The organism is Sphaerisporangium sp. NPDC049002 (genome assembly GCF_040649355.1).
Taxonomy (GTDB): domain Bacteria; phylum Actinomycetota; class Actinomycetes; order Streptosporangiales; family Streptosporangiaceae; genus Sphaerisporangium.
The window spans coordinates 1-44,111 of the sequence record NZ_JBEZFH010000033.1; the positions used below are offsets into that span (position 1 = coordinate 1).

39 protein-coding genes, 1 pseudogene and 1 riboswitch are annotated in these 44,111 nt (G+C 69.7%); of the genes and pseudogenes, 11 read left to right on the forward strand and 29 right to left on the reverse strand.

Annotated features, from left to right (window positions below; all coding sequences use genetic code 11):
• The 7 genes from AB0B89_RS09955 to AB0B89_RS09985 all read right to left on the reverse strand — a co-directional run.
• Positions 1–349: protease inhibitor I9 family protein (locus AB0B89_RS09955; RefSeq protein ID WP_358550577.1), on the reverse strand; the 349-nt coding region annotated here is incomplete at its 3' end.
• A 158-nt stretch (positions 350–507) separates the two neighbouring features.
• Positions 508–1,134, reverse strand: coding sequence for a pentapeptide repeat-containing protein (locus AB0B89_RS09960; RefSeq protein ID WP_358550579.1), 627 nt, complete (start codon positions 1,132–1,134; stop codon positions 508–510).
• A gap of 70 nt (positions 1,135–1,204) precedes the next feature.
• On the reverse strand, positions 1,205–1,792 hold the full coding sequence (locus tag AB0B89_RS09965; RefSeq protein WP_358550581.1) for an AAA family ATPase: 588 nt from the start codon (positions 1,790–1,792) through the stop codon (positions 1,205–1,207).
• 70 nt (positions 1,793–1,862) lie between these two features.
• The gene (locus AB0B89_RS09970) at positions 1,863–3,269 is read right to left on the reverse strand and encodes an ATP-binding protein (protein ID WP_358550583.1); all 1,407 of its coding nucleotides are present in this window, start codon (positions 3,267–3,269) and stop codon (positions 1,863–1,865) included.
• 201 nt (positions 3,270–3,470) lie between these two features.
• Positions 3,471–3,674, reverse strand: coding sequence for a DUF397 domain-containing protein (locus tag AB0B89_RS09975; protein WP_358550585.1), 204 nt, complete (start codon positions 3,672–3,674; stop codon positions 3,471–3,473).
• 2 nt (positions 3,675–3,676) lie between these two features.
• Positions 3,677–4,522 carry a helix-turn-helix transcriptional regulator gene (locus AB0B89_RS09980; protein ID WP_358550587.1) on the reverse strand — a complete coding sequence of 282 codons (846 nt, stop codon included), beginning with the start codon at positions 4,520–4,522 and terminating at the stop codon, positions 3,677–3,679.
• Between the two features lie 471 nt (positions 4,523–4,993).
• Positions 4,994–5,209 (reverse strand): hypothetical protein, encoded by a 216-nt coding sequence (locus AB0B89_RS09985; protein ID WP_358550589.1) that lies wholly within the window; start codon positions 5,207–5,209, stop codon positions 4,994–4,996.
• A 129-nt stretch (positions 5,210–5,338) separates the two neighbouring features.
• Here AB0B89_RS09985 and AB0B89_RS09990 point away from each other — a divergent pair.
• Positions 5,339–5,716, forward strand: a pseudogene (locus AB0B89_RS09990) (ATP-binding protein); the annotation flags it as partial.
• A 72-nt stretch (positions 5,717–5,788) separates the two neighbouring features.
• On the opposite strand, the gene AB0B89_RS09995 reads toward AB0B89_RS09990, so the two are convergent.
• The 6 genes from AB0B89_RS09995 to wecB all read right to left on the reverse strand — a co-directional run bounded on the left by AB0B89_RS09995 (position 5,789) and on the right by wecB (position 13,151).
• A complete protein-coding gene (locus tag AB0B89_RS09995; RefSeq protein ID WP_358550591.1) occupies positions 5,789–6,193 on the reverse strand; it encodes a VOC family protein in 405 nt (134 codons plus the stop codon).
• 103 nt (positions 6,194–6,296) lie between these two features.
• Entirely contained in the window at positions 6,297–7,817 is a 1,521-nt protein-coding gene (locus AB0B89_RS10000; RefSeq protein WP_358550593.1) for an MDR family MFS transporter, read from the reverse strand.
• Between the two features lie 123 nt (positions 7,818–7,940).
• Entirely contained in the window at positions 7,941–8,228 is a 288-nt protein-coding gene (locus AB0B89_RS10005) for a chitinase (RefSeq protein ID WP_358550595.1), read from the reverse strand.
• A gap of 17 nt (positions 8,229–8,245) precedes the next feature.
• A complete protein-coding gene (locus tag AB0B89_RS10010) occupies positions 8,246–9,691 on the reverse strand; it encodes a DUF234 domain-containing protein (RefSeq protein WP_358550597.1) in 1,446 nt (481 codons plus the stop codon).
• Positions 9,692–9,767: 76 nt separating this feature from the next.
• The gene (locus tag AB0B89_RS10015) at positions 9,768–11,846 is read right to left on the reverse strand and encodes a glycosyltransferase (RefSeq protein WP_358550599.1); all 2,079 of its coding nucleotides are present in this window, start codon (positions 11,844–11,846) and stop codon (positions 9,768–9,770) included.
• Positions 11,847–12,014: 168 nt separating this feature from the next.
• Entirely contained in the window at positions 12,015–13,151 is a 1,137-nt protein-coding gene (wecB, locus tag AB0B89_RS10020) for a UDP-N-acetylglucosamine 2-epimerase (non-hydrolyzing) (protein ID WP_358550601.1), read from the reverse strand.
• 76 nt (positions 13,152–13,227) lie between these two features.
• Here wecB and AB0B89_RS10025 point away from each other — a divergent pair, with 76 nt between their 5' ends.
• The 6 genes from AB0B89_RS10025 (at position 13,228) to hisC (ending at position 21,140) form a co-directional block, all read left to right on the forward strand.
• Entirely contained in the window at positions 13,228–14,889 is a 1,662-nt protein-coding gene (locus AB0B89_RS10025; protein ID WP_358550603.1) for a glycosyltransferase family 4 protein, read from the forward strand.
• A gap of 129 nt (positions 14,890–15,018) precedes the next feature.
• A complete protein-coding gene (locus tag AB0B89_RS10030; protein ID WP_358550605.1) occupies positions 15,019–16,284 on the forward strand; it encodes a nucleotide sugar dehydrogenase in 1,266 nt (421 codons plus the stop codon).
• A gap of 18 nt (positions 16,285–16,302) precedes the next feature.
• Positions 16,303–17,391, forward strand: a complete 1,089-nt coding sequence (locus AB0B89_RS10035; RefSeq protein WP_358550607.1) for a glycosyltransferase — start codon at positions 16,303–16,305, stop codon at positions 17,389–17,391.
• A 111-nt stretch (positions 17,392–17,502) separates the two neighbouring features.
• The gene (locus AB0B89_RS10040) at positions 17,503–19,311 is read left to right on the forward strand and encodes a DUF4434 domain-containing protein (RefSeq protein ID WP_358550609.1); all 1,809 of its coding nucleotides are present in this window, start codon (positions 17,503–17,505) and stop codon (positions 19,309–19,311) included.
• A 39-nt stretch (positions 19,312–19,350) separates the two neighbouring features.
• Entirely contained in the window at positions 19,351–20,013 is a 663-nt protein-coding gene (locus tag AB0B89_RS10045; protein WP_358550611.1) for an NUDIX domain-containing protein, read from the forward strand.
• 65 nt (positions 20,014–20,078) lie between these two features.
• Complete coding sequence (gene hisC / locus AB0B89_RS10050) at positions 20,079–21,140, forward strand: histidinol-phosphate transaminase (RefSeq protein ID WP_358550613.1); 1,062 nt, start codon at positions 20,079–20,081, stop codon at positions 21,138–21,140.
• Here the strand turns inward: hisC and AB0B89_RS10055 are convergent.
• The 5 genes from AB0B89_RS10055 to purD all read right to left on the reverse strand — a co-directional run bounded on the left by AB0B89_RS10055 (position 21,127) and on the right by purD (position 27,980).
• A complete protein-coding gene (locus AB0B89_RS10055) occupies positions 21,127–22,113 on the reverse strand; it encodes an EamA family transporter (RefSeq protein ID WP_358550615.1) in 987 nt (328 codons plus the stop codon). The two genes, hisC and AB0B89_RS10055, sit on opposite strands and share 14 nt — an antisense overlap.
• A gap of 392 nt (positions 22,114–22,505) precedes the next feature.
• Positions 22,506–23,738 (reverse strand): transcriptional regulator, encoded by a 1,233-nt coding sequence (locus AB0B89_RS10060; protein ID WP_358550652.1) that lies wholly within the window; start codon positions 23,736–23,738, stop codon positions 22,506–22,508.
• Between the two features lie 440 nt (positions 23,739–24,178).
• Entirely contained in the window at positions 24,179–25,450 is a 1,272-nt protein-coding gene (murA, locus tag AB0B89_RS10065) for a UDP-N-acetylglucosamine 1-carboxyvinyltransferase (protein ID WP_358550617.1), read from the reverse strand.
• Positions 25,451–25,591: 141 nt separating this feature from the next.
• On the reverse strand, positions 25,592–26,665 hold the full coding sequence (locus AB0B89_RS10070) for a hypothetical protein (RefSeq protein ID WP_358550619.1): 1,074 nt from the start codon (positions 26,663–26,665) through the stop codon (positions 25,592–25,594).
• Between the two features lie 82 nt (positions 26,666–26,747).
• Complete coding sequence (gene purD / locus AB0B89_RS10075) at positions 26,748–27,980, reverse strand: phosphoribosylamine--glycine ligase (protein ID WP_358550622.1); 1,233 nt, start codon at positions 27,978–27,980, stop codon at positions 26,748–26,750.
• 402 nt (positions 27,981–28,382) lie between these two features.
• On the opposite strand from purD, the gene corA reads away from it, so the two are divergent.
• The 3 genes from corA (at position 28,383) to AB0B89_RS10090 (ending at position 30,758) form a co-directional block, all read left to right on the forward strand.
• The gene (gene corA, locus AB0B89_RS10080) at positions 28,383–29,516 is read left to right on the forward strand and encodes a magnesium/cobalt transporter CorA (protein ID WP_358550624.1); all 1,134 of its coding nucleotides are present in this window, start codon (positions 28,383–28,385) and stop codon (positions 29,514–29,516) included.
• Positions 29,517–29,939: 423 nt separating this feature from the next.
• A complete protein-coding gene (locus tag AB0B89_RS10085; RefSeq protein ID WP_358550626.1) occupies positions 29,940–30,383 on the forward strand; it encodes an Hsp20/alpha crystallin family protein in 444 nt (147 codons plus the stop codon).
• 63 nt (positions 30,384–30,446) lie between these two features.
• Positions 30,447–30,758, forward strand: a complete 312-nt coding sequence (locus AB0B89_RS10090; RefSeq protein WP_358550628.1) for a MerR family transcriptional regulator — start codon at positions 30,447–30,449, stop codon at positions 30,756–30,758.
• A 147-nt stretch (positions 30,759–30,905) separates the two neighbouring features.
• Here AB0B89_RS10090 and AB0B89_RS10095 read toward each other — a convergent pair whose 3' ends face one another.
• From AB0B89_RS10095 to AB0B89_RS10125, 7 genes are all read right to left on the reverse strand, one after another.
• Complete coding sequence (locus tag AB0B89_RS10095; RefSeq protein WP_358550654.1) at positions 30,906–31,388, reverse strand: zinc-binding dehydrogenase; 483 nt, start codon at positions 31,386–31,388, stop codon at positions 30,906–30,908.
• A gap of 214 nt (positions 31,389–31,602) precedes the next feature.
• Positions 31,603–32,298, reverse strand: a complete 696-nt coding sequence (tenA, locus tag AB0B89_RS10100) for a thiaminase II (RefSeq protein ID WP_358550630.1) — start codon at positions 32,296–32,298, stop codon at positions 31,603–31,605.
• Positions 32,291–32,403: riboswitch (TPP riboswitch) on the reverse strand. Its footprint overlaps the gene before it by 8 nt.
• 47 nt (positions 32,404–32,450) lie before the next feature.
• Positions 32,451–33,605 (reverse strand): XRE family transcriptional regulator, encoded by a 1,155-nt coding sequence (locus AB0B89_RS10105; protein WP_358550632.1) that lies wholly within the window; start codon positions 33,603–33,605, stop codon positions 32,451–32,453.
• The gene (locus AB0B89_RS10110; RefSeq protein ID WP_358550634.1) at positions 33,592–34,422 is read right to left on the reverse strand and encodes a hypothetical protein; all 831 of its coding nucleotides are present in this window, start codon (positions 34,420–34,422) and stop codon (positions 33,592–33,594) included. Before AB0B89_RS10110 ends, AB0B89_RS10105 begins: the two co-directional genes overlap by 14 nt.
• Before the next feature lie 123 nt (positions 34,423–34,545).
• Complete coding sequence (locus AB0B89_RS10115) at positions 34,546–35,466, reverse strand: glycerophosphodiester phosphodiesterase family protein (RefSeq protein WP_358550636.1); 921 nt, start codon at positions 35,464–35,466, stop codon at positions 34,546–34,548.
• A 130-nt stretch (positions 35,467–35,596) separates the two neighbouring features.
• Positions 35,597–36,880, reverse strand: coding sequence for an adenylosuccinate synthase (locus AB0B89_RS10120; RefSeq protein WP_358550638.1), 1,284 nt, complete (start codon positions 36,878–36,880; stop codon positions 35,597–35,599).
• Between the two features lie 102 nt (positions 36,881–36,982).
• Positions 36,983–37,402: a DUF3151 domain-containing protein gene (locus AB0B89_RS10125; protein ID WP_358550640.1), complete on the reverse strand. Its 420-nt coding sequence runs from the start codon at positions 37,400–37,402 to the stop codon at positions 36,983–36,985.
• Between the two features lie 127 nt (positions 37,403–37,529).
• On the opposite strand from AB0B89_RS10125, the gene AB0B89_RS10130 reads away from it, so the two are divergent.
• Positions 37,530–38,330, forward strand: coding sequence for a polysaccharide deacetylase family protein (locus AB0B89_RS10130; RefSeq protein ID WP_358550642.1), 801 nt, complete (start codon positions 37,530–37,532; stop codon positions 38,328–38,330).
• Positions 38,331–38,349: 19 nt separating this feature from the next.
• Here AB0B89_RS10130 and AB0B89_RS10135 read toward each other — a convergent pair whose 3' ends face one another.
• Genes AB0B89_RS10135 through AB0B89_RS10150 form a run of 4 tightly spaced genes read right to left on the reverse strand, consistent with a single transcriptional unit; the run spans position 38,350 to position 44,028 of the window.
• A complete protein-coding gene (locus tag AB0B89_RS10135; RefSeq protein WP_358550644.1) occupies positions 38,350–39,981 on the reverse strand; it encodes a glycosyltransferase in 1,632 nt (543 codons plus the stop codon).
• A complete protein-coding gene (locus AB0B89_RS10140) occupies positions 39,978–42,011 on the reverse strand; it encodes a glycosyltransferase (RefSeq protein WP_358550646.1) in 2,034 nt (677 codons plus the stop codon). The genes AB0B89_RS10135 and AB0B89_RS10140 overlap by 4 nt, the downstream gene beginning before the upstream one ends.
• A gap of 43 nt (positions 42,012–42,054) precedes the next feature.
• Positions 42,055–43,290 carry a class I SAM-dependent methyltransferase gene (locus AB0B89_RS10145; RefSeq protein WP_358550648.1) on the reverse strand — a complete coding sequence of 412 codons (1,236 nt, stop codon included), beginning with the start codon at positions 43,288–43,290 and terminating at the stop codon, positions 42,055–42,057.
• Positions 43,291–43,344: 54 nt separating this feature from the next.
• On the reverse strand, positions 43,345–44,028 hold the full coding sequence (locus AB0B89_RS10150; protein ID WP_358550650.1) for a hypothetical protein: 684 nt from the start codon (positions 44,026–44,028) through the stop codon (positions 43,345–43,347).
• Between the last annotated feature and the right edge of the window lie 83 nt (positions 44,029–44,111).

Genomic DNA, 44,111 nt, shown 5'->3' on the forward strand with positions numbered 1-44,111 from the left:
GTTCGATCGCCGCGACGGAGGGTTGGAACCGCAACCGGTTGAGCTGCGCGGGCGTCAGCCTGGCGGCGAAGCCGTTGAACACATGCTTGTAGGTCTGGAGGGGGTGCACGCCCAGCGGGAGCACCGCGCCGGAGGCGCTCGCGCCGGGTTTCAGCCTGACGATGTACTGGCCTTGGATGGGCTTGGACGCGGGGGTCGTCGTGACCTCCACCGGGCGTGGCGCGGTCGTCGTCTCTGCCTGTGCGGCCGGGGACATCGCGATGGCGGCGCTGAACAGCAGAAGTCCGGGCAGCCCGATCGCGAGGCTTTTCCTGTTTGAACGGACTTTCCTTGCGGGGCGCATTCGCATAGGGGCCTGCCTCTCAATGGTCGACTGGTGTGGCTGAGTACAACCACTCGACTACCGAGAGTAACTATCAATCGCCTGATATCGCGGCCTTTGATCTCCGCGTCAGGTGCATGACAGAGGCAAGATCCCGTCAGCGCGAGACGACGGCCCTATGGCCGTCAGGCGTCCTCGACGATGATTCCCATGGCGTTCGCGAGGCTGTGGGCCAATCCCCGCGCGTCCGAGGTTCTGACGGTCACGCCCCTGAGGCTGGTGACGCCGCCGATCCCCAGCAGGACGCAGTCGGCGAACCGCGCGCCTTCCATCTGGGCGCCGGAGAACTGCGCGCCCGTCAGGTCGCAGCGCTCGAATCGGACACCTGTCAGATCCGCGTTCTGGAAGTTCACCTCAAGCATGTTGCAGTCGCGGAAAACGACGTTCTTGAACGTCGAGAACCTGAACCCCGTGAGATCGCCGCGGCAGGCGTCGAACACCACGTCCCGGAATCCGCACTCGGCCCAGGCCATGCCGGTCAGCCGGCTCGCCGACACCCGGGTGCGGTACATCGCCGACGACCTGGCGGACATGTTGGACAGGTCGCAGCGCTCCATCTCCACGTCGGAGAAGCCGCCCCGGCGCATCGCCGTCCCGGAGAACCGCGTTTCGACGAACCGGCAGCCCTCGAACTCCGCCGTGTCGGCGTCCCGGGAGGACAGGTCGACGCCGTCGAACTCCATCGACCGGTACGTGCCGTCGTCCACAAGCTCGTGCTCGGGCAGTCGCGCGCCACTGAGAACGGTCTTCAATCTGGGCGCCGCCGGTTCCTTCAGGGGCTGCCGCCGAGCGCGTGGGGGTGGCGAAGGCATGGGGGGCAGCCTACGGCGTCTTCCAAAGGCGCTGCGAAGGTGCCGCCAGACGGTTCTCACCGTCGAGTCGAGAGATGGTGTTCGTCACCAAGGCCGCGCGATCAGCCGGTTCTCCGGCCGGAACGTCGACGAGTTCGTAGCCGAACAGGTGGTAGCTCTCCTCGTGTACGCGCTCGAATTCGAGGGAGTCCTCGAAGCTGATCCGCCGGGCGGTGGTGGGCTCGCAGAATCCGAGATTGCGGACGAAGAAGACGTGACGCTCGTAGACGCCCTCGCCTGTGATCCTCTCGATCTCGGCGGAGAGCGCTGGGGAGATCGGATATCCCAGATAGGTGGCGAGCGCATGGGTGCAGATCGGAGAACGGTCGTAGAACTGGATGTCCGTCGCCGGGCTGTCCGTCTGCCGGTGCCGCTGCACGGCGAGCACCTTGTCGATGAAAGACGCATCCGCCCACGGCTCGGTTTCGCCCCGCGCCTGCTCCGACGCGATGACCGTCGTCGCCGCCTCGTCGACGACACTGTGCCCGAGCGCCTCCAGGTGCCGAAGGATCGTGGTCTTCCCGGCACCGGGGGTGCCCGTGATGATGTATCGCCTCAATGTTCTCCTTCACCACCTGCGCGCTCGGCAGGCGAGGGACGTCCGAGGGTGGCGCGGAAGACTCAGATCTTCATTTCGGAAAATTCTTCCCTGGGCCGTAACGCACCCCGACACCTCCTCGTGCGGCACCGATCTTTTCCAGGATCTCTCGATCTCTGAGACCGTTGATCAGATCGCGGGCCGCGTAAACATGCAGGTCGAACAGCCGACGGATCGTCTGGTTGGTGACGAAGCCGTACTCCCGTACGTGGTCGATCACCTTTTGATCGGTCTCCGTGGCGCTGTGTCGGCGATATGTCACCGAACGGGACATCGCCGTGAGAACGTGGGATCGGAGGCGGTATGTAGGAAACGGCTTGTTGATCGTACGTCTGGTCGGCTCTAGAAGATCATATTCATCTGCCATCATGGAAAGAACCTCCTGCGCCTCGACCGGAGTGCGCTGGATGGTTTCCGCGAGTTTCATCGCGTCGATATTGGTGCTATGCCGAAGATATGACAAGGCAAGCAGTACATTCAGGTCTCTTGCCACTTTCATCGGAAGGTCACTGATGAAGCGCACGAAAGCGCCGTTGCCGATTCCGCCCGCGAGGGTGGCGCGAACAAGCGTTCCGTGATCCTCGAACAGGGGAGGCTCTTTGCCGATCCGCAGCATCTCCCGATAGGCCCTGTCGACTCCCTGTCCGGTGCGTTCGGCGAACTGGAGGATGGAAACCGTTTCCGTGAGGAGGCGGTTTCTCGGAGTGGACGGATAGGTGAGGATATTTGAGGGGGTCACGCCCGATACCAGTCCGCCCGGACTCGTGATGACGAGGCGTTCAGGAGAATGCTCGATGTCGACCGTGCCGCTGGTCTCGTATGATCGGTGGATGAACGCGTTGATGATGAGCTCGCGGACGGCCTCGTTCGGATAGTCTGTGAGCTGCAGTTGCACCCCGCCGGCCACATTGAGCGGGTGGACCTCGCGACGAGTCTCTATCGCATCCGTAAGAGCTTGGATCGCGGCGATCAGAGGTCGAGTGCCTCTTATTCGTTGCGTCGCCTCGCTGCCCGTGGTGGGGCGGAATTGATACGAGTAACCATAACCGGGGATGATCTGGTTCAGCAACGGCTCGTCAGCCAGCAAGAGAACGCCCGCATTGGTGATGCCGCCGTTGGGCGCGATCAGGCGGAGGGATTCCAGCAGAGCTTGATCTCCCAGGTCGGCCAGGTGATCGCGGCCGCTCGCCGCGAGAATGCGACGCAGTCGCTCGAATTCTATGGCGCTGAGCTTGTCGATCCCGATGCTTGAGGCATCAGCCGACCAGTCCACCTGGCCGCGTGCGATCATGACCTCTCGCTGTTGGTCGGGGGGGAAAGGGCAGGAGTTGGGAGAGCGGACGACCATCTTGATGTCAAGCGTCTCCGTGTCCAGGGAATCGGCCGAGACGCCATGACCCACTATGGCCAGCGCCGTGTCTGCCTCGTGTTGGTTCACGGACTGACAGTAACCGAGACCTGGTGGGCGGCTTGCCTGTGCTGGCAGCCCAAGGTGATCTAGCCGGTGTGCGGCATGGGCGCATCGTGGCAGCGACCTGTTCCCGAAGCGCCGGGCGCGCTCGTACGGGGCCGTGGCCACCAGGTGTTGTACGAGCGCACGCTCCTCGGCTTGGCGCTCGCGACGGGTGGAACGCGACGGTCAGCCCAGCCAGCCGGCCTTCATACCTCGCACGAACGCCCGCCACTCACCGGCCCCGAACGCGAGAACCGGCCCCCCCGGATCCTTACTGTCCCGTACCGCCCGCCCCCCACTGGACAAGTTCGCAACCTCCACGCAGTCGTCGTTGTTGGCCCCGCTGCGGGAGCTCTTGTACCAGGTCAGCCTGCTTAAGTCTTGATCCATGCCTACTCCTTGAGCCGATGCGCGAGTGTCTCCATGTACCGAATCGACTCATCTGGAGATAGGGCCGATGTCATTACATGGCTGAAGATAAGGCTATATCGCTGGTACTCCGATGGCTGCTCAAGCCAGAGGCTTTCGGTGACCGTCACCGTATAAATCAGGCTCGGGTCATCGGGAAAGTCCAGGATGACGAACGAACCTTCCAGCGCCGGGTGGGCCCCGGCAGAGTCAGGAACCACCTGGACTGTAATGTTCGGCTTGCCCGCCATCTTGATCAGATGCTCGATTTGCTCGCGCATCACTTCCGCCCCACCGATCAACTTGCGCAATGCCGCTTCATCGATCAGCGCCAGCAAGGACGGTGCGTCCTCGCGGTTGAGGATGGTCTGACGTGCGAGCCGCGCCTGCACATGGCGCTCGATGAGATCTTCGTCGAGAACCTGGCCCGCACGCCAGACCGCCTTCGCGTACGCCTCTGTTTGGAGCAGTCCGGGGACGAGTACGACCTGCCAGGTTCGGATCGCACTGGAGCCCGACTCGAAGTCCGGCAGGCTGCTGCGGAAGACATCCTGGTACTTCTCCCACCAGCCACGTTGACGAGCTTCTCGGGCGAGCGTGACGAGGGCTTCTCGTTTGTCCCTGTCTGTGACGCCATACAGGTCGAGCAGCAGACGGACGTCATGGATGCTCGGGAGCTTCCACTCGTTGCGCTCCATCCTTGACACCTTTGACGGATCCCACTCCAGTCGCTTGCCCGCCTCCGTCACCGAAAGCCCGGCGTCCTTCCGGAGTCGGCGAAGCGTTTGGGACAGTCGTCGCCGCTTGACCGTGGGGCTATTGGTCACCATGTGAACGTCCTCCTGCCGCTAATGTCCAACTTGCTGGGGAATTGAAAATCAGGCATACGCGCGTATATTTATCTGCGCATTGTGATTCCCGTATCGTTCTGCCAGCATGTTAATAGGTCGCGACCAGGAAGATGGCCGAATCGCGGCTGAACGGCGTGACCAGGATCAAGGCCTGCTCAAATAATGCCCGATTTGGCGTTATCTGCCATGAATTAACGGGTGAATAGTGCGGGCATGAAGTGGGCAGAGCACCGCAAATAGGCGGAGTCCGTCAGGTGCGACGAACACCGGACGGACTCCTTGAAACGGACACTGGAGGTCCGATCCCGTGGTCAACTTTACAAGGGTTATTCGTGTCATCCGGATGCGTTACAGGGCCGAGAGGCCGCCTGCGCCTATGGGGTGCCGGTGGTGTGGTGATTCGCCGTACGCCCACGATGACCGTTGCCTTCCCCACCGGGGGCGGCACGCCTACGAGGCGCCGACCGATCGCCAGTTCCGGGCGCGGCTGGCCGAGTGGTGGCGCCTCGGGCTCTCGCGCCACGCGCCCGCTCCCGTACGTCCGTTGAGTGCCATGTCGCACGTGCCGGACCCGAATGCCGGGCAGTGCGCTCGGTTCATCGCGCCACCGGCCGCCGGATCGGCGCCGCCGTACCGCGCGAGCCATCCCCCGGACGTCCGTTCCATGCCGGGCAGGCGAGAGCCGCACCCGTACGAGACCAGCGGCCGGAGGGCGGCGTGAACGGGCGGCACCGCAAGGGAGCGATCACCGCTGCCCCGCAGAACTCATCCCCCCTTCTCCAGCAGGGAGTCTCAATGATCGACACTCCGGATGGTCCACGTACCGTGTGCTGGGACCTGCCCTGTGAACCGGCGGTCGTGGGCAAGGCCCGGAGCATGGTGCGGGACACGTGTCGCGGTTGGGGGGTGCCCCGGGAACTCACCGACGACCTGGTCCTGGTGGTGAGCGAGCTGCTCGGGAACGCGGTCGTGTACGGCGAACCGCCGGTCAGGCTCTCGCTCTGGGCGACGGCGGAGGGGATCTACGTCCGGGTGACGGACCACGGCCCCGAAGATCCTCGGCGGCTGCGCCTCAGTCTGGACGCCGTCCACGGCCGGGGTCTCGCGATCGTCGAGTCACTCGCGGAGCGGTGGGGTGTCGTCCACACGTCCGACGGGACGGGCAAGACAGTGTGGGCGGCGTGGCGATGGTCCTCACGGCGACCGGGGGCGACGCTCGTCACGGGTCTCGAAGCCGGGGACCCGTCAGAGGGGGTCGACGCCGGAGGTGGTCATGATCTCCATGATGTGCCCGTCGGGGTCGTCGAAGTAGACCGCACGTCCACCACGCGAGGTGTTGATCTCCCCGAAGCGCTTGGGCTCATGGGGCTCGGCGTAGTAGTCGAGGCCGGCCCGTAGGATGCGGTCGAAGATCTGGTCGAACTCGGGCTCGCCGACCTCGAACGCGTAGTGGTGCGGCGCGATGTCGGTGACGCCCCTGGTCGCGAAGTCGACGTCCGCGAAGTCCAGCGTGAGCGACTCCCCGATGCGCACCGGTATGAACGGGCCCATCGGCTCTCCGACAGGTAGGCCGAGGATCCCCGCGAGGAATCCGGCCGAGGCGCGCTTGTCCCGCGCGGGGACGATCGTGTGGTTGAGAGAGATCGCCATGGTTTCTCATCCCCTCACCGGGGCGATCGATGGTCTTCCCTTCACCACACCCGTTCCCGCCCGGGTGCCGATTATGCCGCCCCCAGCGGGGAAGCAGGGGCGGTCAGTCGAAGGTGAGCTGTTCGGTGCGGCGGGGCATGAGCAGGATCGCGCCCACGCTGAGCACCGCCACCACGACGAGCGCGAGGAAGATGTTGTGGGTGGCGTCGTACAGCGCCCTGCGGATGAAGACGGCCGTGGCCGACTGCGCGGCGGGTCCCTGGGCGCCGAGTACGAGGCTCGTGGCGTCGACGCTGTTGGGCAGCTTGCCGGCCAGGGACGCCGGGGGGTGGGAGAAGCGGTCGGCCAGCGTGGCGTTGGCGATCGCCCCGAAGACCGCAGCCCCCACCGCGCTCCCGATCGAACGCGAGAACATGTTGGTCGCCGTGACGACGCCCCGGCGCTCCCAGCCGACCACCGACTGGATGGCGACCATAGTCGGGCTGGACGCGAGCCCGAGGCCGGCGCCGACGACGAAGCACGCGCCCGCGACCATCCACACCTGCGCCCGCTGGCTGAGCAGGGCGGCCAGGATGATGCCTGCCACGACCAACCCGCTTCCGATGAACGCGGTGTCACGGAAGCCGATGCGCATGTAGAGGCGTCCTGAGTAGGTCGCGGCCAGCGGCCACCCGAGGGTGAGCGCCGCCAGGGCGAAGCCCGCCACCAGGGCGCCCGTGCCGAGGACGCCCTCGACGTAGGTCGGGACGTACGAGGTGAGGCCGATCAGGAGCGCGCCGACGCCCAGTCCGACGAGGTTGCCTCCGGTGAGCGTGCGGTGGCGGAACACCCACAGCGGCAGGATGGGCTCGGCGGCCCTGCGCTCCACGACGACGAATGCGGCCACCAGGACGGCGCCCGCGGCGAAGATGACCAGGCTGGGAACCGAGGCCCAGCCCCACGCCACCCCGCCTTCGAGCAGGCCGAGGATGAGCAGCGACGAGCCGCCGGTGAGCAGCGTGGCCCCGAGGTAGTCGATCTGGTGGGAGCTGCGCGTCACCCGCTCCTTGAACCGGCGGGCGAGCATCCAAGCCGCGACGGCGCCGAGCGGCAGGTTGATGAAGAAGATCCAGCGCCACGAGATGTACTCGGAGAACACGCCGCCGAGGGCGGGGCCGACAACGGACGAGATGCCCCAGACGCTGGCCACGTAGCCCTGCACGCGGGCGCGCTCCTCGACGGAGTACAGGTCGCCGACCATCGTGATGCTCATGGGCTGGACGGCCCCGGCTCCGATGCCCTGCAGGGCGCGGAAGATGATGAGCGCGGGCATGCTCCACGCGACGCCGCAGAGCACCGAGCCGAGCAGGAACACCGCGATGCCGAAGAACATGACCGGCTTGCGCCCGAAGATGTCCGCCAGCTTGCCGTAGAGCGGGACGGTCACCGCCTGGGTGAGCAGATAGATGGAGAACAGCCACGGGAACTGCGAGAAGCCGCCCAGGTCGCTCACCACGGATGGCACGGCCGTCGCGATGATGGTGCTGTCGAGTGCCACAAGGCCCGTGCAGAGCATGATGGCCGCGAGCACCGGGCCGCGCTCCGACCGCAGACCGATGCCTTTCGGGCTCGCTACCGTCGTCACCGGGACGTTCTCCTTGCGCGTCGTGGACATCGAGGCCGGACTCACCCCGCTGGCCGCGCGGCCGTCCCCCGGGAGTACGCAACCGCTCCCTGTCGCTTCTCATTCCCCCTCAATCGCGACAATCTACGTACAACACCTATATTCGCGCTGGATCGGACCGCGACCGTAGTACGCGGCCTGCCCCGCCGGGCAGCCGTAAGGCTGGCTCGTGTCGCAGTAGTGGGGGTAGTTCGCGGTGTTCTGCTCGACGATGTAGACCAGACCGCCGGTCTCGTGGTTGACGTTGGCCAGGAAGGCCGCCGCCTCCTGCTTCCTCACGGTGTCGCTGCCCGTGGTCGCGAAGGCCGGGTACGCGCTCAGCGCCGCGACCAGGCCGTTGTAGGTGTAGAAGGAGTTCCGGCTCGGGAACATCTGGTTTCGACGTTCCGTCAGGACGTCTGCCCGATCTCTGGCCGGCTCTGAGGCCTCCACGCGGTGATGAGTTCCTCTGGGCCGTATAGAGCGGTGAGTCCGTCGCAGGTCGCGCCGCCTCGGGACACGGCGACCAATGGAAGGGGGTGATCGGTCAGCGCGGCCCGGTGCCGGACCAGTTCCTGGAGGTCGTGAGCGTCGAAGGCGCTCTCCAGCCACTTGATCGATCCGACGAAGCGAAGCTCTTTGGCGATGGGGGTACGGTCCGCCCCGACGATGTCGATCTCGACGTCGTTGCTCCGTGTCCAGTAGGAGCCGATCGCCTCGGCGGAGGGAAGCCGTCCATCGGGTACCAACCGGGCCAGCGCCTCGCGTACCAACGGCTCGACCGCCCGTCCGCGCCAACTGCTCCAGCCCGCCGCGATCCGCCGCAGCGTGAGGTCACCCCGGCGCCGCTCGATCTCCGGCATGTGCGGCCGCAGGAAGTAGAGCCAGAAGCGAAGGTAGGGATCGGTGATCCGGTACCGGCGTTCCTTCGAGGGGCGGGTGCTCAGCGGGAGGTCTGAGGACACGATGCCTTTGGCCGTGAGGAGGTCCGTCGCGCGGGTGAGGGTGGAGTGGGAGATGCCTCCCGCGGCCCGCGCGATGTTGACGAAGGTGCGCTCCCCGCTGCCGATGGCCTCCAGCGCTTCGCGTGCCATGGCCTGGCCGGGGAACTCCGCGGCCAGCGTCCTTTCGCCTGAGACGAGGAGGGCCGATACCGGGTTGGTCAGCGCGTCATGGAGGAATTCCCACACCGAAGCTCCCGGTGCCCACTCGGCGCACACCAGAGGGAGGCCACCGGTGACGAGAGCCGCGTCGAACGCCGCCTTGGCGTCGAGATCGAGCATCCGCTGGATCTCGGAGGGATTGAGCGGCCTGATCACCATCTCAGTTCCCCGCTGATGGAACGGCCTCTCGTAGCTGTTGAGCGCCTCCATCATCGACATGTCCGAGCCGATGAGGATCAGCAGAACGGGTTTGCGGCTCAGGTAGCGGTCCCAGGCCCGCTGGAGCAACCCTTCGAAGGCGTCGACGCGCTCCATGAGGTAGGGGACCTCGTCGATCACCACCACCGATGGTGAATCGTCGGGGATCGCGTCCGCCAGCAGTTGGAGTGCACTGTTCCAGTTGGCCGGCGGGGTGTGGACGAAGAGTTCACGGTGAGGAAGGTCGGAGGAAGCGACGTCATCGAGCAGTTGCCGCAACTCCTGCTCGGCGCTCGCGCGTGCGGCGGTGAAGTACAGAGACGCCATGCCACTGCGGGTTACGAACTCCTCCGCCAGGGCGGACTTGCCGATCCGCCTTCGCCCGCGCATGAGCACGCACCGTCCTGGCCGGGGATCACCGGCGGCCGAGGTCACCCGGTCGAGCAACCCTTGCAGCGCCGCGAGCTCCGCCTCCCGGCCGATGAAACCGCTCACATGCGCCTCCTGACGATAGTATCGCCAGCGATACTATCGCTGGCGACAGTATCCGGAGGGTGTTCGGGCGGTGGGGTCAGATCATCACGTGGGCTTCGGGGTGGCCGACGAAGGAGAACTGGGCGTTGCGGGTGAGCTTGTAGTCCTGGGCCTTCCACGTGTGGGCCGAGGCGTCGGCGCCGCGCATGTAGACGAAGTTGAAGCGGTCGGCGGAGTAGATGCGCACGCCCTCCTCCTTGCACCGCCGTACGAGCCGCGTGTCCTCGCCCGCGTTGACGGCCTCGAAGGCGAACGTGCGCAGCAGGTCGGCCTTGGCGAGGATCGTGGCGCCCTGCACGAGGTGGGCGTACCGGTGCTCCAGGCCGGGCAGGCGCATCACGGTCGTGTTGGTGGCGGGGAAGTAGGTGTAGTGGGCGCCCTTGCCGACCATCTCCGCGTCGGCGTAGTCGAAGGCGCGCAGCAGGTCCGACAGGTAGTGCGTGCCGTAGAGGTTGTCGTCGTCCATCTTGGCGACGTACTCGCCGTCGGCCTGGGCGATGCCGAGGTTCAGCACCTCGCCGAGGGTGAGCGACGGGTCGGCGGTGAGCACCTTGACGGCGGGGATGCCGGCGGCGAGGGCCTTGTCGCGGACGACGCCCGGGTCGATGTCGAGCCCGTGCAGCACCAGGATCAGCTCCAGGTCGCGGTGGCGCTGGCGGGCGACCTGGGAGATGGCGTGTTCGAGCTGGCCCGCCCGGTTGGTGGGCAGGACGACCGACACGGTCTTCGTCCGCGCGACCACGGGACGGCCGAGCGCGGTGAGGATCTGGTCGACGCGGTGGGAGAACAGGTGCTTGTCGAACACCTCGCGCATGGCCAGGTGGGCCTGGCGGGCACGGAGCTCCGGGCTGTTGATCAGGTAGAGGGCCTGGTTGTAGGCCTCCTCCTGCGTGTGCGCGATCGGGATCAGCGAGCCGAACGTCTCCTCGATGGCCCGCGACCACCCCGACAGCACGGTGGTGGAGCACGCCGACAGCTCGAAGACGCGCCGGGCGCACATGGTCGGCGAGTCGATCACCGAGTTCACGTTGAGGAAGACCTTGTACATCTTGTACGCGGCGAGCATCTGTTCGTACGGCAGCTCGCCGACGATGTGCGGGCGGTACTCCTCGGGCCAGGCGTACTTGTCGCCGGCCTTGTCGTTGCGGGCGAAGATGTGCAGGCCGAGCTCCCGCGTGGGAGCGATCACGGCCTCCATCTGCTCGCGCCGCTCGGGGTGCTTGTCGCGGAAGTACATGCCCGCGAAGACCACGTCGTACGGCCGGCCCTGCTTGGTCTGGATCGGGTTGTGCACGCGCGGCTGCGCCGCGAACTGCAGCACATCCACCCGATCGTGTCCCAATATTTCGCGATACTTGGGGACCATGTCGCCGTCGCACGTGTACACGTAGTCGAACAGCTTGGCCGTGTCGATGAAGAACTCGAAGTTCGGCGGGTCCTCCTTGTTCCAGAAGACCGTGGGGATGCCCTGCTCGCGGCACCAGCTCACCAGGTCGCGCAGCTCCTGCTTGGGGGCGTTGGTGCCGGTCATCTGGTAGCGCCAGCGCGTCTGGTTGCCGTGCCACGCGGACTCGCAGAACAGCACGTCGGGACGCTTCTCGGCGAAGATCTCGGGCCAGTCCTTGAGCCCGAACTCGATCTGGTCCCACTCGTACTTGAAGGCCATCCGGGAGAAGTCGTCCAGGATGACGGCGACCTTCAGGTCCGGGCGGCTGACCGGGCCCTCCGGCCACGCCAGGTTCGGGATCTTGACCTCGGGCGCGTGCGCCATCACCGCGTCGATGGCGACGCTGCTCGCGGTGACCGTCGCCGGCGCCTTGGGAGCCTTCTTCGGCTTGAGCGCCTGCGACAGGTCGCGCGGGAGCCGTACGAGCCTGGACGGGCGCTTGGCCCCGGCGAGCGCGGTGCTCACGCGGTACGGGCGCTGCGCCTTGGTGGCCGACAGCTGCCACTGGGCGTACTCGGCCCGCGCCTCGGCGGTGGCGAGGCGCCGCTCAAGGTCGCGGATGCGGTCCTCGTAGCGCTCGAAGACCTTGCGCTCCTCGGGTAGCCAGTTCGCCGCCCCGAGCCGCTGAAAACGCGGCTCATCCGGATTTGTCTGGTCACTCTCGGCCATGGTCCGACTTGCTCCCTCGTATCCGCGAGCTCCCGCGCGAGCCTGTGAGCTCATCGCCCGGGAATGTCCGATCGTACGGCTTCTGCCGCGAAAGGATGGGTGTTTTCGCCCAGATGCCCAGATCGCCGGCCTGGCGATCGAGCGTGGTCCGTGCAGTGAACGCCCAGGTCAGGCCGTCGTGGGTGGGGTGGCCTGGGCGGCGGGGGAGAGGTTGTCGCCGCGCAGCCAGGCCTCGATGACGCGGGCGATCCTCGGACCCGCGGCGCCGTCCCACAGCGGCGGCAGCTCCCCGCTGGGGGTGGCCGCGCCGTCGGCGAGCGCCTTGGACGCCGCCGCGGGCAGCGTCGCCGGGGTCACGAGACGGTTGGTGCCGTGGGTGATCGTGATGGGCCGCTCGGTGTTCGGCCGCACGGTCAGGCAGGGGACGCCGAGCATCGTCGTCTCCTCCTGCACGCCGCCGGAGTCGGTCACGACCAGCGCCGCGCCCCGTACCAGCGAGAGGAACTCGACGTACCCCAGCGGGTCGATGATCGTGAGGTTGTCGCCGGTCACCAGGCCCGCCTCGGCGAGGCGCGCCCGTCCGCGCGGGTGCAGCGGCACCACGATCGGCACCTGCTCGCCCACCGCCAGCACGGCCTCGACCAGCTCGCGGGCGGACTCGGGGTCGTCGACGTTCCCCGGACGGTGCAGGGTGGCGACGGCGTAGCGCGCGGGCAGGGCGAGACGCTCCTTCAGCGGCTCGGGGTCGAGCTTCGGCAGCGCCGAGAAGAGGCTGTCGATCATCGGGTTGCCCACCAGGTGGACCTTGGCCGGGGAGATCCCCTCGTTGGCCAGGTGGGAGAGCCCGTCGGGGCTCGTCACCAGCAGGATGTCGGCGAGAGCGTCGGTGACGACGCGGTTGACCTCCTCGGGCATCTCCCGGTCGAAGGACCGCAGGCCCGCCTCGACGTGAGCGGTCGGGATCTGGAGCTTGGCGCAGACCAGGATCGCGGCGAGCGTGGAGTTGACGTCTCCGTAGACCACGACCAGGTCGGGCCGGTGCTCCAGCACGACCTCCTCCAGGCCGGTCAGCAGCGCGGCCGTCTGGCGCGCGTGGCTGCCGGAGCCCACGCCGAGGTTGGCGATCGGCTCGGGGAGGCCGAGGTCGGCGAAGAAGACATCGGACATGAGCGCGTCGTAGTGCTGCCCGGTGTGGACGATGCCCTGCCGGACCCCCAGCTCCGCCAGGCCGCGCACGACGGGCGCCGCTTTCACGAAGTTGGGACGAGCGCCCAGCACGTGCAGAACGAGGGGATTCTCCCTCATTGACCTCGCCTTTCAGCCGGGAGTGGGTCAACTAGTGCCCAGTAGGGCCAAGCGGTGCCTATGGTACGGTCACCGCGTGGTTTCCGAGGCCAGCCGGCCCGAGAAGGTCTCCCCCAAGTCGGCTCGCGCCGGCGTGAGCGGTTTCCTCAAGGGCTTCGTCCAGCATCCGGTCATTGTCTCCAGAGTCTTCGTCACCAGGGTCAAATCCGACCCGATGCGTGTGGCGCAGGCCGCGGCGGAGGCGATGCCGCCACGCCTGCGTCCAGCGGTGGGCAAGGTCGCGTGGCCGGTCGCCCGCGTCGTGCGCGTCACCGCGCGCAAGATAGCGCGGCGCATGGCCGACGGCCCCCTTGAGGCGGCCAAGGCCGAGTTCGAGCATGGCCGGATGACCAAGGCCATCGAGGTGCTCCAGCCGCACGCGCGCTGGCCGTTCATCCGCAGGCGGATCGCCTACTACGAGGGTGAGAAGGCCGCGATCGGCACCGCTCCCATCCCGCCGAAGTCCAAGGTGATCGTCGGCGAGCGGGTCGAGGGCCGCGTTCTGCACTGCGTGACCAACGCGCTGCCGTACACCCAGGCCGGGTACACCGTCCGCACGCACCGCATCGTGACCGCGCAGCGCGCCGCCGGGCTCGACCCGCACGTCGTGACGAGCTGGGGCTGGCCCATGCTCCAGGGGCACGCCGACGCCGAGCCGTACGAGGAGATCGACGGCGTCCCCTACCACCGCCTGCTGCCGAGCGGCGAGGTGCCGTTCGAGAGCCGCGGCCGCATGATCCGCGGAGCCGGCGAGGTGACCGAGCTGGTCAGGACGTTGCGGCCCCAGGTGCTGCACGCGGCCACCGACCACCGCAACGGCTCGGTCGCGCTCGCCGCGCGCGAGCGCACCGGCACGCCGCTGGTCTACGAGGTGCGGGGCTTCCTGGAGGAGACCTGGGCCTCGCGCGACGCGGCCAGGGTCGGCAGCGAGCGGCACCTGCTCCAGCGCGACCGCGAGGCGCACATCATGCGTTCCGCCGACGCGGTGGTGACGCTCGCCGAGACGATGGCGGTGGAGATCGCCGAGCGCGGGGTCCCCCGCGAGAAGATCTTCCTCGCGCCGAACGCCGTGGACGACACGCTGCTGACCGCCGACTACGACGGCGCGGCGTTCCGCGCCGCGTACGGCATCGCGCCGGACGAGATCGTCGTCGGTTCGGTGTCGAGCATCGTGGGCTACGAGGGCTTCGCGACTCTGCTCTCGGCCGCCGCGCTGCTGCGCGACACCAGGACCCCCGTGCGCGTACTGATCGTCGGCGACGGCGCCGAGCGGCCCGCGCTGCTCGCCCAGGTGGAGAAGCTCGGCCTCGGCGACGTCGCGATCCTTCCGGGCCGGGTCGGCCCCGAGGAGGCGCTCCAGGCCCAGTCGGCCATCGACATCTTCGTCTGCCCGCGTGAGGACCTTCGCGTGTGCCGCCTGGTGACCCCGCTCAAGCCGGTGGAGGCGATGGCGCTCGGGAAGCCGGTCGTGCTGAGCGACCTTCCCGCGCTGTCGGAGCTGGTCGGTTCCGAGGGCGCCGGCCTGCTCGTGCCGCCCGGCGATCCTGCTGCTCTGGCCAAGGCTCTCGCAGGTCTGCGGGACGATCCGGAGCGGCGCGCCGAGATGGGCGAGGCCGGCCGGAACGAGGTCGCCACGAAGCGAACGTGGAGCCGGATCGCGGAGACCTACCGGACGATCTACCAGTCCGTTGCCCGATGATTTGCGTATCATGAGCGATCGGAAACCTCGGGTTGGCTATGCGTTCAATCGCATTAGACGTGATCTGTGCGGACTTGAGATAGCCTTTCCCACCATGCAGTGTTGTTTCGGGCTTCCTCGGGTCGCCACGTGAGCGGGTACGACCTCGCGGTCATCGGCCTGGGCTACGTGGGCATGCCCCTCGCGAAAGAAGCCACAGGGGCAGGTCTTCGCGTGGTCGGACTGGACGTCGACGAGCGCAAGGTCGACGCCCTGACGTCCGGCCGCTCCTACATCGATGACCTGAGTGACGCCGATCTGGACTCCATGCTGGCCAACGGGTTCACGGCCACGCTCGACCAGTCGGTGCTCGCCGCCAGCGACACCATCGTCATCTGCGTGCCCACTCCGCTCGACGAGGACCACCGTCCGGACCTTTCGGCCGTGCGCGGCGCCGTCGAGTCGGTGGGGCGCTACCTCCAGCGTGGAGCGCTCGTCGTCCTTGAGTCGACCACCTACCCCGGCACGACCGACGAGGTCGTCCGCCCGATCCTCGAAGAGGCGTCTGGGCTGACCGCCGGCGTCGACTTCCACCTCGCCTTCTCGCCGGAGCGCATCGACCCCGGCAACGCGAAGTACGGGCTGCGCAACACGCCCAAGGTGGTCGGCGGGTACACCGGGGCGTGCCGCGACCGCGCGGAGGCGTTCTACGCCCGGTTCATCGAGCAGGTGGTGACCGTCAGCGGCACGCGCGAGGCCGAGATGGCCAAGCTGCTGGAGAACACCTACCGGCACGTCAACATCGCGCTCGTCAACGAGATGGCCATCTTCTGCGACGAGCTCGGCGTGAACCTGTGGGAGGCCATCGAGGCCGCCTCCACCAAGCCGTTCGGCTTCCAGAAGTTCCTGCCCGGCCCGGGCGTCGGCGGTCACTGCATCCCGGTCGACCCCTCGTACCTCTCCCACGCCGTGCGCAAGCTCGGCTACCCGTTCCGCTTCGTGGAGCTGGCACAGGAGATCAACGAGCGGATGCCGGCGTACGTCGTGGCCCGCGTGCAGCGCCTGCTGAACCGCGCCAAGAAGCCGGTCAACGGCTCCCGCGTCCTGCTGATGGGCGTAACCTACAAGCCGGACATCGCCGACGAGCGCGAGACCCCGGCGGTGCCGATCGCGAGGGCGTTCCGCGATCTCGGCGCCGAGATCGTCTTCGCCGACCCGCACGTGAAGCAGTGGAGGGTCGACGGGGTCGAAGTGCCACGAGAGGACGATCTGGCGGAGGCGGTGGAGCGGGCGGACGTGACCGTCCTGCTCCAGCAGCACTCCGAGTTCGACCTGGACATGGTGGAGAAACGAGCGCATCTACTTCTCGACACCCGGGGCGTCCTCTCCGAGGGCGAACGCGTCGAGCGGCTCTGACGGGCGGAGGGTCGGCGCGTGCACGTGCTTGTCATGACGGTGGTCCACCACCCCGAGGACGCCCGGATCCTGCACCGGCAGATCCGCGCGCTCGTGGACGCCGGTCATGAGGTCACGTACGCCGCGCCGTACACGGCTCGCGGCGTCGTACCACGGTCGTGGGTCACGGGGGTCGATCTGCCGAGGGCGGCGGAGCGTAAGCGGCTGTCCGCGGTGCGGGCGGCGCGGCGGCTGTTCAAGAGCCTCCGCGGCCAGGTCGACCTGGCGCTCATCCACGATCCCGAGCTGCTGCTCGCGGTCGCGGGCGTGCGGCGGCGGCCCCCTGTGGTGTGGGACGTCCACGAGGACACCCCGGCCACGCTTTCGCTGAAGCCGTGGCTGCCCTCGTTCCTCCGGCCGCCGACGCGCTTCCTCGCGCGGCTGCTTGAGGGTACGGCCGAGCGCCACCTGCACCTGCTGCTGGCGGAGACCGCCTACGCGGGCCGGTTCCGGCAGGCGCACCTGGTCGTGCCGAACGAGACCTGGGTGCCCGACGACGTCAGCGAGCCTTCCGACGACCGCGTGGTCTACCTGGGCTGGCTGTCGGAGGCACGGGGCGTGCGCGAGGCCGTCGAGGTGGGCCGGCTGCTCCAGCCGCACCGCGTGGCGGTCGAGCTGATCGGTTACGCCGACCCCCAGAGCAGGCCCATGCTCAATCAGGCCGTGGCCGATGGAGTGCTGGAATGGCGTGACTTCATGCCGAACGACGAGGCGCTCAAGCGGCTCGACGGGGCGCTGGCGGGCCTTTCGCTGTTACACGACGAGCCGAACTACCGGCATTCCATGCCCACCAAGATCGTCGAGTACATGGCGCACGGTATCCCGGTGATCACCACGCCGTCGCCGAGGGCCGTCGAGCTGGTGGAGCGCTACCAGAGCGGCGTGGTCGTGCCCTGGCGCGACCCCCAGGCGGTGGCGCGGGCGGTGCTGCGGCTGCGCAACGACACGGCCGAGCGCCTGGCCGCCGGGGCGCGCGGGTACGCGGCAGCCCGGGCCAACCACCACTGGCCGAACTCCGCCCGGAGGTTCGTGACCCAGCTCGAAGCCTGGGCGGGCGTGAAGAAGTAGCGCGCGGCACCCCCGGGCGCCGGGAAGCCCTGCCACAGCGGCTCTGAGCCACCCCCCAACCCTGATCGTTCTTTATCGGGGCCACAACTCAAGGACGGTAATCTCCTGAAGGTGCGCGGGCTCACTCTGCTCCTGGGAGCGGCTCTTCTGGCCGCTGTCGCGGCGATAGTCATCGTTCTACCGGACTCCCAAGGAGGTTCCAGGACCGCGACGACCACGCCGGCCCAGCAGCCGAAGCCGGGCACCCCGACGCCTGAGGCCAGCGTGTTCAGCGACCCCTGCGGAACGTTCGACACGACGACGCCCACGCCGTACGCCGTCACCGGATACTGGCTGGTACCGACCTCCGACCACTGCACGTGGCGCAGCCAACTCCAGGCGATCCACCAGGTCGGCGGGGACACCGTCGTCCGTCTCGGGTTCGGGCTCCAGCCGCGCTCCGTGGACGAGGACGGGCAGGTGCGAGACGCGGCCGGCAAGGATCCCGACCCTCGCTACCAGAGGTGCGAGGAGAACGGCATGACCTGCGTGCAGGCCGCCGAGTCCGCGCTCAAGGCCGCCAACCCCGGCAACCGCATCACCTGGACCTACGTGTACCGGACCGACGAGGCGTTCGGGGAGGGCCTGTTCCGCTGCCCCCAGATGGAGCACTCGATCACGATCGGCGACGACGTCTACTACCGCGTGATCGCCCCCGACGACGGCTCTGACGACTCGACGTGCGACTTCAGCTCCAAGGGCAGGGGATACCACCTCATCCTCGTCAACGGCGCCCTCAAGGACAGCCTGACCGAGATCCTCGACCTGGCCGACCGCTTCGCGATGAAGGTCTTCCCCGCGCTGCCGCTGGCCCCGCGCGACCGGCTGGAGCCCACCAAGGCCGACCCCCGGCACATCGGGACGCTCACCACGCTGACCCGGCGCGTCCTGCAGGACTACGGCGACCGCTTCAACGACAGGACCTCGCTCGGCGGGGTCTACCAGCCCTTCGAGTTACAGATCAGGGACTGGCCCGACCCGACCGTGGTCACGACCCTCCAGGTGTACGCCGAGCAGCACGACATCGTGCAGCAGGAGCTTCCGGGCAAGCCCATCATGGTCAGCCCGTACCTCGACGCCCGCAGGGGCAAGGAGTTCACCTCGACGCCCGAGCAGGTCGCGCGGGGCTTCAAGGTCCTCGCGCAGACGGGCGTCGGCATCATCGCCCCGCAGGACAGCCGGGGCACAGGCAAGGTCGGCCTGTACTGGCCGAACCTGAAGGGCCAGACCGTGGACGACCGGCTCAAGCCCGTGGTCGGCGACACCACCTACGGCGAGGCGTACTACGGCGCCACGCGCGACTACTACCGCGCGATGTCCAACGCGCTGGGCGAGTTGCGGGCCGAGGGGCGTCAGGTCCAGCTCTGGGCCAATGTGGAGGCGTTCGAGCCGAAGGGCGACGGCGCCTGCGAGGCCGGCGGGAAGCGCGGCGTCACGGACAAGAAGCGCCTGGACGCGGCCGTCGCGTTCGCCGGGCCGTACATCTCCAAGATCATCTCCTACAAGTGGAGCAGCTTCTTCACCTGCGGGACGCCGACGCTCGCCGAGCAGGTCGCGAAGGACTGGGACCGGCCCATCCCGATCCAGGCCATCCTCGGCAAGCGGGGCATCCAGGACGGTATCGAGGTCCGCGGCTACAACCTCGCCCTCGGCAAGGTCACGGTGAGCTGGTACGGCGGAGACGAGCCGCGCGAGGCCGACTCGGCGGAGATCGGATGGATCGACAGGACCCCCATCCCCGGGCTGCCCCCCGCCGTCCAGAAGGTCTGGGTGCCGGTCGACTGGAGCACGGTGCCCTCGGACGCGTGGGTCCGCGTGGAGGTGACGTCGGCCGACGGGCGGAAGAGCAACGCCCCGGTCTACCTCAACCGCGGGGCATGAGGGCCTTTGGCCCCCATGTACCGGTGTAACGTGCGTCCCATGGTGCCGCGCATTCCTGTCAGCGTGGACCTCGTCGTGCTCACCGTGCGCTGTCAGCAACTCAGCGCGCTGGTCTGGAAGCGCGACCGTCCGCCGTACGAAGGGCGCTGGGCGCTCTCCGGCGGGTTCATCCAACTGGAGGAGGACCTCCCGGCCGCCGCGTCCCGCGTGCTCGCCGAGCGCGCCGGGCTGCCCGGGGCGCCGGTCCACCTTGAGCAGCTCCAGACCTACGGCTACCCCGACCGCGACCCCCGGCAGCGCGTCGTGAGCGTGGCCTACCTGGGGCTCGCGCCCGACCTGCCCGCCCCGACCGAGGCCCACATGAGCTGGCAGCCGGTGTCCTCGCTCGACGTGATGGCCTTCGACCACCGCCGCATCGTGCTCGACGGCATCGAGCGCGCCGGGGCCAAGCTGGAGTACACCTCGCTCGGCGCCGCGTTCTGCCCTTCGGAGTTCACCGTGGCCGACCTGCGCCGGGTGTACGAGATCGTGTGGGGCCGCTCCCTGGATCCGCGCAACTTCCACCGCAAGGTGACCAAGGCCGACGGCTTCCTCGTCCCCACGGGGCGCACGACCACGCGTGACGGCGGCCGGCCGGCCATGCTCTACCGCCGGGGGCCCGCCGAGCTGCTCCACCCGCCGATGCTGCGCCTGGCCGGTTAGGCGTCCGGTCTTCAGGGGGCATGGGCAGGGGTCTGCCCGCTGCGGCGGCGTCATAAGGTAAGGCCATGCCGCGTTTCCGCCCGATTCTCGATGAGATGCCCGCCTACCGGCCGGGGAAGGCCGTGGTCTCCGCCGACGGCCGTTCGTTCAAGCTGTCGTCCAACGAGTCCCCCTATGACCCGCTGCCCTCCGTGGTTGAGGCGATCGCCACCGCCGCGAGGGATGTCCACCGCTATCCCGACCCGGCGTGCGTGGCGCTCACCGAGGCCCTCGCCGCGCGCCTCTCGGTGCCCCAGGAGCACATCGCGCTCGGGGCCGGCTCGGTGACCGTCGCCCAGCAGCTCTTCGAGTCCGTGAGCGACCCGGGCGCCGAGGTGATCTACGCCTGGCGGTCCTTCGAGGCATATCCCCTGCTCGCCGACCTGGCGGGGGTGACCTCCGTGCGGGTGCCGCTCGCCGAGGAGACCCACGACCTGTCCGCGATGGCGGCGGCGATCACCCCCGACACGCGCATGATCTTCGTGTGCAACCCGAACAACCCGACCGGCACCGTCAACCGCACCGCCGAGCTCACGGCGTTCCTCGACGGGGTGCCCGGCGACGTGCTGGTCGTGCTCGACGAGGCCTACCGCGAGTACGTGCGCGACATCGACGTGCCCGACGGGCTCAGCCTGTACGCCGACCGGCCGAACGTCGCCGTCCTGCGCACCTTCTCCAAGGCGTACGGCCTGGCGGGGCTGCGGGTCGGCTACCTCGTCGCCCAGGCGCCCGTGGCCGCGGCCGTCCGCAAGACCATGGTGCCCTTCGCGGTCAACAGCATCGCGCAGGCCGCCGCGGTCGCCTCCCTCGCGGCCGAGGACGAGCTGCTGGAGCGCGTCGAGACGGTCGTCAAGGAGCGCACGCGCGTCCGCGAGGCCCTGCTCGGCCAGGGATGGGAGGTCCCTCCCACCGAGGCCAACTTCGTCTGGCTGCGGCTCGGCGAGCGCACGGTCGAGTTCGCCGAGCGCTGCGCCGTAGAGGGCGTGGCCGTACGGCCCTTCGCGGCCGAGGGCGCGCGCGTCTCCATCGGCTCCCCCGACGCCAACGACGCCTTCCTGACCGCGGCGGAGGCCTTCAGGAAGGGGTGACCTCGGGCTGTGGGGCGCCGGCCGGGGGATGCCCTCGCGTGGGGCCGGGGTCCGTGTCCCGGGCCGGCTCGTCCGTCCCGGGACGGTGCCCCCTGCGCTCGGTCGAGACGACCATCGCGACGCCGAGGACGATGACGATGCCGGCGGTGAACATCTGGGTGGTCACCCGCTCGCTGAGCACGACGACGCCGAGGATCACGGCCACCACGGGGTTGACGTACGCGTAGGTGGACACCAGGGAGATCGGCGCGTTGCCGAGCAGCCACACGTACGAGGTGAAGCCCACCAGCGAGCCGACCAGGACCAGATAGGCCAGAGCCAGCCACGAGCTCCCGCTGATCGCGGCGGGGTGCAGGCGCTCGCCGAAGACGGTGCCGGCCAGCAGGAGCCCGGCGCCGCCGACGGCCATCTCGACCGTGCTGGCCACGAAGGGATCCCTGGGCATGGAGATCATGCCGGGCAGGAACGATCCGATCGACCACGAGAGCGACCCCGCCAGGATGATCACGATGCCAACGGCGCTGGACGAGGCGGCGCCGGTCAGCGAGAGCCCGGCGACGCCGCAGAACCCGATGAGCACTCCGGCCAGCGTGAGCGGACGGGGACGGTCGCGGGCCATCATGCGGAAGATCACCAGCCACAGCGGCACCGAGGCGACCAGCAGCGAGGCGAGGCCGGAGGAGATGTGCCGCTCGGCGATCGCCACCATGCCGTTGCCCCCCGTGAGCAGCAGTAGCCCGACCAGGCCGGCCCCGAGGAACTCCCGCCGGGTCATGCGGAAGCTCCCGAGCCCTCCGCGTACCGCGATCACGGTGCCGAGGATGAGGGCCGCCGAAGCGAAGCGCAGGCCCCCGCTGAGCATCGGGGGGATGGTCTCGATGGCGATCATGATGCCGAGGTAGGTCGACCCCCACACGACATACACGGCCGCCAGTGCCGCCCAGACCCGCACGTCACGAGTGTTTGTCCCCATGACTCATGACAATATCGGCCTAGGGGGACATATTTCTCGCGGGTTTCGGACGCTTAGATGCGAGGGTTGCCCGCTCTACCACAGGTTTGTCCACACCGTGTGGATAACTAGGTCGCTCGCGGTAGCCGGACATCACGTTTCAGCATCTAAATAAGGCAAATCGGGGAATGGTCTGCCAGCTCGGCGTTATCCACAGGCTGTGGATAAATGGCGTCGTATCGCTGGAGGACCCGCTGACGTGGCCTGCCGTCCACATGTTCGAACCAATATGTTCACATGAAGCCGCCCATGCCCGTGAAGCCGTCCACAGCCCTGTGAGATCACAGCCGCGTCCCTTCCGGGATGCCCGCCGCGGGTCATCCGCCCCACGCGAATGACCCGCGGTGACACTGCTATCGGGGGCCCAGCTTCTCCACGATGAGGCGGTACAGCTGGCGCGGACGGCCAGGCTGTGGTGTGCGGTTCGGCGGAAGCGGCCACGCGAGTCCCTCGTCGACCAACGTGCGCAACAGACGCCGAGCCGTGCGGGGAGTCACTCCGAGCATGCGCCCGGCGCTCTCCGCGTCCACAATCGTGTCGCCGCCCTCCAGCTTGGCGGCCAGCCGTGCGAGCACCTCGACGCCCTTCGGCCTGCCCTGCCCAGGCGCCTGGGGAGGCATCCGGGGCGCGGGCACCAGCGTGCGGCCCTCGCGGTCCACCGCGAAGCCCTGGGGCTGCTTGCCGGCCTGCGTGCGGGCCAGAGCCGCCCTCGCGTGCGTCTCCGCGTCATGGGTGGTGCGGCCCATGCCGACGCCCACCTCCACCGCCAGCCCAAGGTCGTCGCGGATGCGCGCGGCGAAGGGGAGCACCCGGAACCCGTCGGTGGCGGCGGCCATCGAACCGCGCGTCGCCGTCACCAGGTAACTGTGGTCGTCGATCGCCCATACGGCGGCGTTCATCCGATTGGCTTCCTGGACCAGCAGCCGGTGCAGGGACAGTCTCAGCTCGTCACGCCAGTATCTCGGTGCAGCCCGCCGTACGGGCTCGCGTAACGTCGGCACCTCGATGAGCACCACCGTGAGTTGCGACTCCTCCAGCCGGTGGTGCGCGCCGAGCAACGCCGCCGTGTGCAGCGCCGTGCGCACCGCCGCGGAGGTCGGCCGTATGCGCACCGTGGGCACGCCCGCTGCCGTCAGCCGGTCGGCCACCCCGGGCAGGCACGTCAGGGCCCCTGTCGTGCCACCCTGCCTGACGAGGCGCTCGTGATACGCCGCGATGGTGCCCGTCGCGCCCGGTTCCTCGCGCGTCTGCACCCCCGCGGTCGGCAGGCCGAGGTCGGCGTAGGCCTCCTCGACGTCCGAACGGCTGAGCACGTCGATGCTCACCCGCCGCGGGTCGATGCGCTCGTCGAGCGCGGCCCTTGCCAGCGCCGCCGTGAGGGCGGGCCCCCCAAGCTGCACGTACGTCGCGGGGATCGTGAGCACACCCGAGCGCCTGGCCAGCTCGTACGGCACGGGGCTGGCGAACAGGCAGGCGTCCACCCCCGGGCCGAGCCTCACCACCTTGTCGGCCGCCTCCTGTTCGTCGCGGTAGGCCGCGGCGACCAGCCGGCACGGAACCGGCGCGGCCGCGTGGCCCATGAGCATCACTCGTTCGACAAGGTCGTGGGGTCCCACCACCCCGATGGTGAGGTCCGGGGCCGACGCGCCAACGCGTGACCCTCGCGGAGTTTCTTCGGCCCTCTCGACCAATGTTCGTCCCATCCCGCCATACCTCTGATCGAGGCCGCCACACCGTGCGGTCCCCGAGCCGTGATGTACGGCCCGGCGGCGCGCCCGGCGTGGTTTCCTCTTCGAAATCCACTGGTCGAGTCCACCTCGCGGGGACCGCCGATCAGGGCGCCGGAAGGCGGCTGACGGCGTTCCCGGCTCGGGTTTCTCTCCCATCCGGTCTAGTCCTCTTTGGAACGATCGCTCGCCGAGGCACTAATGTCACGCCCGGATTTGCCGGAATGCCGCCGGCCTATGCCGATCAGGCATGGCGGAGATGGTTATATGAACAGGTCAGAGGCGGTTTACGGGCTCAGTCACGACGTAGAGGAAATCTCTCTTACCACATCTCCACCCAGGGCCTTCATACGCGCCGCGAGGTCGTGGTGGCCACGGTCGATGAGGTATCCGGGCGAGACGACGGTCTCGCCCTCGGCGGCCAGGCCCGCGAGCACGAGCGCGATGCCGGAGCGCAGATCGTGGGCCGTCACGTCGGTGCCGGCCAGCGAGGTGTGGCCGTGGACGACGGCGCGGCTGCCCTCGACCTCGATGTGCGCGCCCATCTTGTTGAGCTCGCCCGCCAGCGCGAACCGCCCGTCGAAGATGCGCTCGTGGATGTAGCTGGCGCCGTCGGCCAGGCACGCCACCGTCATGATCGGAGACTGGAGGTCGGTGGCGAAGCCGGGGTAGGTGTCGGTGATGACGTTGATCGGCCGCAGCGGCCGGTCGCGCCGCACGTGGAGCACCGCGCCGTCGGTGGCGAACTCGACGCCCATCTGCTCCAGCTTCCACCGGACCACGCCGAGGTGCTCCAGCGACGCCCCGACGAGGTTCACCTCGCCGCCCGTGATGGCGGCGGCCATCGCGAACACGCCCGCGTCGAGGCGGTCGGGCATGACGCGGTGCTCCACGGCGGTGAGCTCGTCGACGCCCTCGACGGTGATGAAGCCGGTGCCGCCGCCGCTGATGCGGGCGCCCATCTTGGTCAGCATGTCGATGACGTCGAGCACTTCGGGTTCGAGCGCGGCGTTCTCGATGATGGTGGTGCCCTTGGCGAGGGCCGCCGCCATGATGAGGTTCTCGGTGCCCGTGTGGGAGGGCGTGTCGAGGTACAGCGGCGCGCCGGTGAGCCCGGCGGCCTTGACGTGGATGACGCTCTCGCCCTCGTCGACGACCGCGCCGAGCCGCTTGTAGCCCAGGTAGTGGAAGTCGAGGTTGCGGCTGCCGAGGTTGCACCCGCCGACGCCCTCGATGATCGCCTCGCCCAGGCGGTGCAGCAGGGCGGGCACGAAGAGCACCGATCCGCGGAAGCGACGGGCGATCTCGGCCGGCAGCACGGCGCTGGTGAGTCGCGACGCGTCGATGACCAGAGTGCGCTCGGCCTCGTGCAACTCCACCTTGGCGCCCACGGCCTCGGCCAGTTCGAGCGCCCGCCGGACGTCTTCGATGATCGGGACGTTGCGGAGGACCGTACGGCCCTCGGCGGCGAGCAGAGCCGCACCGATCATCGGGAGAACGGCGTTCTTGGCTCCCTGGATGAAGGCGGTTCCACGCAGGGCGTTGCCACCGCGCACGCGGTAACGAACCATATGATGAGGCTCCTCGAAATCTGGGAAATGACGCGCCTGGTCAAGCGGACGGCGGCAAAGTTATCCGCCCACAGTAGCTCTTTCGGGATGCTGGCCCGGCCACTTTGACTCCACTGCGCTGCCCAGAAAAGCCCTGATCACTCAGCGCGAGGGAGGGTTCGTCGGCGCGTTCGGCGAGGCCGCGTGCAGCAACGTGTTCGCGCGCTGGTCCACGAATCGCGTGACCACCTGCTGCGCGTATCCGAACACCATCGCCCACACGAGGATCGAGGTCTGCGAGCTCAGGCCGGCGAAGCCCGGCACGAACCCCGAGTTCAGGATGAGCAGGCCGACGATGGCGGTCGCCACCCCCGCGGGCGCCTTCAGCAGGTTCTGCGCGACGGCCAGCGAGTACCGCGTGGAGAGCTCCGAGCGGGTCGACAGGCTGGCGGCGGTCGCGAGCGCCGCGCCGAGCATCCCCATGAGCGCGACCAGCGGCACGTCGCCGGGCGTCGGGGCGCCGTTGCCCGCAGGGCACACCTGGTTGTCCCTCGGCCCGAAGCTCGCGAGCAGCGTCCCGTTCCCGCACATCGGAATCGCGTGGGGCCAGACGGCGCCGATGGCGACCAGTCCGGCGACGATGAGTGTGAGGATCACCACCCCGCCGACAAGCATGTTGCGGAAGCTGCGCACCCTCCCGCTCTCGATGGAGGCCGCATTGTACCCCGCCCTCAGCACCGACTGCAACAGCGACCGGTCCCGCTCGTCGATGTCGCCCGCGGCGGCGCGTGCGGCGAGCCGGCTGAGCCGGGGATCGTCCGAAGGGAGGTACGCGTGGCCGGTCGCGAGCACCTCGGGGGCGCGCGCGTTCAGCTCGTTCGCCGGGAGCAGGCCGTAGAGCAGGATGGTGGCGCCGTAGATGTTCGCCCAGGCCCCCTCGATGGCCTGCCCGGTCAGCCAGCGCCGCCAGCCCTGGCGGTCCCTCGCGTACCGCTCGGCCGTCGCGAGGTGGCGTTCGATCGTGGCGTGCAGCACGTCGAGGCCCGGCTCACCCGGACGCGAGAGCAGGCACCGGGAGGCGTCGGCCTGGATCTCCTCACCGCGCGAGGCGATGTGGATACGCCACACGCCGGGCCGGCGCAGCACGTCCTTCTGGCCCTCGTCCTTCTGGCTCGCCGAGGGCACCCCGCTGATGTCCGGCGCCTCGCTGTCGTGCACGGCCGGGTCGGCTGCCATACGCCCCTCCAGGGAATCGCTCTGCCCACGGCTTATCGCGATCTCCCCGTCCGGCGCTACCTGTTCGCGATCACCGGCGTGGTCACGCCCGTGCGGCGATGTCGGAGCGGTGGTGCGAGCCGCGCAGCCGGATGCGCCCCACCTGCTCGTACGCGGCGGCGCGCGCCGTGGCGATGTCGGGACCGGTGCCGACGACGCTGAGCACCCGCCCGCCCGCCGACACGACCCTGCCCTCCTCGTCGAGCGCGGTACCGGCGTGGATGACGTACGCGTCCTTCACGGAAGGCGCGAGACCCTCGACGCGGTCGCCCTTGACGGGGTCGGCGGGGTAGTTCTCGGCCGCGATGACGACGGTCACCGCCGCGCCGTCGCGGTAGCGCGGCGCGGGCTGCGTGGAAAGGGCGCCGGTCGCACAGGCGTGCAGCAGGCCGGCGAGCGGGGTCTCCAGCCGGTCGAGCACGACCTGGGTCTCCGGGTCGCCGAAGCGCGCGTTGAACTCGATGACCCTCGGCCCCGCCTCGGTCAGCGCCAGGCCGGCGTACAGCACCCCGGTGTACGGTGTGCCGCGCCGCGCGAGCTCGCCCATGGTCGGGAGTACGACCTCGGCCATGACCTGCTCGGTCAGCCCGGCCGGCGCCCACGGCAGCGGCGTGTACGCGCCCATGCCGCCGGTGTTCGGGCCCTCGTCGCCGTCGTAGGCGCGCTTGAAGTCCTGCGCGGGCTGCAGGGGGACGGCGGTCGTGCCGTCGCACAGGGCGAACAGCGACACCTCGGGACCGTCGAGGAACTCCTCCACGACCACGCGCTCGCACGCCGCGGCGTGGGCCAGTGCCTCCGCGCGATCGGAGGTCACCACGACGCCCTTGCCGGCGGCCAGCCCGTCGTCCTTCACGACGTACGGCGGGCCGAACGCGTCGAGCGCCTCCTCGGCCTCCTCGGGCGTCGCGCACACGCGCGCTCCCGCCGTCGGCACGCCGGCGGACATCATGATGTCCTTGGCGAACGCCTTGGACCCCTCGATGCGCGCCGCTTCCTTGGAGGGGCCGAAGCAGGCGATGCCCGCCGCTCGTACGGCGTCGGCGACGCCCGCCACCAGCGGCGCCTCGGGCCCGACGACGACCAGCTCGGCGCCCAGCCGACGGGCCAGCGCCGTGACCTGCTCGGGGTCGGTGGGCACGACGGGATGCGTCGTCGCCACCGAGGTGATGCCGGCGTTGCCGGGAGCACAGTGGAGCTCGGAGACCGCGGGGTCGAGCGCGAGCGCTCGGCACAGGGCATGCTCGCGGCCGCCGGATCCAATCACAAGAACGCGCACCTGGGGAGTCTACGGGTCGGGCCTGGGGTCACCGGACCGCGAGGACGTCCGCGCAGGTGAAAGGCATTCCGGCCACTTCCCGGCGGGCGATGTGCGGCGGGCGGAGGGGAATTGCCGGCTTCCAGATGATCGAGGAATCCGAAGGCCGTGTAGGCTAGGTAATGAAGCCTGGCTGTGGTAAGTTGGGGCAGCTTTGGGCCGTCTCTTAGCGATTGGAGGTGGAATCGGGATGACTTCTGGTGATCCCAGCAGTACGTGCTCGCGCACGTACGTCGTGCGCAAACCCGACCACTCCAATTCGGTGTCCGACTGAGAGCCACGCGCGCCTATTTCCTGTGACGTCTGTCGCACTATTACTTTTTTGCGCGTTGGTTCCGCGAGGTCGGGCGGGAAGGGACCGCCATGCGCTCGTCCACGCTTTTCCAGCGGATCAACCTCCACCCGCGCACCACCCACGTCCGGCTCGGCACCTCGTCGTCGGTGGCCGTGGTGCGCCGCGAGACGATGAACGGCCGTTGCGTGCCGCCCAGTGACTCGCTCGTGGAGTTCGGCGCCTATGTCGCCGGCAAGCGGGTCCGCGTCTCCGGCATTCCGGAGGCCGTCAGCCTCGTCCGCGAGCACAACGCCTCCTCCGAGATCAACGACGCGTACGTCTGGGTCGGGCTGCACGAGCCGGAGGCCCCCGAGGTCGAGTGGCTGGCCGAGGTCTTCGGCCTGCACCCCCTGGCCGTCGAGGACGCCATCAAGGCCCACCAGCGGCCCAAGGTCGAGCGGTACGGCGACTCTCTCTTCGTCGTCCTCAAGACCATCGCCTACCTCGACCACGACGAGCTGACCGCCTCCAGTGAGATCATCGCCACCGGCGAGATCATGGTGTTCGTCGGCCCCGACTTCGTGGTCACCGTGCGCCACGGCGAGCACTGCCCGCTCGCAGAGGTCCGCGAGCGCCTTGAGGACAAGCCCAAGCTGCTGGCAAGGGGCCCGGCGGGCGTGCTCCACGCCATCGCCGACTTCGTCGTCGACAAGTACCTCTGCGTCGCCGACCTGATGCAGGCCGAGCTTGAGGAGGTCGAGGCCGCCGTCTTCGCCGACGTCAGCTCGCGGGACATCGGCCGCATCTACCAGCTCAAGCGCGAGATGATCGAGATGAAGCGCGCGGTGACGCCGCTCCAGACGCCGCTGGGCGCCCTGCCGCAGCGCCGCATGATCCCCTCCGAGATGCGCGAGTACTTCCGTGACGTCGTCGACCACCTCTCCCGGGTCTGCGAGCAGGTGGAGTCGTCGAACGAGCTGTGCAACTCGATCCTGCAGGCCGCGCTCGCCAGGTCCAACGCCCTGGCCAACGAGGACATGCGCAAGATCTCCGCATGGGTGGCCATCATCTCGGTGCCCACGATGATCGCCGGCATCTACGGCATGAACTTCAAGCACATGCCCGAGCTGTCCGCCATGTGGGGCTATCCCCTCGTGATCGGCGTCATGCTCGTCATCTGCTCCCTCCTCTACCGAGGCTTCCGCCGCAACAGCTGGCTCTGACCCTCCGCCGGCAATCCTGAAAGTCACATCGCTTCCGGCAGGCGCCGGCGCCGGGCAGCCCGCCGTTGACGCTGCCGACCGCCCCGGGCACGCCCGAGGCGGTGCAGGTGTTCAACAACTACGTGCGCTGCGCTGGGCCGCCGCCTCCGACCGGACGGCCTTCACGTGGAACCGCGAGATCGCTCCCGGGGATGGAGTCACCATCGGCTTCAACGGCACCAGGGCGCCAACCCGGCTCCGACGTCCTTCCAGCTCAACGGCGCCACCTGCCGCTGACCTCCGCCTGCCCCTCCCGCCCCGGAGGGGCACGCGACACGGCTTCTCTCCAATCCCGATTAGGAGTTGCATGCATCGCTAGAGAGAGGTAACCTACAGCTGTAGTTAGAGATTTCTGCTACACCGACAAGCGAGGAGGTTCCGGAGATGCTGTTGACGTCGATCGACCCGTTCGTTCAGGAAGTCGAGCGCCAGTTTGATCGCCTCACCCGTGGCGCCCTCACTTGGGGAGAGGGAAGCGCCCAGGGGGCCATGCCGCTCGACGGCATCCGCAGGAAGGACGACGTGGTCCTGCGCTTCGATCTTCCCGGCATCGACCCCGACTCGATCGAGGTCACCGTCGACCGCGGCGTGCTCACGGTCAGCGCCAGCCGCCATGAGGAGCTGTCGGAGGACGACCGGCTGTTCGTGCGCGAGCGCGTCATGGGCACCTTCACCCGGCGCGGCTACCTCTCCGAGCACCTCGACAGCGACCGCGTCGACGCCGCCTACCACAACGGGGTGCTGCAGATCCGCATCCCCGTGCTGGAGAAGGCCAAGCCACGCAAGGTCGAGATCCAGCGCGGCGACACCAGGGCGATCCGCCCGTGAGGTGACCGCGAGCGATGGGCCGGTGCCGCTACGGGCGCCGGCCCGTTCACCATGGAGGCACACATGTCCAGGTTGCCCATCGACGACAACCACGCCCCGCTGTACTCCATGGGCCAGGTCGCCGGCATGCTCGACGTCCAGCAGGCCTTTCTGCGCCGCCTCGACGAGTTCGAAGTGGTCCGCCCGCAGCGCTCCTCGGGCGGCCAGCGCCGCTACTCGCGCGCCGACATCAACCGTGTCCAGTACGTCGCGGAGCTGACCGGGGAAGGCATGACGCTGATCGCGATCCGCCGCATCCTGGAGCTGGAACAGCAGGTGAAGGCACTGAAGAAGGAGCTGGAGGCGACACGCCGGCTCCTGCCTCCCAAGGAATGAAACCTGGAAAGGCATCGGTGGGCCGCCCGATCACCACGTGTGACGGGCGGTCCTCCGTGGTGGTGTGGGTGGCGGTCATGGCGGTTCCTCGTGTTTCGGGTGGGGGAGGCAAGCGCGTTCGGCCGGTGGCTGTGGCAGGGACGCGCGCTACGGGGTCAGCACGATCTTTCCGGCGACGGTGCCGGACTCGGCCAGCCGCAGAGCGTCGGCGATGCGGGTGAGCGGCAGCCGCGCGGCGATCTGGGCGGTGACCTCACCGCGCTGGAGTGCTGCGAAGACCTTGGTGAGGTCGGCGCGCAGCCGGGACCTAAACCGGTTCTTGGCCAGGGCCCGCCCGGCCCAGACGTTGAAGAAGTAGGCGCGGCGGCCGTTGGGCAGCACGTTCCACAGCCACACCCGGCCGAGCAGCTTGAGCACGGGCCACTGCTTGGACCCCTTGTCGTCCCGGGTGGAGGCGCTGCCGTAGGAGACGAGCGTGCCGCCGGGCGCGAGCAGGCGCCAGGAGTCGACGACGCCGCGGCCCCCGACGTGGTCGAAGACGGCGTCCACCCCGCCGGGGGCGAGCTCGCGGACGCGCGCGGCGACGTCCCCGGTGCGGTAGTCGACCGGAAGGACGCCGCGCTCCCGCAGGGCTCTTCAGGATGTAGCTGTCCCGGATGTGGAAGTCGACCCCGCCCTGCTGTTCACCGCCGAACTGGACGACCTCCCGGCCCACTGACCACACCCCTACCAGAACGGGCCCGTGCACGGTTACCACGCCCACCCGATGCGCCGCCTCCGGACCGATCCGGGCGCTTCTTGCCAGGGTGCCCCGTCCTTCTGGAGGGCGCCCGCGCTGTCCCTGTCAGATGGGCCAGGACTCCTGGTGCCAGGCGGCGTTCCAGAACATCCACTCGTAGCGGGATGTGGTGACGAAGTGTTCCCGGGCTCGCAGGCGCTGGCGCTGGGTGGCCTCTTCCCCGGCCCGGTCGGTCAGGGCCACCACTCGGCGGACGACGCTCTGGAAGGCCTCGTCGCCGTAGGTGGCGATCCAGCGCCGGTAGAGAGGGTCGGGAGACGACTTGGCCAGCAGCGCCTCGCCGACGCGGGCGTAGATCCAGTAGCACGGCAGCACCGCCGCGAGGCCGTCGAGGAACGACCCGCCGTACACCGTGGCCAGCAGGTAGCTCGTGTACGCCCGGGTGGTCGGGCCCACCGGTAGGTCCGCGGCCTGTGCCGGGGAACCGCCGAGCTGGGCCATGAACTCCGCGTGCATCTCCTGCTCCGCCGCGATCGCTCCCACCGCGTCGCCCGCGAAGGCCCGTACGTCGTCCTCGGTCGGCGCCTTGGCCGCGCACAGGGCCAGTGCCCGCGCGTATTCCCGCAGGTAGTGGGAGTCCTGCACCACGAAGTGCCGGAAGGCCTCACGCGGCAGGGTGCCGTCGACCAGCCCGGTGATGAACGGATGGTCCAGGATCGCGGTGTAGATCGGCTCGATGGCCTCCCACAGCTCCTCGCTGTACGGGCGCGCATGCGAAACGGCCGGCTCGAACGTCGTCATCGGAACAGACTCCCTACGCCGGCATGACCCGGTCAGGTTCGAGCGGTCTGCGGCCGCTCCGGCCGCACTCTCAGCCCGGTGCGCCGGACTCCCGCGATGTCGTGGTCGAGGCTAACGCACCCCCTTGCCGCGACGGTTCAGGGGGATCGCCATCAGGGGACGATCACCAATTTGGGGCGTTGGTCGCGGATGCCGAGAAGCTCTCTTACGCGGGGGAGCGGCCAGGCGAGCTGGGTGGCGAGCCTCGCCATGGTGAGGTCGGTCTCCGCCGACGCCAGGTCGAAGGCCTGCCGCAGGAGGACCGGGTGCTCTCCCGGGTAGCCGGTGATGGGCTCGCCGGCGAAGCCCGGCTGGTCGCGCAGGGCGCCGAGCCGCTGGTACGCCCGGCTGGCCGAGGAATCGGAGAGCAGGCCGACCTCGCGGCAGCGGTAGAGCAGTGAGCTGATCGAGACGCCCCACACGTGCTTGAGCTCGGCCAGCCGCCGCAGGTCGAGGCGCCGGGGGAGCTCGGGCAGGATGCTGTCGCGCGGGGTGAGGAACTCGGCCGCGAACGTGTCGGCCTCGCGCTCCTGCTGGACGTCCCCGGCGGCGGTGTCGCCGTGGAGGACGAGATGGCCCAGCTCGTGGGCGGCGGTGAAGCGGTAGCGGTGGATGTCGTCGAAGCGGTTGGCGGTCAGCACGACGATCGGCCGGGGCAGTTGCGAGGTCGAGAAGGCGTCGACGGTGGTGGCGTCCTCGTCGGGCGGGGGGAGCACCACGACGATGCCGTGGGCCTCCATGTGGCGGACGAGATGCGAGATCGGCCCTGTGCCGAGCCCCCAGTGCCGTCGCAGCTCGCGGGCGGCGGCGGCCGGGTCGCGGGGCAGCTCCACCCCCGAGTGGACCTCGCCGCCGGAGAACCCCGGAAGGTCGACGTGCGGCAGCCGTACGCGCTTCTCCAGCGCGTGGGTCAGCTCCCAGACCTGCTCGACGAACGCGACGGCCTTGGCCCGCTGGTGGACGCGGGTGGAGCGCAGGCTGCGGAAGTGGGCCATGGACCCGTCGAGCTTGGCGTGCGGCCGGCCCGACAGGAAGAACGCCAGGGGAACGCCGAGGGCGCCCGCCAGGCGCGGGATGAGGTCGGGCCTGGGGTGGGTCATGCCCGTCTCGTACTGCCCGACGGCCGCCGGGGTGACCCCCACCCGCTCGGCGAGGTCCTTCTTGGTCATGCCCGCCAGCCGTCGCGCCTGGGTCAGCCGGGCCTGGTCGAAGCCGTCGGCCACCGCCTGCGGAGTCGGTCTCCCACGGTCGGTCTTACGGTCGCTCATCGGCGTCGGCGATCGGCTGGTCGTCGGTGGGCTCGCTGTTCACGGGGAAGATCATCGCATTCCGGCGCTCGACCGCGGGACGGCGGACGAGGGTGAGGTCGGGCTCGGCGCCGCGGTCGAAGCGCTCGGCCACGTCCGGCTCGGCCACCGGCAGTCCCTGCGACACCCACGGCAGGGCGGTGAGCAGGGGGATCTGCTCGCAGTGGAGCCAGTGGATCCGGCCCATGTCGTCGATCAGCTCGGCCTCGCCCCAGTAGAGCTTCAACAGGCTGGCCTGGGCGTTCGCGGCGTAGGCGACCGGGATCAGGCGCGTGTCGGCGGGGAGCTGCGCGAGGAGGGGCCGCGCCGCGGTCAGCTCGTCGAGCTGGGCGTCCTCGTCGTCGCTCGCGAGCGCGAGGTCGAGCACCTCCTGGTGGTAGGTGGTCGTGGGGCCGAAGCGGGTGAAAAGCTCGCGGACGAGCGCGGAGACCCGCCCGTCGCTGACCCGCGCCTCGGTGATCGGCGTGGTGTCGTCCTCGGCGTAGCGGAAGGGCAGGAGCAGGTTGCCGTTGAGCACGACCAGGTGGTGGGGCGAGCCGTACGGCCTGACCACCTGGAACCCCGGGTCGTTCTTGAAGCCGTCGACCAGGGCCTCGTAGCGGCGGGCCATCAGGGTGGAGCCGTACGCGTACCGTTTGTCGCTTCTCGATGACTTCTGGGCGTCCTGGGCGTTCCCCGCGGCCTCCAGGAGGGACGCGGCGAGCTGCCCCCGGACGGACGCGGCGCGCTCCCCGAACCGCTCGGCCGCCCAGCTCGAAATCTGTGGCTCCCCGTGCATTGGTGACCTCCCGTACGCGGCGTCCTGACACCAGGTGATCGATGCTGCCACTTCAGTTCTTCGCACAATACTCCCGCGAGCACTCCAGTTGATGTTGTGACTCGCCGGAAAGGGGCAGAAGTGTCAGGCGGGCGCGTGGCGGAGGGCGGCGGCGGGCTCGGGGAGGGGGAGGCCGCGCTGGGCCCAGAGCTCGCGCATCCGGTCGGGGTAGTCGGTGACGATACCCGCGACTCCGAGGTCGATCATCAGGGACGCCTCCTCGACGTCGTTGACCGTCCACACCGCGACGGGAAGCCCCGCCTTCGCCGCCCGGGCCATCAGCTCCTCGCCGACCAGCACCCGGTCGGGGGACAGCGTGGTGGCCCCGATCGAGGCCGCCGCGGCGGCGATGTCGCCACCGAAGTCCTCCTTGTAGCGGAGGCCGAGCCATTCGGGATCGAGCGTCGCCTTCTCGACCAGGGCGTAGCGCGTGGCCACGAGATCGCGGGCGACGCGCAGGACGCGCCAGTCGAAGCTGAGGATCGCCGCGCCGTCCAGCCGGTCGTGCCGGTCGAGCTCCGCCACGACCAGCTCGGTCAGCCGCCGGGGGTCGGCCGAGAGGTCGGGCCGGGTCGGGTCGGACTTCAGCTCGACGTTCAGCCGCACGCCGTCGGCGCCGTACGCGCTCACCAGCCCGAGCACGGCGCCGAGCGTGGGCATGCGCGTGCCGGGGATCGGGACCTGCGTGCGGACGAAGCGGTCGGCCTCGCCCTTCGGATGGCGCACCCCGACGTCGAGCGTGCGCAACTGGGCGAGCGACAGGGAGCGGATGGGCTTGCCGACGTAGGGGAACGCGGGGTCCCCCGGCGTCGCAGGCACGGTGTCCGCGCTGGTCACGGCTGACACGGTCAGATCATGGGTGAGCACGAGCTGCCCGTCGGCGGTCAGCGCGACGTCGAACTCGATCGCGTGGACGCCGAGCTCAAGCGTGTAGGCCATGCCCGGGAGGGTGTTCTCCGGGCGTAGGCCCCGTGCCCCCCGGTGGCCGTGTATCTCCACCTGCACAATGGCGCACCCTATCGCTCACCTGCCTCGACCGCGTCCAGGCGGGGGCCGCGCTCCTCGCCGGCCTCTCGCTCCGACCCCTGCGGCAGCGACGGGACGGGCCGTCCGCGGCCCGGACGGCCCGCTCGCCTCAGACCAGGGGACGCAGGGAGAGGGTCTGGGTGCGGCCGGGGCCGACGCCGATGGCGGAGATGGGCGCACCGCTCAGCTCCTCCAGGGCCCTCACGTAGTCCTGGGCGTTCTTCGGCAGGTCGTCGAAGGACTTCGCCTCGGTGATGTCCTCCTGCCAGCCGGGCAGCTCCTCGTAGATCGGCTTGGCGTGGTGGAAGTCGGTCTGGGTCATCGGGATCTCGTCGTGGCGCACCCCGTCGACCTCGTACGCGACGCAGACCGGGATCCGCTCCAGGCCGGACAGCACGTCGAGCTTGGTGAGGAAGAAGTCGGTCACGCCGTTGATCCGGGTGGCGTACCTGGCGATGATCGCGTCGAACCACCCGCAGCGGCGGTTGCGGCCGGTCGTCACGCCGTACTCGCCGCCGGTCGTGCGCAGCCAGTCGCCCATCTCGTCGGTGAGCTCGGTCGGGAACGGGCCCGAGCCGACGCGCGTGGTGTACGCCTTCAGGATGCCGATCACCCGGGTGAGCCGGGTCGGCGGGATGCCCGAGCCGACGCACGCGCCGCCCGACGTCGGCGAGGAGGACGTCACGAAGGGGTAGGTGCCGTGGTCGATGTCGAGCAGGTTGCCCTGGCCGCCCTCCAGCAGCACGACCTTGTGGTCGTCCAGCGCCTTGTTGAGGATCAGGGAGGTGTCGGCGATGTGCGGCTTGAGCCGCTCGGCGTACCCGAGGTACTCCTCAAGGACCTTCGCCGGGTCGATGCCCCTGCGGTTGTAGACCTTGGTCAGCACCTGGTTCTTCTCGTTCAGCGCGACCTCGATCTTCTTGCCGAGGATGCCCGGGTCGAGCAGGTCCTGCACCCGCACGCCCATGCGCGCGATCTTGTCGCCGTACGCGGGGCCGATGCCGCGTCCCGTGGTGCCGATGCGGGCCTTGCCGAGGTAGCGCTCGGTGACCTTGTCGAGCGCCTTGTGGTGGGGCATGATCAAGTGCGCGCTCGCCGAGATCAGCAGCCGGTCGCACGAGATGCCGCGTTCCTTTAGCCCGTCGATCTCCGCGAGGAGCACCCCGGGGTCGATCACGACGCCGTTGCCGATCACGGGGACGACGTCCGGCGACAGCACGCCGGTCGGCAGCAGGTGGAGCGCGTACTTCTGGTCACCGATGACGACGGTGTGGCCCGCGTTGTTGCCCCCCTGGTAGCGGACGACATAGTCGACCTGGCCGCCCAGAAGGTCGGTGGCCTTACCCTTGCCCTCATCGCCCCACTGGGCGCCCACAAGAACGACAGCCGGCATGGTTAACTCCCGCGCAACAAAAACGAAACCCCTGGCGCAAGTGCGACAGGGGCTCTTGCGTTGAGAGACTACCCGAGCAGGCTCATGCCGCCCAAGCGCGGCTTACTGGGAACTGAGCACCTTTACCGCTTCTGGGCTGCTATCACGGAGGAACTGGGCGCATCTCTCGGCCTCGTCCTTCTCGCCGATCGCCTGGGCGGCCCGCCCGAGCGCGTTGAGACAGCGGAGGAACCCCCTGTTGGGCTCGTGCTCCCAGGGGATGGGGCCGTGACCCTTCCAGCCCGCGCGCCGCAGCTGGTCGAGGCCCCGATGATAGCCGGTGCGGGCGAAGGCGTAGGAGGTCACCGCGTGCCCGGCGGCGAAGTATTCGTCGGCGAGCGCCGCCCAGGCCGCCGTATAGGCGGGGAAGCGCGCGGCGACGTCACTGGCCTTGGCGCCGGACTCCAGGGCCTCTCTGGCCTCCGGGCTGTCCGGAAGCTGGGTGGGCGGTGGCCCGGAGAGAAGGTTCTCGTGCGTTTCCATGAGCACAGTCTTACCTGTGTTCCGCCTGTCTGGTCATACTCCCTTCTGCGATACGTGCTGAAAGCCGAAAATTGTCCGATACGGTGACCCGGTTGCGTGTGCGAGGACTCACAAAGGAGCAGAGGAAGTGACCCTCTCAGCCTCCCGGTGCGTCGCCGTGGCACTGGCCGGGCTGCTGGCGCTGGTGGCGGCCTGTGGCGGGGAAGCCCACCGGAACCCTCCGAACGCGGCCAAGACGGTCGTGTCCCTGACCTTCGACGACGCCTGGGCCACCCAGGCGGTCGCGGGTGATCTTCTACGCGAGCACCATCTGGTTGGCACGTTCTACATCAACAGCGACTTCCTCGGCAGGCCCAAGCGGCTCACGAAGGCGCAGGTGGACGGGCTGGCCGCCGCGGGCAACGAGATCGGCGGCCACACCCTCACCCACCCCCGCCTGCCGACCCTCTCCAAGGCCGCGAAACGCCGGGAGATCTGCGGCGACCGCCGCGCCCTGCTGGCCATGGGGTACAAGCCGCGCTCGTTCGCCTACCCGTACGGCATGTTCGACCCCGCGACCGTCGCCGTCGTCCAGAGCTGCGGGTACAACAGCGCGCGAAGGTCGGGCGGCATCGCCCCGCCGAGCGACGCCTGCCCGAAGTGCGCCCGGTTCGAGGACGTCAAAACGATGGACGCCTACCACCTGCGCACCCTGCCGGCCGTACGGCGGTCGGTGACGCTCGACGTCCTCAAGTCCTACGTGCTCCAGGCGGAGCAGCGCGGGGGCGGCCTGGTGACCTACCAGTTCCACAACGTGTGCGACACGTGTGACGAGTTCGGCGTGAGCCCGCGGGTGCTCGACGACTTCCTGGGCTGGATCGCGGGCAGCGGGGTCTCCGTCCGCCTGTTCGGCGACATCGTCGGCGGAGACCTCCGCCCCGTCCCCTAGGCGCCCCGCACGGCCCCGCTCAGCGCAGGCGTCTGAGCAGGGCTTTCGGGCCTGCCTGGCGGGGCGGCTTCGCCGGGGAGTCCGCGGCCTCGCGGGCGGCGGCCTCGCTGTTCAGGGCGGCGAGCTGGTCGGTGAGACGGGCGTTCTCCGCCCGCAGCCTGGCCACCTCCCGCTTGAGGGCCGGGTCCTCGCTCTTGCCGCGCCGGGGAGGCTCGGCCTCGGCCGCCGGAAGGAACCCCATGGTCCCACCGTCGAGCCATTGCGTGCCGTACACGTCGTGGACGGCGTCGTCCAGGGGCTCACCCTCGGCGCGCACCAGCGAGGCCCTGGCGAAGGCGCCGGTGTGTTCGAGGCGGGCCGTGATCACCTCGTCCACCTCGTCGAGGGCGATGTTGACCAGCCCGTACCCGTGCTCGACCGCGAGATCCACCACCCGCCGCAGCGTCTCCTGGCCCGGCACCCACCCGGCGGGGCAGAGCATGCGGAACGACGAGGGCGCCGCCGTGGCGGGCACGTGCTCGGCGTACCGGACCCGGGGGTCGCCTCGGTAGAGCCCGCGAAGGAGCAGCAGGTCGAGGTCGGGGCTGTCCAGCGGGTTGCGCCTGTCCTGCCGCAGCGAGTCCCACGGTCCGACGAGCGTGATCTGGATGTCGTTCAGCGAACTGGCGAGGAAGCCGTCGACCGTCGCCCTGGTGTCCTCGTACGACGCCCCCTCGGCCTCGACGACCACCTCGGCGTAGGGCACCAGCCACTGCCGGCGCGGGTGGGCGCGCAGCCACCGCATCTGCGGGATGTGGTCGGGCACGAAGACCTGGTTGTACCGCCTGACCTGCTCCCCGTCGCGCATCATCATCGAGGTGCCGAGATGGCGGCTGCGGGCCTCGGGCGCCAGCACGAACGCGGCGCCCGCCTGGGCGAGCCGGTAGCCCAGCTCGGTGTCCTCACCGAGGACGAGCCCGGTGTCCAGCGGCCCGGCCTCGCGCAGCAGCCGGGCGTTCACAGAAGCGGCGTTGGTCACGTGGACGCGGTACGCCGAGTCGCCGGCCGTGCGGAGCCCGTCGGTGCGCTCGGCCAGGTCGACGATCCAGGTGTGCGGCTCGCTCGCCGCCTCGTCGAAGAGCTTGTCCGCGGCGCCCGCCGAGACAGCCGCGTGCACGTCCGCCGGCGTCGGGGTGCCCGGCCGGTGGTCGACGAACCGCACGTAGCCCATCACCACCAGGTATCCGGCGAGGTGGTGCCAGCGCATGTGCGCCTCGACCTCGTCGTGGAAGGTGACCATGTCGGCGTCCAGCCAGTGGACGACGTCGCCCCCGGCCAGCGCCAGCCCGGCGTTGCGGGCGTCGGACCGGCCGCGCGAGCCCGGTTCCGTGGTGATCAGCCGGGTGTTCTCGGGGACGATCTCGGGGAGGCGGAGGGCGGGGACGGTCCCGTCGTCGACGACCACGACCTCCATCAGGTGCCGGGGGTAGCTCTGGGCGGCGAGGGCGGCGAGGGTCAGGTCGAGCTTGTCCTGGTGGCCGTAGGCCGCGATCACCACGCTGACCGACAGCCGGGGCTGCCAGGTCCCGATCGCCGGCGGCCTCAGCACCCCGTAGTCGTTGTGCCGGATCCTCGGCTGAGCCGGCGCCCTGTGCTCGGTCGGCTGTGTCACTGTTCCAACTCCATCAATCTGCTGGGCCGAAATCCCCGCCACTGGTCCTTGGCCCTGGCCAGGAAGTAGCCGACCGGCTCCTGCCAGGTGTGCATGCCTCTCGCCGCCCTGCGCGCGACGAAACCCAGGCCGTGCGCCCGGTATATCGCACCGCCGGCTCTGAGCAGGTCCTGGAAGAACTGGACGTCCACGGAGCGCGCCACCGGCCTGAAGCCGCCGAGGGCCTCGAAGGCCGAACGAGCCACCACGAACGTGCCGCCCGCCACGTGGTTCGACATCGTCTCGCTGGACCAGTCGCGGCGGATGGTCACGTCGATCGTCTGCAGGTAGAAGAACTCCGAGGCCGCGCCCACCAGCTCGGCCCCCGAGTACGACTGGGCGAGCATCATGTCGGCCAGGTGATCGGGGCCGTACCAGTCGTCGTCGTCCCACTTGCTGAGGAACGAGCCGGTCGCGCGCCCCGCCGCCTGGTTGAGCACGATGCCGAACGGCAGCTTCGCGTCCGCCTCCACGACCGTGATCGGCCGGTCGAAGGCCGCGATCGCCCGCGCCACCTCGGGACTGGACGCGGACACCCCGTGCAGCGTGAGCACGACCTCAAGGTCCACCCCGCGCTGCCTCGCGATCTGTCCGAGCGCGAAGGGCACGAGGTCACCGCGCCGGGTACACATGATGACGGAGATCGTCGGCTCCGCGGGCAGGGCGATCCCGGCCCGCGCGGAGAGCGAGCGCCATCGGGCCACGGTCCCGTGGGTCGCGAGGGCCAGCCGCCGCAGCCGTACGCTGTGCTCCTCCCGGCGCAGGGCGTCGGCGAGCTCGTGCTCGGTCGCGGCGCTCAGCCGCGCCGCCAGCCCCGGCCCGAGCGCCCGCGCCGCCCAGGCGGGGGGCGGGCCGGACAGCAGGGGCACCCCCGCCGCGGCGAGACCGGCCACGGCGCGGACGGCGGCGATCGGCCCGGTGTGGGCGGGCCGCCAGGCGACGCGGATCCCGCGCAGGCGCCGCAGGCGGGCGGCGTCGGCGTCGGTCACTCCTCCGGACGCGGCCAGGCGTACGAGCGTCCGGCCCTCGGCCCTGACCTCCCAGCGGCCGTCGTGCTGGGCGAGGTCGGCCACCTCGCCCGCCGGTGACTTGAGGAAGCCGCGCGGGTTGACCGACCGTTCGTCGACAGGAGGCACGGCGTCGGGGTCGAAGGCAGCGTCCCGCAGCGCCTGGTAGCCGCCGGGCGAGCCGAAGCGCTCCCAGGTGGCGTCCGCGAGACGGTCCACGGCCGGAACCCGGCCGTCGGTCCAGGAAGCCCTCGCCTCGGGTGCCGTCACGTCCGGCGCGGTCGCCTCGGGTGCCGTCGGGTCGGGTGCCGTCACGTCGGGTGCCGTCGGGTCGGGGGAGACGGCCGGTGGCGGGGCGGCCGGTACGGCCCGGATGGCCAGGTCGGCGGTGGGCACGTCGGAGCGGTCGGGGAGGGGGCCACGCCCGTCCGAGAAGGTCACGTTGGGGTCGCCGGGCCGCCAGCCTGCGAGCCCGGAGCCGGCCAGCCCGGCCATGGGGAGCGCGTACCCGCTCAGATGGTGGCCGCCGAAGCTCCTCGCCACGGCCGCCGCGACCTCCCCGGCGGGCTGCGGCTGGGTGAAGCGCGCCTTGACCCGCCAGCCGGTGCGGCCGTACCGGCTGACTCCCACGTCGCGCAGGAAGCGCCGGCCGAGGCCGGGCGACAGCGGGACGCCAGGCGCGTCGCACCACGGCGGCGCGTCGACGACGATCACGCCGATCCAGGGGGCCGCTGGGAGCGCTCCCCCCAGCGTGACCGCCCGGCGCAGGTCGGTGGGGGTCCCGGCTACCACGACGACGGCCGAGGGATCGGACATGACCCACGGCTCGGGGCCCATGCCGTCCATGTCCGCCACCTCGAAGGCCACGCCGGGGAACAGGCCGTCCAGGTCGCCGGCGTCCACCCCGGCGACGGCCACGGCGACCTTCCCGCCCGCCCTGCTCAGCTCGGCGGTCATCCCGGCCGGCACGAGCGCGGCCGTCATCCCGGCCTCCGCTCGGTCGACCGGGCCAGGACGGGTCGGCACCTCATACGGCGCTCCGCCTGAGGACCATCGCGCCCTTCTCGGCGGGGTGGGCCGTGCCGGCCAGCTCGGGATACTCCAGGAGCCAGCGGTCGGCCACCTCGCGCTCGCCCGGGCGGTTCGTGTCGTCCAGGACGATCCACGCGTCGGCGGCGCAGTGCGGCAGCAGCACGGGCACGGCCGGGTAGCGCACCAGCTGGGCGGTGGCTCCCGGAGGCCCGTCCACGAAGACGAGCCCGATGTCGCTCAGATCCGCGACGGCCCGGGGGTCGTACCAGGGAATGGTCTCGGCGCCGTCGCCCGGCGGGGTCCAGGAGGTGAGCGGCGCGTGGCGGATCTCGACGACGTCCTGCAGCCCGTGGGCGAGGACGAGGTCCCTCGACGCTTCGGCGAACCGCTCGTCGTGTTCCAGGGCGACGACCCGGCCGCCGCCGAAACGCTGGACGGCGTAGCCGAGCCAGACGCTGGAAGAACCGCTGCCGCACTCCACGACGACCTTGGCACGATCCACCGCGATCCGCTCGATGAGCAGGCGAAGCACGTCCGGGGAGGCCGCCCAGCCGCGGAGGCGGGGCAGCGGGGCGCGGGGCTGGAGCAGCGCCCGGATGTCGATGAGCGCTTCGAGCTGCGCGTAGTTCTGGCGCGCCGACTTCGCCAGGTCGGCCTGGCCTTCGCGGACCGTACCGCCGAGGGCGTCCAGCCGTTCGGCGAGGTCGCGTAGGCCCTGGACGGCGGTGCCGGTGAGGCCGGTCAACTGCTCGTGGTCGTGGCGGAGCTTGCGCAGGTCGTCGAGGTCGTCGGCGCTCTGCCTGACGGTGGCGTCGACCCGGGCGACGGCGCTCGCGAGCTGGGCGAGCCGGTCGGTCTGCGCGGTGAGCTCCATACGGTCCTCGCCGAGCGCCGAGAGCAGGACGCGCGCCTGGTGGCGGCCGGCGTCCTCAAGGCGGCCTGGCAGCCCTTCGAGCTCGGTCGCGAGCTGGGCGAGGGCCTGCTCGGTCCTCGCGAGCGCGGCGTCCTGGCGCTTGGTCCGCGCGTCGATTCGCAGGGCCTTGCCGTCGGTCCTGCGCCCGTCCGCGACGATCATGGCCGCCATGGCCAGGATCGCGAAGGACAGGGCGATCTGGACGGCCGAGGCAGGTTCCACGATTCCCGCAGCGGACAGCAGCACCAGAGCGATCACCGCGAGGCCCGTGAGGACGGCGCCGATGATCAGCAGTAGGCGTGGGGGTAATGCCCGCATTCTTACCCTTTCTGGACTTATTCGGTCAGGCAGGGGTTCCAGAGTAATCACTGGTCACGTGAGGGGCTCCCAGCTGAGACGGGAGCGATACTCGTCCTGCCAGCGAGCGAGCATGCTCGCCCACTGGAGTACGTAGAGGGGCCCTGACCATCGGGTCTGCCGCGCGCGCAGTTCGGGGTCGCGCAGCGCCGCAAGCAGGCGGGGGCCGAGCAGCGCGCACACCTCGTCGCTGCCGGCGATGCTCTCGGCCAGCGAGGCCAGCGCGGCCGGGCTGGTCTTGCGCTGCGGGCCCGGCTCAGGCCGCTCGCCGGGATCGTTGGTCGAGGGCAGCCGGGCCACGTCCGGCGCGCCGTGATCGAGCATCGCCCGATAGTAGGAGTTCCCCTCGTGCGCGCTGAGCGGCACGCGAAGGGCGCAGGCGATCACATCGGGGTCGGCGAACGGCAGCCAGACCTCCGCCTCGGGCCCGAGCATCCAGTTCGGCGAGCTGAAGATCCCCCGGTACCGGGTGAGGAGCCGCGCGAGGATCGGCATGGCGTGATGCCCCTCGGCCGGCTTGGTCACCCGGTCGAACGCCGAGAGGCTGAGGTCGGCGATCGTCTCGCCCGCACCCGGCGCCCAGACCTCCCGCTGCCGGGGGAAGTGCGTCGACAGGGCCTTCCAGGTGATCGTGCGCGCCTGCGCGGGGTCGGCGGCCCGGGCGACCTCGGGATGGTCCGCGCGGGTCCACAGAAACAACCAGCAACAACTACCGGGTCTTCACCTCCTCCGAGAACACCGATGACTTCGGCCCCCCACCCACGCTGACCGTCACCTCCGAC

What these genes read in the sequence shown, in the direction of transcription:
- AB0B89_RS09975 (WP_358550585.1), bottom strand. Translation starts at nt 3,674, where the DNA reads ATGGATCAAGACTTAAGCAGGCTGACCTGGTACAAGAGCTCCCGCAGC.
- AB0B89_RS09980 (WP_358550587.1), bottom strand. Translation starts at nt 4,522, where the DNA reads ATGGTGACCAATAGCCCCACGGTCAAGCGGCGACGACTGTCCCAAACG.
- AB0B89_RS09985 (WP_358550589.1), bottom strand. Translation starts at nt 5,209, where the DNA reads ATGGAACGGACGTCCGGGGGATGGCTCGCGCGGTACGGCGGCGCCGAT.
- AB0B89_RS09995 (WP_358550591.1), bottom strand. Translation starts at nt 6,193, where the DNA reads ATGGCGATCTCTCTCAACCACACGATCGTCCCCGCGCGGGACAAGCGC.
- AB0B89_RS10005 (WP_358550595.1), bottom strand. Translation starts at nt 8,228, where the DNA reads ATGTTCCCGAGCCGGAACTCCTTCTACACCTACAACGGCCTGGTCGCG.
- AB0B89_RS10015 (WP_358550599.1), bottom strand. Translation starts at nt 11,846, where the DNA reads ATGGCCGAGAGTGACCAGACAAATCCGGATGAGCCGCGTTTTCAGCGG.
- wecB (WP_358550601.1), bottom strand. Translation starts at nt 13,151, where the DNA reads ATGAGGGAGAATCCCCTCGTTCTGCACGTGCTGGGCGCTCGTCCCAAC.
- AB0B89_RS10045 (WP_358550611.1), top strand. Translation starts at nt 19,351, where the DNA reads ATGGTGCCGCGCATTCCTGTCAGCGTGGACCTCGTCGTGCTCACCGTG.
- hisC (WP_358550613.1), top strand. Translation starts at nt 20,079, where the DNA reads ATGCCGCGTTTCCGCCCGATTCTCGATGAGATGCCCGCCTACCGGCCG.
- AB0B89_RS10055 (WP_358550615.1), bottom strand. Translation starts at nt 22,113, where the DNA reads ATGGGGACAAACACTCGTGACGTGCGGGTCTGGGCGGCACTGGCGGCC.
- AB0B89_RS10060 (WP_358550652.1), bottom strand. Translation starts at nt 23,738, where the DNA reads ATGCTCATGGGCCACGCGGCCGCGCCGGTTCCGTGCCGGCTGGTCGCC.
- murA (WP_358550617.1), bottom strand. Translation starts at nt 25,450, where the DNA reads ATGGTTCGTTACCGCGTGCGCGGTGGCAACGCCCTGCGTGGAACCGCC.
- AB0B89_RS10070 (WP_358550619.1), bottom strand. Translation starts at nt 26,665, where the DNA reads ATGGCAGCCGACCCGGCCGTGCACGACAGCGAGGCGCCGGACATCAGC.
- corA (WP_358550624.1), top strand. Translation starts at nt 28,383, where the DNA reads ATGCGCTCGTCCACGCTTTTCCAGCGGATCAACCTCCACCCGCGCACC.
- AB0B89_RS10085 (WP_358550626.1), top strand. Translation starts at nt 29,940, where the DNA reads ATGCTGTTGACGTCGATCGACCCGTTCGTTCAGGAAGTCGAGCGCCAG.
- AB0B89_RS10090 (WP_358550628.1), top strand. Translation starts at nt 30,447, where the DNA reads ATGTCCAGGTTGCCCATCGACGACAACCACGCCCCGCTGTACTCCATG.
- tenA (WP_358550630.1), bottom strand. Translation starts at nt 32,298, where the DNA reads ATGACGACGTTCGAGCCGGCCGTTTCGCATGCGCGCCCGTACAGCGAG.
- AB0B89_RS10105 (WP_358550632.1), bottom strand. Translation starts at nt 33,605, where the DNA reads ATGAGCGACCGTAAGACCGACCGTGGGAGACCGACTCCGCAGGCGGTG.
- AB0B89_RS10110 (WP_358550634.1), bottom strand. Translation starts at nt 34,422, where the DNA reads ATGCACGGGGAGCCACAGATTTCGAGCTGGGCGGCCGAGCGGTTCGGG.
- AB0B89_RS10120 (WP_358550638.1), bottom strand. Translation starts at nt 36,880, where the DNA reads ATGCCGGCTGTCGTTCTTGTGGGCGCCCAGTGGGGCGATGAGGGCAAG.
- AB0B89_RS10125 (WP_358550640.1), bottom strand. Translation starts at nt 37,402, where the DNA reads ATGGAAACGCACGAGAACCTTCTCTCCGGGCCACCGCCCACCCAGCTT.
- AB0B89_RS10140 (WP_358550646.1), bottom strand. Translation starts at nt 42,011, where the DNA reads ATGACGGCCGCGCTCGTGCCGGCCGGGATGACCGCCGAGCTGAGCAGG.
- AB0B89_RS10145 (WP_358550648.1), bottom strand. Translation starts at nt 43,290, where the DNA reads ATGCGGGCATTACCCCCACGCCTACTGCTGATCATCGGCGCCGTCCTC.